This window comes from Caecibacteroides pullorum (assembly GCF_019239235.1).
GTDB classification, from domain to species: Bacteria; Bacteroidota; Bacteroidia; order Bacteroidales; family Bacteroidaceae; genus Bacteroides; species Bacteroides pullorum.
The window spans coordinates 1-57,671 of the sequence record NZ_JAAZTS010000020.1; the positions used below are offsets into that span (position 1 = coordinate 1).

Genomic DNA, 57,671 nt, shown 5'->3' on the forward strand with positions numbered 1-57,671 from the left:
CCTGTTCGACAAGACTAATTTCAATGATGTCAAAGATCTATATAATCCCATTATTCCGGGGCTATTTGATTAATTGTTTAACTCGTCCCATTTTAACGGGACACTAGTGGAGTGCCCTAAAAGTTAATATCAACTTTTAGGAGCACTCTACAATTTTAAATTGCCTATTGTTTAACACTCTCTTGTAGAATTTAAAGCTACATCAAGTTACTGGCCAATTCGCTCAATTCGCTGCGCTCGCCTTTCACGAGATTGACGTGGGCGAAGAGGTTTTGGTCACGCATACGGTCAATCATATACACAAGGCCGTTGGACTGGCTGTCCAAATAGGGCTGGTCAATCTGCTGGATGTCGCCCGTAAATACCATCTTCGTCCCCTCGCCCGCACGGGTAATGATAGTCTTGATCTCGTGAGGTGTCAAATTCTGTGCTTCGTCGATGATACAGTAGGTTTCACTCAGGCTTCGACCACGAATAAATGCCAGGGCTTCAATAACGAGTTGATCGCTCTTTTGCATATCTTCCAAACGTTTCACTTCACTGGAGCTGGCAGCAAACTGATGCTTGATGACATTCAGGTTATCGAACAGAGGTTGCATGTAGGGAGCAACCTTTTCATTGGCATCACCTGGCAAAAAGCCGATGTCCTTGTTGGAAAGGGCCACAATGGGACGAGCCAACAGAATCTGTTTGTATTCGTTCATCTGCCGTAAAGCAGCGGCCAAAGCCAGCAAAGTCTTTCCCGTACCTGCCTTACCCGTCAGCGCTACAAGCTTGATGTTTGGATCATTTAGCACCTCGAAGGCAAAGCTTTGTTCGGCATTGCGCGGCTCAATGCCATAGTTCTTCGACTTGTTGACACGACATACTGCATGGCTGAACGGATTATAGCGGGCCAAAACACTGTTTCGGTCGCTTTTCAGCACGAAGCATTCGTTGGGATGAATAATGTCCTTGAAAGGAAACTCGCTGATATCGATACCTTCTTTCGAGGAATAAATGTTGTCGATCAGCGTAGGATCTGTACCTTCAAACACTTCGTTGGACTTTTCAAAGATATCCACATTAAGTACTTTGTCAGTAATGTAGTCCTCACAAAGAATGCCGACAGAACGAGCCTTCATCCTCAAGTTGACATCCTTAGTGACAAGGATAGACTTCATCTTGGGATACTTCGTCATCAACCAGTCGGTCACAGCCAAAATCTGATGGTCAGGTTTGTGCTCAGGGAAAGAATCGTACACACGTTTGGACTCTACATTGCCAGTCACAACAAACAATTTTCCCAATCCTTCCCCCAAAGGAGCCCCTTTCGTAAACAGATTATCATCAGTAATTTCATCTAACTCGCGAACAAACTCACGGGCATTGTAATTGATCTGCTCATTGCCTTTCTTAAACTTATCCAGTTCTTCCAACACGACAATGGGAAGATAAATGTCATTCTCCTGAAAATTTTTCAGACACTTGTAATCGTGCAGAATCACATTCGTGTCGATTACGAAATTTTTCTTTGCTCCCATACTCATTAGATTTAAATAGTACGTATCTTTGTTGCCTTTAAAGATAACAAATTAGTAAATAGAAAGGATTTGTTTCCCGTTAAATATTTCAAATGATGGACTATCAGAGCACATTATCTTACTTATATAACAGTGCCCCCCTGTTTCAGCAGGTAGGAAGCGCTGCCTACAAGGAGGGACTGCAGAATACCCTCACCCTGGACGAACACTTTGGACATCCGCATCGACGCTTCCGCACCATCCACGTAGCGGGCACCAATGGCAAAGGTTCCTGCTCGCATACCTTAGCTGCCATCCTGCAGGAGAGCGGCTACCGTGTGGGGCTCTATACGTCGCCCCATCTGGTAGACTTTCGCGAACGCATCCGTGTGAACGGACAACCCATCTCAGAGGAATATGTCGTGGACTTCGTAGAAAAGGAACGGGCCTTCTTCGAACCGCTCCACCCGTCGTTCTTCGAACTGACCACCGCCATGGCTTTCCGTTACTTTGCAGATGAACAGGTAGACGTGGCCGTCATCGAGGTAGGTCTGGGCGGACGATTGGACTGTACTAACATCATCCGCCCCGATTTGTGTATCATAACCAACATTAGCTTCGACCACATGCAATTCCTAGGCCACACGCTGGCACAGATAGCAAGCGAAAAGGCGGGAATCATCAAGGAAGGCACACCTGTAGTCATCGGCGAAACTACACCCGAAACAAAGCCAGTTTTCCTAGCCAAAGCAACCACAATGCACGCGCCCATCTACTTTGCCGAGGACTATGACCGCGAAGACTATCCAGGCATTGAATTCGAACTAAAAGGTCTCTATCAGAAGAAGAACAAACAGACAATACTTACCGCTCTCCCCCTGCTGAAGGAGGCCGGTTACCGCATCGATGGCACCAGCGTAAGGAGCGGATTCGCGCATGTCACCCGTCTGACGGGACTCATGGGACGCTGGCAAAAGTTGCAGGATGCTCCTACCCTAATCTGCGACACAGGACACAACGTGGGTGGCATCCGCTACATTGTGGAGCAACTCAAACAACAGACTTACCGCCGCCTGCACATCGTCATGGGCATGGTGAACGACAAGGATATCCGCGGCGTACTGGCACTGCTACCACGTGAGGCCGTCTACTATTTCACCCAAGCCAGCGTGAAGCGTGCCCTGTCCGCCGAAGAAGTGAAAAGACAGGCCGAAGAGGCCGGATTACAAGGAGAGTGCTACCCCGATGTACCTGCCGCTGTCAGAGCTGCACAAGAAAAAAGCCTCCCCGAAGACTTCATCTTCGTGGGAGGCAGCAGTTTCATTGTGGCCGACCTGTTAACGCACCGCGATGCACTCAATCTCCACTAAAGCATCCTTGGGTAATGCCTTCACGGCTACCGCCGAGCGGGCTGGGAAATCGCCCTCAAAATAAGTGGCATATACCGAATTCATGTCAGCAAAGAGAGACATATCGGCCAGAAAAACGGTAGTCTTCACGATATTGGCCATGCCCAAGCCTGCTTCCTCAAGAATGTGCTTCACATTCTCCAATGACTGGCGGGCTTGCGCAGCAGCCCCTTCAGGCATTACGCCTGTAGCTGCATCAATGGGCAGCTGACCTGATACAAACACCATTCCATTGGCCTCAATAGCCTGACTGTAAGGTCCGATGGCACCAGGTGCTTTCGGACTACAAATTACTTTCTTCATGTTGCTTTCAATTTTTAATTCTAATCTTACCTTTATTTTTCTCCAGTTAGAAAAAAATTTTTCTCTAACTGTGCAGTATTTCTTCTCAAACTGCATTTATAATAGTGAATGCATAAAGCAATATTCACTCATAACCTTTTTTTCATACCTAGACTTAACTAAGAAGGGGGAAAAGCCCCGAAAGAGGATGCGCAAAAAGCGCATCCTTTTTCTTTTCTTGTCAATCTAGCCTATTTACAATTCTTCTCAATCAAAACATCGACATTAGGATCACCCAATTCTTTTGCTTTAGCAAAGCTTTCACAAGCAGCAGCTTTCTGCTTCATTTGTATTTGAGCAATACCTATTAAGCGATAAGCTTCAGCATATTTGGGATCTATCTCCAAAGCCTCCTTCAGAATCTTTACAGCTTCTTCATTACGTCCTACTCGTATATTGACAACAGCCAACTCAGCACGATAGGTCAAATCCTTCGGATTCAGCTCGATTGCTTTCGCCAAATCATCGAGAGCACGCTGGTATTGACGTGCTTTCAAGGCTGCCTGCTCACGATAGTAATAGAACACATCGTTCACATTACCCTTCACTGCATCATAATATGCGTCATAATCAAGCATGGCATTACGTGCTTTTCCAACCTTCATCAACGCCTGAGCACGCTCCAACAAATAAGGAGCAGCCTCTTGTGTATAAGGTTTGTTGAATCGAGCCACACAACTGTCAATCACGGCCAGAACCTCTTCGGGCGATGCTCCCATTGCTTCCTTTATCTTAGCTGTAGTAAAGAGTGTGGCGGCCGATCCAAGCTCGGACTGATTCACCTTCTCATAAGCTTGCAAAGCACCTGCATAATCGGCTTTAGCATAAAGAATATCCCCTTCTGTCTGTACATAAACTGGCAACGGTTGAATCGCAATAGCCTGACGGATTTCATCCAAAGCCTTGTCAAACGACCAATCTTCATAAGGTTTCTCGGAATGAGAAAGAACATAATTGTAAATTATCTTAGCACGACTAAAAAGAACATCATCCTTCTTTGCTGCCACCTTCAGAGCTTGATCCAAGTCTTCAACCACGAGCTTCATGGAAGCCTCATCGTCCGACGCGAATAAACGTTGTGATGCACGACGTAAGTAACCATCAGAACTATTCGGATACTGACGGATAAAATCCTCTAATACTTCCATATACTTTTCTGGTGAAAGCTGTGAGGATGCCATATATAAAAATATGAGCGCCTCCTCTTCTGTCTCAGGCAGTGCTTTCTTGATACCAATATCCTTCAAAGCCATATCACTATAGGACAAAGCAGCAATTTTTTGTGCCATCACATAATTGGCATCTACTGCATAACAGATGCTGGCTGTATCCTGTCCCGAAGCTTTCTGCGCTAAACCGAAAACATTTCCCTCCATTGTCATCAGCGGACAACTTACCATCTTGTCCTTCAACTTCATATCAAGCGTATAGTATGAATAGTTTTCGGCCACCTTATCTACAGCTTTCACTTTACCGGCTGTATAGGTACGACTTTTTTGAGTGGAATATGGTAACAGATAAACTTCACTACCCACAACAGGAGCCGAAGCTGCAAGCACCAAAGCGGGTACTTTCTTCTCTGTAATGCCTACTTTGAACTTCACAACATCATACATATCGTCAGCACCCATAATGGCGTCGACCGGCATCTCCTTACCTTCGTAATTAACAATAACGGCACGGCGCGCGCCCTTGAACAGGGAATAGTCCGACAGGGCTACTCCGTCTTCACTCACAAAAAAACCGTTGCCCGTGTTCAGCATCTTGTCGTCCTTGTCATAGGTCACGATAGAGAATACGGCACGTTTGGCCTTATCCACCCATTTGGGTTGGGAGAAAGCCCATTGAGCCACCAGTGAGATGGCAAACAGCAATAGTATTTTCTTTTTCATCAGCATATAATCAGTTAATTCGTTGTTTTACTGCTTCATATATCAAAATGCCTGCCGCTACGGATACGTTGAGCGACTCGATGGTACCCAGCATCGGGATCTTCACCCACTCGTCGCACAGGGCCAAGTTGTCGTAGGAAACGCCCTTGTCCTCGGCTCCCATAATGATGCACATCGGGCCGGTATAGTCAGCCTTCGTGTAGTCGTAGTCGCCCTTCTCAGTGGCAGCTACGATGTGGAAACCGCTGTTCTTGAGGTATTGCAAGGTTTCCTTCAGGCTCTGCTCACGACACACGGGCAGGGTATGCAGGGCGCCGGCCGAGGTTTTCATGGCATCGGCATTCACCGTCACGCTGTTCCTGGCAGGGATGATGACGGCATCGACCGCCGCACACTCGCAAGTACGGGCAATGGCACCGAAGTTGCGCACGTCCGTCACGCCGTCGAGCATCACGAAGAGCGGATTCTTGCCCTGCTCGAAGAGGAAGGGTACGAGGTCCTCCGTCTTCTGGTAGGTGACGGCCGAAACGAAAGCCACCACGCCCTGATGATTCTTGCGCGTAATCTTGTTGATGCGCTCCACAGGTACCCGCTGGACGGGTATCAGTGTCCCCTTGAGGGCGGCAAACAGTTCCTTGGACAGGTCGCTCTGTATGTCTCTCTTCACCAGTATCTTGTCGATGTCCTTACCGGCCTGTATGGCTTCTATCACGGCACGGACGCCGAAAATCATTTCGCTTTTGTCTGTCATTCGTTTATCTTATTAGTTTATTTATCCAGTTTCAACAAGGCGCGGGCATTGTTCAGCGCGGCCTCGGTCAAGGTGGCTCCACTCAGCATGTGGGCCAGTTCCTCCACCCGTTCGTCATCGGTCAGGCGACGGATGTGGCTGTTCGTCTCCACCTCGTTGTCTTCCTTATATACTTTATAGTGGGCGCGGCCGCGCGCGGCTATCTGCGGCAAGTGGGTGATGCTGATGACCTGACGGTCGTTGTCGCCCATCTCCTGCATGATGTCGGCCATGCGATCGGCAATCTCGCCTGACACGCCCGTGTCGATTTCGTCGAACACGATGGTGGGCAACTTGACGGCTCCGGCTATCATGGCCTTGACGGACAGCATGACACGCGCAATCTCACCCCCCGAAGCCACGGACGAAATATTCTGCAACACCCCGTTCTTGTTGGCCGAGAAGAGGAAGTTCACTGTATCGGCTCCATGCACACCCGGCTCCTTGCGTACGCCCATCTCCACCTGAAAGCGGACATTGGGCATGCCAAGCGGCACCAGCCGTGCGGCCATTTGCCGCTCCACTTCGCGGGCGGCACGGGTGCGCGCTTCGGTCAAGACCTGTGCCTGCGCGGTGACCTGACTGAAGAGTTCCTTCACCTGCGCTTCTAGGCGAGCGATGTCTTCGTCGGACGACGTGATGGCCGAAAGTTGCAAAGCATAGCTTTCCTGCAAGGAAAGCAGTGCTTTGACCGTATCAACACGATGCTTTTGCTGGAGCGAATAAATGAGATTGAGGCGGGCGTTCACTTCGTCGAGGCGGGCGGGATTGAATTCGACTTCTTCTTCCTTGTCGGCCACCTCCTGCGAGATATCCTTCAGCTCGATATAGACACTGTCCAGACGGTCGGCCAATTCGCCCGCAGGAGCAAAGACCGAGCGCAAGCCCATCATCGTATTTTGGCAGTCCTTCAAGGCTTCGAGCACACCGCCTTCGTCGGCGTTCAGCACCTGTCCGGCCCGATAGAGGCCGGCCTTGATATCTTCGGCATGAGTCAGCATCTCCGCTTCCTGCTCCAACTCTTCCTGCTCACCGTCGGTAAGGTTGGCTTCCTCCAGCTGCTCCAGCTGGAAGCGGATGTAGTCTTCGTCCGCACGACTCTGCTCGGCACGGGCCACAAGCGCCTCCAGGTCCTGACGGGCCTGCCGCCAGTCGTTGTACAACTTCTGATAGGCGGCCAGCTCGGCATCGTCGTGCGCCAGCAGGTCGAGCACGTTCAACTGGAAGCCCTCCTTGTTGAGCAAGAGGTTCTGATGCTGGGAGTGGACATCGATGAGCAGCTCGCCCAGCTCTTTCATCTGCGCCAGCGAGGCAGGTGTGTCGTTGATGAAGGCACGGCTCTTACCCGAAGCATAGAGCTCGCGGCGCAGGATGCACTCGTCTTCGTACTCCAGTTCGTTAGCTTCGAAGAAAGGTTGCATGCCATAGGCCGACACGTCGAAGCGCGCCTCAATGATGCATTTCGAAGCCCCCTTGCGGATGGACTTCACGTCGGCACGCTGACCCAGCAACAGGCCGATGGCTCCCAAAATGATGGACTTGCCGGCACCTGTCTCGCCTGTGATGACTGAAAAGCCACTATCGAAGCCAATGTCCAGCTTCTCGATCAACGCATAGTTTTGTATGTAGAGCGAACGCAACATAGTATCTTACTCCGTTTCTATTGGTTCAATACTTCGGCCAGCCGGTCGACGATGTCGACGGCCACCTCGTCTTTGGTTTTCAGCGGATATTCCCTACGGCCTTCGGCGTCAATGATGGTCACCTTGTTGGTATCGTAGCGGAAACCTGCCCCTTTGTCGTTCAGCGAATTCAGGACGATGAAGTCCAGATTCTTGCGTTTCAACTTGTCCTCTGCATTCTGTTGCTCGTTGTGCGTTTCGAGCGCAAAACCCACCAAGACTTTCCGTTCGGTCGAATCGGCCTTCATCCGGCCCAATGCGGCGGCAATATCCTGTGTTGGTTTCAGGGCGAGGGTCATATTGCCCGTCTTCTCGCGCTTGATTTTCTCGTCGGCCACATGCTCGGGCGTATAGTCGGCCACGGCCGCACAGAGGATGGCGGCATCGGCCTGGGGGAAGAGCGAAGTAGCGGCTTCGTACATCTGCGCGGCCGACTCCACATCGCGCCTTTCGGCCATCGGATAGCGGGTTGTGCGTTGTACAGGCCCCGTCACGAGCAGGACACGGGCACCACGGCTAGCGCACTCGTCGGCCAGTGCAAAGCCCATCTTGCCCGACGAATAGTTGCCGATAAAGCGAACGGGGTCTATCTTTTCGTACGTCGGCCCTGTGGTTATCAGGATGGTCTTTCCCTTGAGGTCGCCTTCCTGCGCCGTAAAGTATCGCTCCAGATGGCGGATGATGTTTTCGGGTTCTTCCATGCGGCCCTTACCCACCAGATGGCTGGCCAGTTCGCCCGTACCCGGCTCGATGATGTGGTTGCCATAGGAACGGAGCTTCTCCAGATTCTGTTGAGTGGACGGATGGGCAAACATGTCGAGGTCCATGGCCGGAGCCACGAATACAGGCGCCTTGGCCGAGAGGTAGGTCGTGATGAGCATGTTGTCGGCAATGCCGTTGGCCATCTTGCCGATGGTCGAAGCGGTAGCAGGCGCTATCAGCATGGCGTCGGCCCAAAGGCCCAGGTCCACGTGGCTGTTCCACGTGCCGTCGCGTTGGGCGAAAAACTCGCTGATGACGGGCTTGCTGGTGAGGGCGGACAACGTAATGGGCGTAATGAACTCCTTGCCCGCAGGCGTAATGACCACCTGCACCTCCGCCCCGCGCTTGATGAGACCGCGGATGATGTAGCAGGCCTTATAGGCGGCAATGCTGCCCGTAATGCCCAAGACTATCTTCTTGCCTTTCAATACATTTGCCATAAGCGTTTTCTTTTATTTCTGAGTCAGTTCGCGCAGACGGATTTTCGTCAGCATGGCCTTGGTGTTCAGTGTAAAGTCACTGTTCAATATCCAGCCGTAGTAGCCAGGATCACGTTTCAGCACCTCGGCTACAGACATGCCCTTGTACTTGCCAAAGTTGAAGACTTCGATGCCCTTATCATCGTAAACCATGCGGCCGGCAAAGTCAACATTCTTGTTGAAGCTCGAGAAGTCGGAAAGGAAATTCACGTCGTTCTGCAAGTCTTCAGGATAACGGTCGAGCTGTGCCATCAGCACTTCATAGGTAGCTCTTGTGTCGGCCTCAGCCGTATGAGCATCCTCCAGGTTCTTGCCGCAATAGAACTTGTAAGCAGCAGAAAGAGTGCGCTGCTCCATCTTGTGGAAGATAACCTGCACGTCGACAAACTTACGCCGGCTCAGGTCGATGTCCACCTCGGCACGGAGGAACTCTTCGGCCAGCAGGGGGATATCGAAACGGTTGGAGTTGAAGCCAGCCAAGTCGCAACCCTCGATGTCGTTGGCTACGCTACGTGCTACTTCCTTGAACGTAGGGCAGTCGGCCACATCGGCATCATAGATGCCATGTACAGCCGATGCCGCCTCGGGAATATGCATACCCGGATTGATGCGCATCGTCTTCGACTCTTCGTTTCCATTAGGATAAACTTTGAGATAACAAATCTCGACGATACGATCGCTATTGATATTAGTACCAGTGGTCTCCAAATCGAAGAACACCAGTGGATTTTTCAAATTCAGTTTCATATCATTTGTTTAAAGTGAGGGAGACAAACGAACGAGTTGGCAAGCCAATAAAGCCATAGCGGAAACAGCCCGTTTCCTCAACTTTACCACTTGTCAACTCGTCCGTCCGACATCCTCGGACTGTTCTTGTTTAGTCGTTCAACATCATTGGCATCAACAACATCAGCAAGTCCTCCTTCTCTTCCTGCTCTACAGGGATGATGACGCCTGCGCGCGAAGGGTCGGCCAGTTCGATAACCACTTCTTCAGCCGAAATGTTGTTCAGAATGTCCAACAGGAAAGTAGACTTGAAGCCGATACTCATATCATTGCCGTCGTACTGGCAGGTTTGTGTTTCTTCGGCCGATGTAGAAAAGTCGATGTCCTGCGCAGAAATTGTAATCTGATTGTTGCTCAGGCGAAGCTTGATAAGGCTGCTGGCTTGTGACGAAAAGATCGATACACGACGCAAGGCACCGATCAGCGACTGGCGGTCTACCGTCACTTTATAAGGATTGTTCTGCGGAATCACCGAATTGTAGTTGGGATAACGGCCTTCAATCAGGCGGCACACCATGCGATAGTTCTCCAACGTGAAAACGGCGTTGCGTTCGTCGAACTCGATCATTACCGTCCCCTGCTCACGGGCAAGCAAGTTTTTCATCAGGTTGGCAGGCTTTTTTGGAAGAATAAAAGCTGCACGCTCGTTGCCATGGGCAGCAAAAGTCTTGCAACGCACCAGCTTGTGTCCGTCGGAAGCCACCATCGTAATGTCATCGGTCGTGATGTCAAAATAAATACCATTCATTACAGGACGAAGTTCATCGTCGGCCGTGGCAAACACCGAACGGTTAATCCCATTCAGCAAGACCTCTGCATCGATTTCCACCCGTACTGCGTTGTCGCCCAACTGCGTCAGTTGCGGAAACTCGTCGGCACTCTGCCCCATCAGGCTGTATTTACCATTCTGATATTGCACGTTTATCTCCAAAGTCCCGATATTGATATCGAAAGCAAGCGGCTGTTCAGGTATTTCCTTCAGAGCATCCAGCAACGTCTTGGCCGTAACAGCAAAACGTCCGTCCGCATCACTTTCGTTCACTTCAAGGGAAGTCACCATAGTAGTCTCGCTGTCCGAAGCCGTGACAGACAAAGTTCCGTCCTGCAGGTCAAACAGGAAGCAATCCAAAATGGGCAGCGCGTTCTTCGAATTGATTACACGACTAACAGCCTGTAAATGACTGGAAAGCGCAGTGCTCGACACAATAAATTTCATATATCCGTAGTATTTAAGTTTTTTATATCAATAAGTTGAGGTTTGCAGCACAAAGTTAACAAAAGAATTTCCTACTGACAAAGAATATGGAAAGAAAAAACCAAAGATAATACTTCCTATTTTCCTAAAAAAGCGTAACTTCGCCCCATCAAAAACCAGAAAATACTATAATTACAATGGAATTTACAGGAAAAATTATTGCCATATTGCAGCCAAGAGGCGGTACGTCCAAAGCTGGCAACGAGTGGAAAGTGCAGGAATATGTCATCGAAAATCACGACCAATATCCACGCAAAATGTGCTTCGATGTGTTCGGAGCCGACAAGATCGAACAATTCAATATCCAGATGGGCGAAGAACTGACCGTTTCGTTCGACATCGACGCGCGCCAATGGCAAGACCGCTGGTTCAACAGTATCCGTGCATGGAAGGTAGAACGTGTGGGCGCCGCAGCTCCTGCCGCAGCTCCAGCTTACGACATGCCTACTCCCCCGCCCGCTCCGACCGCAGCTCCAGAATTCCTGAGCAGCGACTCGACGGACGACCTGCCTTTCTGATCCCACGCAAGAACAGAAAAACAAGAATAAAGAAGAGACTCTGCCAACAGAGTTCTCTTCTTTTTTGTATCTATACAAACCATTCGACAAAGCAATGCTTTCCCTTCAGGAAAACGATGCTTTCCCATAAAGAAAGCACTGTTTTATTCACGACCACACAATGGGCGGCATCCGCCACGAAATGAATCCTAACATCATTCTGCCGGCACATCCGGGTAAGCATAAAGAAGCACCAGATTGGGATAGATTACATTTTCGACACAACAGAGCTGAATAGAAAGTAGGAAATGACGGAAAAAATCGGCATGAGCCAGGAAGAAAGGTGGTAGCAAATCTCGGCTCAAATCGGGATGAAGTACCACCTCTGACAAGTCTGCCATTACCAACGCCTGATAATCCGGAGCCAATTTTTCAGTTGCTATCTCATAAAACAGTTGAGATTCAAGCACGTCACCCTGTTCCAACGATATCACATAGGCAGCCAAGCTCTGTTCATCAGGCGAAAGCAATAAACTATGCTTATAAAAACAGGCATAAGTAAATGCAGGCCCACCAGTATAACCAGCTAACAGAGCCGTCAACCTATGATCAGGTAGACGGTAAAGCCTCAACCCGGATACACCTGTTGCTGCCGAAAAACTCTTATAAAAAGGATAACGTCCTTGAGAAACGGAATACAAAAGCTTTTGTAGTTCCCATTGTGCGTGAGCGACATCTTTTACAGATATGTTTAGCACGGTAAAAGGTTTCCTGGCTGCGGTGTTGTCAGAAAGGAAACCGCAAGACAACATCTGTGATCCTGCTTCCAACTGGAAGTAACTGGCCAGAGATGCATCAAAAGACCCATTGGCTGCTACAACCATGGCAGAATCAGTTTGTAACTGCTTTAAGGCACATTCTACCTCAGCTTTTGATGCAGAAAGGGTACCTACCTTATATAGGAAAGTAGAAGCTGGTAGTTTGTCACCAGAAAATCCCTCCAACGGATAAGAATCGAAAAGAGCATCTCTCAAAGGAATTCCCAGTGTATCACTACCATGGACAATGCCCGCACAATAAACTCCTTCCTCAGCAAATTTTAAATTAAACTCCAACCACAGAGATGCATCAGTAGCAAACTGGGATGCGGTTCGAACCGGCCAACGGACATAAACCGTAGTATTATTTTCTTCACGTTTTTTCTCATTTGTAAAATGAAATGTATCAAGCTGAGCAAGCGTTTTCTTCTGTTTCCACGCATCAATCACTTGCTCTACCAACCGTTTTTGGAAACTTACAACCAAAAAATCACGCTTCATCCAGACAGCCAAAAAACGCCCATCTACGAGAGGATAGACTTCTATCGTCTGCCCTCTATAACTAGATGTACGTGAAGGAAATGTAGCTGATCCACTACGACGAAGATGGTTTTCCAATAACGTACGATCACCAGTTCCCATACGACAATAAAGGACCTGATCATTTTGAAGATCAGGGTTATGAAAACTGACGACCAATTCATTCATCTCCCACCTTAAACCATGAGGTTCCTCTTCCATAAACGAACGTAAATACTTCTTTACAGAAGAAAAAAGATCGGAAGCATAGAGAAAATGCCCGTTACGGCTACATACCATGTTATCGATATCCTCAACCAATTCCGCCGCACAATCAGTTTCGAACACGGCCTCTACATCTTGTGGAATCAAAGTAAACAAATCAAAATTTCGTCGTTCCTCCACCGTATCCAAACGCATGAAAGAGTACACAGCAAATCCCGTGCAAAGAAGGACGATGCACACTATCAGGCTGACTCGTATCAAATTATTCGGCTTCATGGCTTTACGATGCTTGATTTTGCAAAAATAAACATTTCTACTAATAAAGCAAAACTATAGCCAAAAAGTTTAAAGAAAACGAGCGTTTTATCCATCTAACTCTTTCAAAACCTCCTAACAGAAGTATGTAAGTTCAATGAACAAACGCCCATTTACAACGCTTAATTTTCTTTTTTCTGATAATACCGTACGTAGTCAATCTCCATTCGTGCCGGAAAGATGGATTCATCAATCAGGTTTAGCCTGAATGGTTTGGATAGGATTGTCACTTTCCTGCTGTCCAACCTGAAATAGTCCAAGAGGCTGTTCAGCATGGATGCCATGCGTCCTGCCGAAGTCTTTATTGTTTCCGCATGGCGCACTCGGCTATCCTTGTTGTCATCGTTCAGCAAAAGTTCGGCGTTGCCGCTGATGGCGGTCAAAGGTGTACGCAGTTCATGGCTTACGTTCTGTATGAGGTTGCGCCGCAAGCGTAGAAGTTTCTCGTTCTTGGCGTTGCTCTCCTGCAATTTGCCGATAAGCTTTTCACGCTTTTTCTTTTCGTCCGCGTTGCGTTTCAGTTCCCTATGGATGGTGAGATAGGACAGGAACAGCAGGATGATGGCTGCCGATATGGTAGCGGTGAACAGCCTGACGGATAGGCTTTGCGCCTCCGCCATCTTCCGCTCTTTCTGTATGAACGCCCCCAATGCCTGCCTGTCAAGGTCGCTGACAAGACGGTTCAGTTGGGTGTTCAATGTCCGGTTACGTATGCGAAGGCTGTCGGTGTAGGCATCCATCTCCGTCGCCTGTTTCCGTTGCAGGGCAATCAAGCTGTCGCCAAACTCGTGCAACTCTTGGGCTGAGGGAAGTACTTGTACGGTCTTTTTGCCGCCGAAGAAACCTGCGATGCCCTTTTTCTTCTGCTGTACGGTGCGCAGACTGGTCGCACGTTTCGCCACTTCGGGCAGGTGGTTCACCAAAATACTGTCGGCTTCTTCCTGCCGTTCAAATACCGACATGATATGCCGCAGATGTTCTTCCTTGTTTGCCAGTAGAGAGCGAAGAGTGTCTATCTGCGCTGGATGCACATATGCTGCACAATGGAACTTCAATGCTTGTAACAGGCTATCTGTACACAGACGTTGGATACGGTAATGACTACAGTCTGTTCTGTGCCAATCAATGACACTCTCTCCCAACATGGTAAGCCGAGTGATATATCGATGGACATTGTGAATATCACGTATAGCTTGCTGTACTTCGCTGTTTTGTGAATCAATTTCTGATATTCGATGTCGCTCGTGTATCAGAATTGATGCCATAAAGCCGATAAGTACAACTAAGATAAAATATCCTACTAACACTTTATTCCGTAAATTCATTTAAGAATCTATTATTTGAAAGGATGCCTGCTTTATAAAAACAGACATCCTATTGATTTCTATGCCGCTTTTTACAGTTTCCATCCTGAGATTTGTTCCTGAATGTTCCATAGTTGGGCATACAACCCTTTAGCCTGCATCAATGTTTCATGCGTACCTTTTTCCCTTATCCGTCCGTTATCCAACACGATAATTTGGTCTGCGTCCTTAATAGTTTTAAGTCTGTGGGCAATGGCGATGACAGTACGCCCTTTGATGAGTGTGTCTATGGCTTTCTGTACTTCCACTTCATTTTCGGGGTCAAGTGAGGCGGTCGCTTCGTCAAGCAGGATGATTTGTGCGTCTTTCAGCATGGCACGGGCTATGGATATGCGTTGCTTTTCTCCGCCCGAAAGGGTGCAACCCCCTTCTCCCACCATTGTGTCGTAGCCTTGAGGCAAGCGCATGATGAAGTCATGGCAACAGGCTTTTTTAGCTGTGGCTATAATTTCCTCTTCCGTCGCATCCGTTTTACCGAAACGGATATTGTTGCGTATGGTGTCCTGAAACAGATAGACATCTTGGAACACCATAGAGATGTGGCTCATTAGGCTTTCGGGATTTATCTCGTTCATCGGAACTCCATTGAAAAGAATGCGTCCTTTCTGTGGGTCGTAGAAACGGGCGCAAAGCTTCATCACCGTACTTTTCCCGCTTCCCGAAGGACCGACAAGAGCCGTCAAGGAGTTTTTCGGGAGCGTAATGTTTATATCATGCAACACTTCCTTGTCTTGATAGGCAAACGATACGTGTTCAAACCGGATGTCGCCCGCTGCCGGGGATTGCCGTTCTCCTTTCATCTCAGGCTCGTTCATCAAGGAAAGGATGCGTCCACCGGCAATGGAAAAATAGCGGAACTCGGTAAAGTTTGTCAGGGCGGAAGTCAGCGGGTCGAACACACGAGAACCGACCACAAGGAACAGCACGAATACAAGGATTGAAAGTTTTCCTCCCAACAGAAGATAAGTTCCACATAATACCATCATTGTCAGCCCGGCACGTACCAAAGTGATGCTCAACAAGACGAACGGGCCTAACAAGGCTTCCTGACGGATGCAAGCACGGCGAAGTTCTGCAAACGCATCGCGTAACCTGACAAAGCGGTCACCTATCAGATTGTACGCTTTCATTACACGAATACCCTGTAAGTATTCTTCCAACCGATTTCCAGCATTTATTTTTGCTTGAATTTGCCTGCCGCTTAACTTCCGCTGTGCCTTTGTGCTTGCCCACAGGACGAGCAAGGCAAGCGGCAAGGCGGCAAACATACTGACCGCCATCCTCCAATCTATCCATACAAGCGAAGCAAAAGCCAGTACGGGCATGACTATGGCACCCATAAGTTGGGGCAGGTGGTGCGAAATTCCGGTTTCTGCCATCATGAAGTCCGTAACAAGCATAGACGACAAATCACCCGGATCACGTTTCGACAAAAAGCCCAACGATAGTTTCCGCAAGTGCTCCGCCAGCGACAAACGCCCGGAAGCACTCATTTCGTATGCTCCTCTAAAATTGGCTCGGTAGGATGCCCGTTCTGCCAAAGCCATGACCAGCATATAAACAGCCATAATGCCGAATATCCACCACAGGCGGGTCGTGTCAAGCGGCTGTCCGCTCCCGTCAAATGCACTGAAAATGATACGTATCGCTTCTATAGAAAGACAAAACGGTACTATATTCACTAAGTTGGCAAGCATGGTGTAACCCACCGGCTTGTAAAGTCTTTCCGTGTGACCTATTGTAATATTCTTTATTGCATTCATATCTTATTTTATTTATATGCTATAATATGTATTTCTTCCTTTTTACGGATTGTTCTGATGGATGAAAATCCGACTTCATGCAACCGTTCTTCCAATTCTGCCGGAGTATAGACAACCATACCGTCTATCCGTTCCGTCCACATTTTTCCAAGTTCGGGGTCGCTCGCTTCCAGACTAATAAGGAAACAACCTCCTTCTCGGAGAACACGCGCCACTTCAGACAACGCTATGTTTACAGGCGACCAGAAATAGACCGTTTCAAAAGCCGTGATAGCATTAAAGAATCCATCCTCATAAGGTAATGAACAAACATTCCCTTGTTGTATGAAACATCTTTTATTCAAGTCTTTTTCGTTGTACTTTTGGGCGAATGAAACACTTTCTTCTGACAGGTCTATGCCGTAGATATTTCCTTTTGGACATAAATTCAATAAACGTTTCAAATTCGCACCACCGCCACAGCCTATATCAAGAACATTCCAATTCGGCTGCCATTCCACTTGCTTCATGCCACGATTAGCTAAAGATGCATGAAAACAATTCATTCCTCGCAAAATCATCCGTCCCCAAAATCCTTGCGGACAACTTGTGTTTTGCAAGACCTTGTTTAAGAAATTCTTCTTTCTCATATTGCTTTTAGTTTTTGTTCAATGTCCAATGGTATGCGCTCGTATAGGCATCCCACATATTTTTATATACACCCTCCGTCACGGACAGCTGTTCATGCTTTCCGCATTGCACAATGCGTCCTTCTTTCATGACGACAATCTGATGTGCGGAGATGATGGAAGAAAGGCGATGGGCAATCACAATGACCGTCTTGTCCTTTATCAGCGACTGCAAAGCCATCTGCATTTTATGCTCGTTTTCAGGGTCAGCGAAAGCAGTCGCTTCGTCCAACACCAGTATCGGAGCATTCTTCAATATGGCACGAGCCACACATATCCGTTGGGCTTCACCGCCGGACAGGAATACACCTTTATCGCCTATCCTTGTTTCGTAGCCTTGCGGCAAACGCTCTATGAAATCGTGGCATTGGGCAGCTTTCGCAGCGGCTATCACCTTTTCTTTTGTAGCATCTGGAGAACCTACGGCAATGTTCTCATATAATGTGTCGTAAAAAAGGAAATTGTCTTGAAATACAAATGAAACCATGTCCATCAGTTTTGCCGTATCTATCTGACGAATGTCAATACCTCCTATACAAATTTCCCCTTGCTCCACATCCCAGAACCGGGGTATTAGGTTGGCAACCGTTGATTTTCCGCTTCCTGAAGGACCGACAAGGGCGGTTATCTTTCCTTGTGGAGCTTTGAAGCTGACATCACGCAAGGCTTCCGTTCGTGTTCCCTGTTCCGTGTTTTCGTAGAAGAATGACACATGACGGAACTCTACATCGTAAGCGGCAGGCACTTGCGGATGTTCCGGCTCCGGCACAGGTTTCTTTTCCAGTATGCGGTCAATGCGGTTTACTCCTTCGTTGATGTCGCGCGTATTCCCTCCTAAAAAAGTCAGTTTGTAAACGGGCGAAGCCATACCCGGTCCCATGATGATAAAAAACAGCCACACCACAGCCAATGAGAGTGATTGCGGACTGGCTTGCAACAGCAGAATACCCATAGGAAGAATAAACGTAACCATCGAATTAAGCAAGACGGTAAATGCTATCATACCGTTCTGATATGTGTCACAGCATTTCAAGGCGAATGTCTTGTACGCCTGAATCTCGGCATTGAACTGACGGAACGAACGGACGCTCTGCCCGAAAATCTTGACTACGGGCATTCCCCGTACATACTGCACGGCAGATGCGCTCATCTTTTCCTGCGCATCGTAATAGATGGCCATGAACTCCCTTGCCCTTTTTCCCATGAAATTGGAAAATTGCAGGAATAAGCTAAGCACCACAACGGCCAGGCACACGACTGTCAGCCACACATCCAGCGAGAAAAAGATGACCAGCATTACCACTACCGTTGCCATTACATTAACCAAATCCGGAATGGTATGGGCGATGAAGCCCTCTATTTTCTCGATATTCTGGTCCATTGTTTTCTTGATGGCTCCCGTAGAGGTATTGTTCAAATATCCCAAAGGCAGTTTGCCGATATGTTCAGACAGACGGACACGCAACCCATACAAGATACGGAATGCAGCCACATGTGAGGACATCAGGGCGGCATAGAGCAATATCAATCCGCCAACAAGCCCTCCAAATGCAATCCATCCCCAACGCATCATGTCCGTTCCGTCCAAAGCGGAAAGATTGGAGCCATTCGACAGCAACTCTTTCAAAATTTCATAAACTGCCCAATAAGGCACAAGCATACACACCGCGCTGCCAGCCGACAGCAGACCTGCTAATATAAGCAGACCTTTCCTTTGTCCCGCTATCTCGAACAGACGGGACAAACCTTTTTTCTTTTTTGATTTCTCCATTGTTATTACGCTATTTTGAAATGATTTTATATCCGAGCAATGAACTGAATTTGTAGCAAAGCCAAGGGATGCGCCCCAATATCTGCCCGAAGAAAAATCCCCAGCGTGAACGGAAGAACTTCATATAGTTAGCCTGTTCAATGAGCTTTAAAGACGGTTCCCATTGTTCCACCACATACCCGTTGCTTATGCCGGAACGGATTTGAGCCTCGTGTTTGCGGAGCGAATCGGGCTTCACACCATGTCGGCTCATTATCGTGCCGCACACGTCAAACCACAATTCACCTCCCCCGAAACGGCTTGCCACGTGATGCAGGAAGGATTTTACTTGCTTCTCGTAGAAGTACATCAGTACCCCCTCCACGATGAAGATAAATTCTGCTTCGGGGTGCTTCCGGCGCAGGTCATCCATCCAGTCGGTCTCCAACAAAGACGCTTCAATATAGACATTGTCCGGCTGTTCGGGTATCAATTCCCGGCGTAGAGCAATGACCTCAGGCAAATCCAAATCATAAAAGACTGCTTTCTGACTTCCGATACGCTGGAAACGGGTATCCAGTCCACATCCCACATTGACCACGACCGGATGCGAATGTGCTTTAATAAATCGGCGCACAGCGCAGTCAAAATACCATCCACGCACCACGCATCCCACTTCGCTCAACTTTGCCCCGTCGAACTGGGAATAATCGTATTCCAAACTGTCCGCCAGCCATTCCGCAGCCTTGTCATATAGGATGGGATTATTCCGGCTGCTTTCTTTGGCTCTCATGTATAGCGGAATAAGCAATGTTTCCGCTACAATGCTCTTAAACTCGTATTTCTGTTTCATATTTTGGGATATTTAATAGTGAACGATATTCAGAATTGTTCATAAAAAAAGGAGGAAACCTCCGTGAAGATTTCCTCCTTGCCAACCGTTCTGATGCGGTTGAATGTTCGTATGTACGTTGTCTGTTCATATCTTAATAATAGCCCTCCAACCTTGGATTTCAAACAGGATATAATCGTGCAAAATAGCCTCCATTTCTTGCCGGGGTACGGAATGCATCAATAGTTCCTCGAACATCGTGAACATCCATACCGTATGCAAATGAATGATAAAATCGGACACAGCCGTATTGATTTCGGGATGTTTCCGCTGCATGGACGCGAACCACGCCTTAACCAATTCCGTGGAACGGTCGGTATAATTCTCACGGAAGCGTTCCAATGAAGAACCTTGCGCACGGAACAACAGTATTTCCATTAGCGAACGGTGTTTGTCTATAAGCGAAACATATTCGTCAATGCAGGATTTCAGGTATTTTTCCGACCGCATCATCATAATATCTTCGCCCCGTATGCCGTGGTGTTCTTGCAGCATGGCTTCCAAAGCGCACAAAACAGGACGGACCACTTCATGGAATAATTCATCTTTGCTTGTGAAGTAGTTATAGATATTCCCGACACCAACCCCAGCTAACTCCGCTATTTCGCGCATGGAAGTTTTGGAATAGCCTTTCTTCTCGAATTGCTGCCTGGCAATCGTCAATATCCGACCCCGTATGTCCTCTTTCAGCACTTGCATTTATAATGAACAATGTCTGTTTTTTATTTTTTTGCAAAGGTACAAGGCTTGAAATTGTCGGGCAATACCTATTTTTAGGGATTTTGCGTCTTCCAAAACATGGGGAGCAAGCCGTTTCGGTACGCCCGAAACACAAACCTGCTCCCATAAAAACTTTGCCCCAATGGATACTCCTGTTTCTTTAAGTCAATCGTATTCCATAAAACAAAGTCATACTTCATTCTAAACAAGCTCTAATTTATTAGCAGGCTTATTTGAGCTTGAAGAACGCCACAGGCTACCACACCGATGCCAAATGCTGCCACGCAGGTGCGAAGCGGTTGGATTGTGCCGGACTTCGCTTTTCTTTGCATCACGGACGCTTGGAACAGCCGTCACGGGGTCGGCGGATAACGCCACTCCCTGCCACAAGCTGCCACGATTGTGCCAACCCATCGTTTGATGCGTAATGCTCATTTACTTTGCGTCCAAAATCGAGTATCAACATTAAAAACAGTATTGACAATGGAAGTATTGATTTTTCAGAAAGAGGCGTTTGAGGAAATGACGACGAAGTTCAGCCGTTTCTCAGACCGTGTGAACGAACTCCTTGCCAAGCAAGGCAGCAAGTCATTAAACCGTTGGATGGACAACCAAGAGGTCTGCCAACAGTTGAACATCAGTCCGCGCACCTTGCAGACGCTGCGTGACAACGGCACGCTGGCTTATTCGCAGATAAACCACAAGGTGTTTTACCGACCGGAAGATGTGCTGCGCATCGTCAAGCCTGTGGGGAACAAACGTGCGACCAAAAGTATTTGATATTTAAATGACCACTAAATCCAACGTAACAATGAGTGAAATGATTACCAAGAACCATGCGCTTGTCGCCGAGTTCGGCGACAGCCTTGACCGTCTTCTGGACGGCATCGAGAACTTTATGGCAAACAGCCGTCCGACATTGGGCGGTGAACGCTTCCTGACGGACAGGGAGGTGTCGGCACGGCTGAAAGTGAGCCGACGCACCTTGCAGGACTACCGCAACAACGGCATAATCGCCTATTACCAGTTGGGCGGCAAGATTCTGTACAAGGAATCGGACATCGAACGGATGCTTGCCGCCAATTACCGGGAAGCGTTCAGGTAGGCTGACGGGAATTCCCTGTAAAACGGTGTTACCCTCAAACGGCGTAAGAGATAGCCTTACACGCCGTTTGAGGGTATCTCATACGCCGTCTGAGGTCTGCTCAATTTCCCGCTCTCTTTCCACGCGACGGGGAGAGCGAAAAGAAAAGGTTGACGGACTGTCTGTTGTTCATGGTCAGCCTGCCCATGATGAACCGCCGGAAAGCCACGCTCTCCCTACTTCTCAACTTGAAGGAAACGGCTATCACCATTTCAAGACTGTAAACATCGTAGTTTATCCCGTTGTCCTGTTTGATGTACCGCTTCGTTTCGCTTTCCAACAATTCCATGTTTTTGTAGATAGAGTGTATAGCCTTGCGGATGTCGCAGCCGAACACGTTGAACGCATCGGACATTTCCTGCTGCGTCATCCAAACGGGAGCGGTCGGCATGGCAACCGCCCCGTTTTCTGTGATTGTGATTATTCCCCGTTCCATTGTCATGCCTCATATTATTTATTATCAATGCTTGTTCCTTTTGGCAGTTCTTGTCTTTTGTACCATTTGCCCGTTCCGTACATCATTCTGACCGCCATCAGAGTGTCCATGTCCTTTGAAATCTTCTTGTCAGTCACCTCCGCGTACCGCTGGGTGGTCTTTATGCCTGAGTGCCCCATCATCTTGGCGATGCTCTCAATGGGTATGTCCTCCGAAATCAAGAAAGTTCCAAACGAGTGTCTGCTTTGATGGTAGGACAAGTTTTCTTTCCGTCCTATCGCCACGCCCAGCTCGTGTATCTCGAACCACATCTCGTCACGGCTCGGAAGCGGAAACACGGGCTTCGTGTCGTCGGTCGTGTTGTAGAGGTCGAGTATCTGCTCCGCTATCGGATGCAGGGGGATGAACGCCTCCACGTTGGTCTTCTTGCGGTTGATGCGGATGTAACGCCTGCCGTCCGCCGTCGTGCCGATATGGTGCGGATGGAGCAGCATGATGTCCACATACGCCAAGCCAGTGAACGTTGAAAACAAAAATGCCCTGCGCCCAAGTTCCTGCAACGGGTCGAGCATGGGCGTTTCAAGGATGGCTTTCAGTTCCGCACGGCTGATATGCCTGTGCTTCGGCGCGGGCTTCTTCTCGTATTCCATGTCCTCCAACGGGTTGGCACGGAGTATCTCGTAGTCCACGGCGAGGTACATCAGCTTGCTCAGCCAGCACAGGCACTTGTTGATTTGCTGTGCGCTGAAATTCTTGTTGCGCTTCATGAAAGCCTTGTAGGAACTGCCGAACTCCTCCGTAATGTCGCTGAACTCGATGTCCTCCTTGCCCAACGATGTGAGATAGTCTTTCAGGTATTTCTGGTAATATCCCGAATGGCGGTAGGTGGACGTGGAGTTTATTTCCTTTGAACGGGCAAGCAGCCGTTCACGCTCCCTTTCGCCCATCTGCAGCAGCTTGGTGGGTATGACGGCTTTCCTTGCCAGCGCATTTTTGAGCAGTTCGGCACTCACCACGTTCTGTTTCTTTAACGAATCCTCATAAGCAAGTTCAACGGACTTCTTGAACTCCTGCAAGCGGTTGCTCTCGCGGACGGTGCGAATGGTTCCCTTGCTGCTGTTCCAGTCCTCCGGTCTGCAATAGATGCCCGTCGCCATCGTGGAACTCTTGCCGTCTATTGTGATGCGGCAGAGGACGGCGGTCGTGCCGTCAGCCTTTACCTTGTTACGGTTGATGTACGGTAATATGGAAAATGTACTGCGCATGCTTGTAATGTTTTTATTAGTTAGAGAACAAGTTTCAAGTCTTTGGTCGCCTCGATGTATTTGTCCATGTCTTCAAACAGCTTTTTCGGAGTGACACGGGCATAGACTTGGGTCGTGGTTATATCGGAGTGACCAAGCATCCGGCTGATGGTTTCAATCGGCACTCCGGCTTCCAGCGTAATCAGCGAGGCGAAGGAGTGGCGTGCCTGATGGTAGCACAAGGTGCTGCTTACCCCTGCGAGGACGGCAAGGGATTTCATGTGCCGGCGGAGGTTCGGATGGTATACCATCGGGAACAGCGTCGGGCGGTTGTCATCATGGTATTTCTCAATTAGGGCGAGGGCTTCCGGCAGCAGCTTCACGCTCGCCCGAAGCTCGTTCTTCTGGCGGCGGTATTTAAGCCACAGGTTGCCCTCATCGTCCGTATAGAGGTTCTCACGGGTGACGCTCACCGCATCCGCATAGGCAGTGCCGGTATAGCAGGCAAACAGAAAAAGGTCACGTACAAGGATGTGCGTGGTACGCCATGCGGGTATCTCCACGTCACGGATTTTCTCGAAGTCCTCGCGGCTCAATGCCCTCGGTGTACGTTCTGTCTTTTGCGGTAAGGTGAAATTTGCAAAGAAGCATCTTTCCGCATACCCCTCCTTGTAGGCGATGCGGCATACCTTTTTCAAGATGGCGAGATAGTGGCGCACGGTGTCCACCGCCAAGCCTTTCACGTCCATCACGAAGTTCTGGTAGTCGTGTATGAACTGTTCGGAAAGTTGCCCAAAAGCGATGTCCTTCGTCTTGAACTGCCACTCGATGAATTCGCCCAATGTCCTTCTCATGTAGTAATAGCCGGGGTACGTTCCTTTGGCACGGTCGATGCCGATACGTGCCTTCAAGTCCTCGCAGATGCGGTCGGTCATTCTCAGCAGGGTCATCTGCGTATCCATACTGCCTTGGAACAAGTCCTTGACTGCCGTAGCGTCAAAGTCCTGCCCACGCTCCACCAACGTATCAAACGCCGCATTGACCGCAAGCAGCAACTTGTCCAGTTTCGCGTTGGTTTCCACCGCCTCGCGGCTCTTGCCGTCCAGACGGCTTTCCCTTGCGTTCCACAACTCCGGCTTGCACGACAGCTTGCATCCGAACTGCGCCATCGTGCGGTTCACCGTTATCCTTCCCATTATCGGGGCTTTGCCCGACTTGTCCGTTCCGCTCTTTTTCAGGTAGAGCAGCACCTTGAATTTTTCAATTTTCATACGCTTACTGTTTTTGTCGCAAAATTAATTTATGAGTAAGCGTCCATTGATTTGCAGAACGGTGCGTATCGGCGCAATCGGAACGGGCTTGCAACAATTTCATTTTCCGTATGTTACCTGTCCTTGCTTCGGTAACTGACAGCTAACGGCTTGGTAACTGAAATGGCTCAATATTCCGCACTCCGTTGCGTTTCCGGCATTTGGCAGAATAGTGAAAAACCGCTCATTTCAAACGGGTTACGTTTTATCTTTACTTGTTTGCTGACGGGTGCTCTGTGGGTTCTGTTCCATTGCGGACGGCATACATCACCGTTACTTCTCCTAGCCCCCAAGAAGCCAAATCATATTGTACAGCTGAAATATTACCCTCGCTAATCGGCATACGTTGCAACTTGCCCGTCCTGAAAATGCCCCAGACATAATGATCCGACTGGGTAAACCCGACTCCAACAGGTACTTCCAATGCAGTACCTACATCACGAGAAGGAGCATATTTCATATAGCGGTCGAAGAAACTAAACCACAAATTCCCTTGAGTATCTATCAGTGGGGGATTCTGCATGAATTCTGTGGAAATCCGATTTTCACGCAGGACGCCAGTTTCGAATTCAAAGACATAGCCGTTACTCATCCACAATAATCCGTCTGTTTCATCCACCATAATCCACGATATATACTGTTTCAGAATCTCATCATAACCAGGAACTATCTCGTACAAAGGCACTGCCTCATTACCATCGAACCGGTAAACACCATGCCCAGTTGCCAGCCATAAAAATCCACGTTTATCCTGTTCTATCTGCAAAACCGTAGTCTGAGGCAAATTCAGTTTATCAAAATAGTAACGGAAATATACGACATCATTCATTGGCTTACCACACAAAACCAATGAAAAAAAAGGCAAAAGCAACTCAACAAAAATGTTTTCATATAAACTACGACTAAAAGACAAAGCCAAAAGTAACATTTTTAATCTTTATAGACAAGAAGTTACTGATTCCCACTAAATAATGATAGAATTTGAACAGAAAAATGGCAGAATATTAATATTTGCAACAACCACCGAAATACAAAAAAAGGATGACCACATAGTGAACATCCCTCAAAACCATCTAAAAACAAGCAGGTTCAAATATGCCAGCAATATGCTTTAATGGAACTCTATCTCCAGCCCATCGTATGCAAAATAAATGTTCGGAGGCAATTGGCGACTGATTGCAGCATGAAGTCCCGCATGATGCCCCATGTGGACAAAATAGGTTTTATGTGCTCCAATACGACGAGCTGCTTTCAATGCCTCAGGGATAGACTGGTGTGAACCATGAGGTGTCGGACGCAAGGCGTTCATCACAAGAATTTCAATCCCTTCCAACAGACGATAGGAATCATCGGACATCGTCAGCATATCCGTCACATACCCCAAACGACTGTCAATACGGAAACCGAGAATAGGCAGACGACCATGCATCACCTCAAAAGGCAATATCTCCGTCGTCCCAATATTAAAAGGCACACCAGCCTTCAGCTCGTGAAGCGAAATACGAGGCACGCCTGGGTACTTGTGCTCTACAAAACAATAAGGCATACGCATACGAAGATGTTCAGCCGTATAGGCATCGGAAAAAACTGGAACTTCACCAAATCGGCAATAAGGGCGCAAATCGTCCAACCCGCCTACATGATCGTAGTGCTCATGCGTAATGAGTACGCCGTCTATCCGACCAAACCAGCGAGAATGTATCATCTGTTCTCGAAAATCGGGCCCACAATCTATCAGAATGGTATGACCATCATCTGTATGCAGCAAGGCAGACGTACGTAAACGATTGTCACGAAAATCTGTTGATGTACAGACAGGGCATGTACACCCCACTTCGGGTACTCCAGTAGACGTTCCAGTTCCTAAGAATCTCAGTTTCACAAGTTCTATTCTTTAATTGTATTTCGTTCAAATGAAATTTACTTCCGGCTCAATCTCAATTCCGAAACGGTCGGCCACAGTTTTCTGCACAGCACGTGCCAAAGCTACAACATCCGCTCCTTCAGCTCCGCCCAGATTGACAAGCACCAGCGCCTGACGATCATGGACAGCCGCACACCCCAAAGCTTTTCCCTTCCAGCCGGCCTGTTCAATAAGCCATCCGGCAGGCACTTTCACATGGTCTGCATCCACTTCGTAACAAGGCATATCGGGAAAAACGGTGCACAATTCCTTATACTGCGATCTGAAAATGACAGGATTCTTGAAGAAGCTGCCAGCATTACCCAACTGAGCCGGATCGGGCAATTTACTGCGACGAATGTCGACAATGGCCTGACGAACATGAGCCAGCGTCACTTCGTCGTATTGTGACAGCGCCTGACGAACATTGCCGTAATCGAGCCTGAAACAAGGATGTTTACTCAGACGAAAATTAACATAAAGGATAAAAACAGACTTCATGTTCGGACACTTGAAAATACTATCCCGATAAGCATATGCACACTCCGCAGCCTTATAGATCCTCTTTCTGCCCATTACATCCATAGTTTCCACAGAATCTATCAAATCACAGACCTCAGCACCATAGGCACCGATGTTCTGTACTGCTGCGGCACCTACCTCACCGGGAATCAAAGAAAGATTTTCTGCGCCATACCAATTACTGTCCACACAATACTGTACAAAATCATCCCAAACCACTCCACTTCCCACTCGTACCTCTACCCAGTTTCGGTTCTCATAGGTCACTTCTATCGTCTTGACTGTTGAATGGAGAAAAGTCCAATCGTAACGTTTCTGCGTAAACAACAAATTACTCCCCCCTCCTATACAAAAATAAGGGCGAGTCAAGAATACCCCCCTTTCAATCAACTGCTCCAATTCCTCGCCTGAAGCAAATTCACAAAAATCAGCTGCCTCAGCCTCGATACCGAAGGTATTATGAGGTAGCAATGAATGATATATCATACACGTCACTCTGTCAAATTCCTGTATCTTCGTATTTGTATAACTCCCACTCTCCTTTTCTTTTCCTGAAATAGAAAATATTGGAATAGCCATTGCTAAGACCATTGACCTTCAAGATCTTAGTTGAAGAACTATCTTCATTCTTCTGCCCGTAATTGATATTAGAAAGCCGATCGGCAGGCAACGTAGGCCTAAACACATACCATTGATCCACATCAAGTGTAGTCTCCAAAATAGAAAACTCATCATCAGGATCAATCGTTATAAACTGCAAAGGTTGAGAGATATGTTCCCGCTGATAGAGACTATCTACCGCAAAACGGGCATAAAAGGATACAAAACTGGGATCTCCCTCTTTATCTTCCTCCATCTTTCGCAAGTTAATGGCTTCAAGCATCCACATCCCTTTAGCTCGTTCGAAATAGTAACGCTTCACCATCCGCGTCTTAAGAAAAATCCACTCTACCTGAACAGATGAAAGCGTCGTATCACCAACTAAATCCATATCGTCCTCACTATCAAAAAGTAGCGTATAGAACGTCTGACCAGCAAAAAGTGGATCATGTTTCCAATATTTCTTTTCAATCTTTAAAGGAGTATCTACATTATAATAAGGCAAGGGGAAGATAGTACGCTGCCGTTGGAACAGAGAATCGGTCGCATAATTGAAAACAAAATCGTCAAAGAGTTCGTCTGCGCCTACCGGCTGAGGAGCTTCTTCTACTGGAACTTCACCCAACGACTCTCCTTCTCTGACACCGATCGAATCGACCATCGCAGTAATTGCACTGAAAGAATCGATGTTCGCCTTGGGGTTCTTACAAGAGAACAACAAGACAAACACCGATAATCCCCATATTAGTTTTCTCATATCCAACAGATCGGCAACGATCATTTATTCAACTTAACCCTCAGCTTCTCCAGCATGTCCACAGTCATGGACTCCAGATCATATTGAGGTTTCCAATCCCATTCCGCACGGGCACAGCTATCGTCCATACAATCGGGCCAGCTATCGGCAATACTTTGCTTCAAGGGATCTACATCATAAACCATTTCAAAGTCCGGCACATGCTTCTTAATCGCAGCATAAATAGTCTCGGGAGCAAAACTCATGGAAGCGATATTGAAGGCATTACGATGTTTCAGTCTGGCAGGATCGGCCTCCATCAGCGTAATAGCCGCATTCAAAGCGTCAGGCATATACATCATGTCCATCAACGTACCTTCTTTCACCGGACAAACAAATTTTTCACCTTTTACGGCTGCATAATAGATATCGACCGCGTAATCAGTAGTTCCACCACCCGGAGGAGTTACATTCGAAATAATACCAGGGAAACGTACCGCACGGGTGTCAACACCATATTTAGTATGATAATAGTCACTCAACAATTCTGTAGTAACCTTGCTAACACCATACATTGTACGGGGACGCTGGATAGTATCCTGAGGTGTCATAACATGCGGAGTATCCAGACCAAACGAACCAATTGAACTAGGTGTAAATACAGCACAGCCATGTATACGAGCTACTTCAAGCACATTCCATAAACCGTCAATACCAATTTTCCATGCCAAACGAGGTTTACTTTCGGCAACGACAGAAAGCAATGCTGCCAGATTATAAATCGTATCAATACTATACTCTTTGACAGCTGTTTCAATAGCATTGAAGTCTGTCACATCTGCCAATACAGAAGGACCTGATTCCTTCAGTTCACCCTTGGGTTCTGCTCCGGTAATATACCCCGCAACAACATGTTCATTGCCATAACGCTTACGCAATTCCATCGTAAGTTCCGATCCGATCTGACCGGTAGCTCCAATTACTAAAATATTTTTCATTTCGAACAAATTAAAGTTAGAGAATTCCTTTTTTTAAAGAGTACGCAAAGATACACACTTTTTTTTCAAAATTCTATCATTCTGTTATTGTTTATTTCGAGAAAAATGATGTCCTTTGCATAGTGTGTAACTAATTGTAAAAATCCTAAAACAAAAACGTTATGTATGGTAAAATGAAAGAGTTTCTCAGCCAGACACTTGCTGAGATAAAAGAAGTCGGTCTCTATAAGGAAGAACGTCTGATTGAAAGCGCGCAGCAAGCCGCTATCACAGTAAAAGGCCAGGAAGTATTGAACTTCTGTGCCAACAACTACTTGGGATTGTCCAACCACCCCCGTTTAATTGAAGCTGCCCAAAAAATGATGGACCGCCGTGGTTATGGCATGTCATCCGTCCGCTTCATTTGTGGTACCCAAGACATTCACAAGGAACTTGAAGCAGCAATCTCCGATTACTTCCATACAGAAGACACTATTTTATATGCAGCTTGTTTCGACGCTAATGGTGGTGTATTCGAACCCCTGTTCACCGAAGAAGATGCCATCATTTCCGACTCACTGAATCATGCTTCTATCATTGACGGTGTACGCCTCTGCAAAGCAAAACGTTATCGTTACGCCAACGCTGATATGGCTGATCTGGAACGTTGCTTGCAAGAAGCTCAAGCACAGCGTTTCCGTATTATCGTAACAGACGGTGTATTCTCAATGGACGGAAATGTAGCCCCAATGGACAAGATCTGCGATCTGGCAGAAAAATACGATGCCCTAGTTATGGTAGACGAATCACATTCTGCAGGTGTAGTAGGTCCTACAGGACATGGTGTCAGCGAATTGTATAATACTTACGGACGTGTGGACATCTATACCGGTACCCTGGGTAAAGCTTTTGGTGGAGCTATGGGCGGATTTACAACTGGCCGCAAAGAAATCATCGACTTATTACGCCAGCGCAGTCGCCCCTACCTCTTCTCAAACTCTGTTGCTCCTGCAGTTATCGGTGCTAGCATTGAAGTCTTCAAAATGTTGAAAGAAAGCAATGCATTGCATGACAAACTGATGGAGAACGTAAACTACTTCCGCGACAAGATGACAGCTGCCGGATTCGACATCAAGCCGACACAAAGCGCTATCTGTGCAGTTATGCTCTATGACGCCAAGCTGTCTCAAGTATACGCTGCTCGCATGCAAGAAGAAGGTATCTACGTCACAGGTTTCTATTATCCAGTTGTTCCGAAAGGTCAGGCGCGTATCCGCGTACAAATTTCTGCCGGACATGAAAAATCACACTTGGATAAGTGTATCGCAGCTTTCATCAAAGTGGGCAAAGAACTGGGAGTTTTAAAATAAACATTCCTTAAAAACAATCAGCCCGAAGTCTGACTTCCGTCATCTTCGGGCTGATCTTATTTCAATAGCCTCACAAACTTTTATTGACGTTCTCCCAACTTAGAGTCTACAAAATACAAATTAGAGTTTCCTGCTCTTTTAATCATTTCCACAATACTTGAGGCTGTAGCTTCTTCTTCTACTTGTTCACGTACAAATCCCCACAAGAAATCTTGGGTTGCCTTATCTCTTTCGGAAGCAGCAACATCCACCAATTCGTCAATCATCTTTGAAACTCGGCATTCATGCTTATAAACCTGTTCAAATACATCAAGCGGGGTACCAAAATCATTAGGTACAACATCAATCTTATCTACCTTTGCCGTACCTCCACGTTTGATAATATAAGAAGCCATCTCAAAAGCATGTTCATGCTCCTCAAAAGACTGTTTCTTCAACCAATTGGCCATACCATTATAACCTTCTTTCTCCATAAAGAAAGACATTGCCAAATACAGATTGGCCGACCACATTTCTGCAGTAATCTGTTCGTTAATTGCGTTTTGTAGTTTTTCTGAAATCATATTCGTTCGTTTTTTTAAAATTGTAAACATTACAAATGTAACGAGATAATCGCCATATTGTTCGACTAATAACATTTTTTAATCTTAATCCAACAATTAAAAGACTTACTCACTATTTACATAAACTCATCCGAAAGGTATCCTTGAGGCAGGGTACGACAATTATATTGTGATGCCATAATTTCTCCATAAGCCCCAGCTGAACGCAAAGCTAAAAAATCACCGCGTTTCACCCCATTAAGATCTACAGACTTACCAAACACATCAGATGACTCACAAACTGGACCAACTACATCATATGTTTCTACAGAAGCTTCCGAAGATATATTTTCTATCTTATGATAGGCCTGATATAAAGCCGGACGTATTAAATCTGTCATACCTGCATCCAAAATAGCAAACTGTTTATTAGTTCCCTGTTTAACATATAACACACGAGCAATGAGTGAACCACATTGTCCTACCACGGCACGTCCCAGCTCAAAATGCAATTTCTGGTAAGCTCGAAGTTTCAAATGGGTAGCATAAGTCTTGAAATAAGCAGAAAAATCAGGTATAGACTGACGATTAGGATGATGATAATCAATACCGAGTCCACCACCGACATTGATATGTTCAATACGAATACCACGAGCATCCAGCTTTTCCTGCAACTCATTGATGCGATTGCACAAAGCCACAAAATCACCCATATCTAATATCTGGGAACCAATATGAAAATGCAACCCAACAAAGTTGACATGTTGCATTTCCGCCGCTAGTTCTATCACATGTTCCATATCCTGCATGCTAATACCAAACTTGTTTTCAGCAAGACCGGTCGTAATGTTAGCATGAGTATGAGCGCCGACATCGGGATTTATACGGAAAGCGACATTAGCTATTTTTCCCCTTTCCGCCGCCAGTTCATTAATTACTTCCAATTCTGGCACAGATTCAACATTGAAACAAAATATATTGTAATCCAATCCCAAATTAATTTCCCAATCAGCCTTTCCTACACCTGCGAACACAATTTTATTTGCAGGAAAACCCGCTTTGATAGCAGCCTGAATTTCACCTCCACTTACACAGTCAGCACCCAATCCGTTTTCTCGAATGATAGTCAACACCTTCGGATTGACATTTGCCTTCACTGCATAATGCACTACAAAATTCTCATAACGCGCAACTTCGGCACGAATACAATTCAGTGTATTGCGCAACACCTCTGTATCATAATAATAAAAAGGTGTGCGCAATGAACTGAATTTATCTATCGGAAAATGTCCTTTCATAAATCCTGCTACAATTTTTTTAGTTTTCGCTAAATAAAGCTGCACTCAAAGACTGCAATGCACGTTTCTTATCTTCTTCACGTATCAGGAAAGAGATATTATAATTACTTCCGCCGAAAGATATCATACGCACTGGAATGTCACGCATTGCATCAAGCGCTTTAGCCTCAAAGCCTACGTTTTCCCATTCCAAATCACCAACCACACAAATAATACACATGTTACGGTCTACTGTAACCGTTCCATATTTCTTCAAATCATCTAAAATCTCGTTTAAGTGTTTTACATTATCAATAGATACTGAAACACCCACTTCAGATGTACAGATCATATCGATAGAAGTCTGATAACTCTCGAATATCTCGAACACTTTGCGCAAGAAACCATAAGCCAACAACATACGGCTTGATTTGATTTTGATAGCTGTAATATTGTCTTTGGCAGCTACGGCCTTGATTTTTCCTTTCTCGGTATCGTTCGATATCAGCGTACCAGGAGCCGAAGGATCCATCGTATTCAACAGGCGTACGGGTATATTTGCATATTTAGCCGGCTGGATACAAGTCGGATGCAAAATCTTGGCACCAAAATAAGCCAATTCTGCTGCTTCCTCAAACTGCAACTGACGAACAGGAGAAGTCTTGTCTACTACGCGAGGATCATTATTATGCATGCCGTCAATGTCCGTCCATATCTGAATTTCATCAGCATTAATAGCAGCACCTACCAACGAAGCTGTATAATCACTTCCACCACGCTGCAGATTATCTATCTCTCCATAGGCATTACGACAAATGAAACCCTGTGTAATATAAATGTCTGCATCTGGATGCAATTCAAGTTGAGCTTGCAGCTTCTCACGAATATAAACAGGATCGGGCTCGGCATTCTTATCTGTACGCATATATTCCAAAGCAGGCAACAATACCGATTTCACACCGCATTCTTGCAAATAATAATTCATCATTCCCGTCGAAATCAACTCTCCCTGGGCTAGAACAACTTTTTCTTCAAACAAAGTAAACAAGTCCTTCGTATAAGAACGGATATAGTCAAAATGAGATCTTACCAGCTCCAGACATTTCTGTTTATATTCATCCGTCGAATAGAGTTCATCGATATGACGACGATATTTGCTTTCCAGTTGGTTGATAATTTCGTTGGCGCCTTCCGGATTCTTCTTGTACAGATAATCCGAAATCTCGACCAATGTATTTGTCGTACCTGACATGGCTGACAATACAACAATCTTACGTTCACCATCGGTAATCAATTTGGCCACTTCCTTCATCCGCTGAGCTGAACCTACCGAAGTACCTCCAAACTTTAATACTTTCATTTTTCCTTCTTGTTAAGTTGTTAAACCTATTATATTATTTTTTTATTTATTCTTCTGTCACTTTCCATAGACGATGTCCTTCACAACGATACACCTTCCCTGGAAATTCATTAAGCAACTGCAAATTATGCGTAGTCATCACCACCAAGGCCCCCTTTTCGCTAATCTGATGTAATAAGGAGACAATAGCTCGTCCTGTTTCAACATCCAAATTGCCAGTAGGTTCATCTGCCAAAATAATACGGGGAGAATTCAGCATAGCACGAGCAATAACAATACGCTGCTGTTCTCCTCCTGACAATTCATTAGGCAGCTTGTACCCTTTGTTGTTCATTCCCACCAACTGCAACATCTCTTCTATACGGTCTTTTCGTTCTCCACGATGTTTCCAACCTGTAGCACAAAGCACAAAGTCCAGATTGTCATATACCGAACGATCTGTCAACAATTGGAAATCTTGAAAAACAATGCCCAGTTTTCGACGAAGCTGCGGAATATGCTTACGTTTGATTCTTTTCATATCATACTCCAGCACCTCTGCATGTCCGGCGGCAATTTCCAACTCGCCATAAAACGTTTTCAGCAACGTCGTCTTACCAGAGCCTACCTTACCTATTAAATAGGCAAACTCTCCCGAGCACAGCTCTAAATTGACATTTTCCAACACACACAGCTCCTGCTGATGTATCTCAACATCCTTATATTTTATCAGTGTTTCAGTCATCTTCTCAATGTTTCTTCCAACCTACACCATGACGTTCTTTCAGTTCACGGGCAATGTCTTCGATACTATAGCCTTTTGAAGTCAGTAAAACGATGAGATGATACAGCAAATCGGCACTTTCATAAATCAGACGGTCATCTGTTCCATTACATGCCTCAATCACGGTCTCCACAGCCTCTTCACCTACTTTCTGTGCCATTTTATTTACTCCAGAACGGAACAGGCTGGTTGTATAAGAGCCTTCTGGCATTTCCGTATGACGTACATTAATGAAATCCTGCAACTCTTTCAGGAACATTACCGGTTGCTCATTCTTTTCGCCCCAACAAGTATCTGTCCCTGTATGACATACTGGGCCAACCGGATGTACTTGAATAAGCAATGTATCTCGGTCGCAATCTGCTTTGACAGATACGACATGCAGAAAATTTCCACTTTCTTCTCCTTTCGTCCATAAACGGTTACGCGTACGACTATAAAAAGTAACTTTACCCGTTTCCATCGTTTTGTCATACGCCTCACGGTTCATGAAACCCAGCATCAACACTTTAGCCGTATCTGCATCTTGTATGATAGCCGGAACAAGTCCGTCCATTTTATCGAAATCTATGCTCAAATCCATAATCTATACGAATAATTCTGTACTTACTTTTATTCTTTATATTCTTACAGGTACACCCTGGCTGCAAAGATACAATTTTAAATCGGGAATTTTGATTTCTCCGAAGTGAAAAACACTGGCAGCCAGTGCTGCATCTGCTTTTCCCTGCAAAAAGGCATCACGGAAGTGTTCTTTCGCTCCTGCCCCCCCTGAAGCAATGACAGGTATAGAAAGGTTTTCAGAAAGAACAGCTAACACCTCATTAGCATATCCTGTCTTTACACCATCATGATCCATACTCGTAAACAATATCTCGCCTGCACCTCGCTCTTGAGCTTCTTTCGTCCATGACATCAATTCTCTTTCTGTCACCACTCGACCACCATTCAGATAACACCGCCATTCACCCGCAGCCTGCTTGGCATCCACCGCCAACACACACACCTGAGAACCGAAATGACCAGCTATCTCATCAATCAGTTTTGGGTTTCGGATGGCCGCCGAATTGACGGATACCTTATCTGCTCCAGCATCCAGCAGTCGAGCCACGTCATTCAATTCGTGAATTCCTCCCCCAACCGTAAACGGGATACTGATGTTCTCAGCTATGCGACGAACCAGCTCTACAAATGTTTTCCGCCCTTCAAAACTGGCTGTTATATCCAAAAATACCAGTTCGTCAGCACCTTGTTCACTATACATACGTGCCAATTCTACCGGATCGCCAGCATGACGCAGGTTTACAAAATTAGTTCCTTTTACAGTCTGCCCGTCCTTTATATCAAGACAGGGAATAATTCTTTTAGCTAACACAACTTCAACTCACTATCAATTAATTAATTATTCAAAGCAAAGATTGCAGATCATCCAACGTTATACGACCTTCATACAACGCCTTTCCAAATATAACGGCAGGTACACCATTTTCTTCCAATCGATAAATGTCATCAACACAACTGACTCCGCCACTTGCAATCAAATACAAATTCGAATCACGTTCCAACATTTCTTTATACAAGCCCAAAGCAGGGCCCTGCAACATACCATCGCAACTGATGTCTGTACAAACCACTTTAGAAATACCTCTCTGCCGATAGTTGTCCAAGAAAGAGAACAAATCCATATCACTTTCCTCTTTCCATCCTCCCACGGCAATACGGCGTTCTTTTACATCAGCCCCCAGAATAATTCGTTCCGCCCCATACATTTCTATCCAATGACAGAACAGTTCTGGATCTTTCACAGCAACACTTCCGCCCGTCACCATCTGAGCTCCACACTCAAAAGCAATTCGCAAATCCTCATCAGTCTTCACACCACCACCAAAATCAACGACAAGTGAAGTAGCTGTTGCTATTTTTTCCAAAATGACATGGTTCACGACATGATGCGAAGCCGCTCCATCTAAATCGACCAAATGTAAGCGCCTAATACCACCCGCTTCCAGCATTTTGGCTACTTCAAGCGGATTTTCATTATACACCTTCTTGCTCTCATAATCACCTTGTGACAAGCGCACGCATTTACCTCCGATAATATCAATAGCAGGTATTAATTCTATCATAACTCCAAGAAATTTTTCAAAATACGTTCACCAACATCACCACTTTTTTCTGGATGAAACTGTGTTGCATAGAAATTTTCTTTATGCAAAGCTGCGCTAAACGGTAATATATAATCGGTCACCGCCGCAGTATATTCATTAACAGGCACATAAAAGCTATGCACAAAATACACAAATTCTTCCTTCGTAAATCCACGAAACAAAGAGCTGCAGGTTTGCTCTATTGTATTCCACCCCATATGTGGCACTTTATCTTCATGCCTTTCTGACTGAAAGCGTTTCACGTCTACATCAAAAATATTCAAGCAATCCACATTACCTTCGTCCGAATGACGACACATCAATTGCATACCTAAGCAAATGCCCAACAAAGGTTTCTCCATACCTTTAATAACAGTATCCAAACCCGTAGTATGCAAAAAGTCCATCGTCGTAGCAGCCTCTCCTACACCCGGAAATATGACTTTATCGGCCGAACGAAGCATTGCCTCATCAGCCGTAATCATAGCCTCGACACCCAAACGTCGTAAAGCACAATCTACTGAACGAATATTCCCCGCATTATATTTTACGATTGCAACTTTCATCAGATTTCCTTTTTAATTAAATATCACCGTCTTATTCTTATATACCAACACTTTTCGTTCTATATGCTTCTGTACCGCACGCGAAAGAACAATTTTCTCCAGATCTTTTCCCTTGTTTATCAGATCCTGCACCGTATCTTTATGTGTAATGCGTACAATATCCTGCTCGATAATAGGTCCTGCATCCAGTTCCGTAGTCACATAATGACTGGTGGCACCAATAATCTTCACGCCACGCTCAAAAGCTGCATGATAAGGTTTGGCACCCACAAACGCAGGCAAAAAGGAATGATGTATATTAATAATGCGATTAGGATAAGCATCTATCATCTGCTCTGAAATCACCTGCATGTAACGAGCCAATACAATAAATGTAATATTATACTTGGCCAACAAATCCATCTCTAACCGCTCTTGTTCTGCCTTATTTTCTTTTGTGATAGGAAACAAATAAAACGGAATGCCAAAACGTTCGGCCACATGCTGCAAATCTGGGTGATTACTAACTATGAGCGGAATATCCACATTCCACTCACCCGCCGTGTAACGAGCCAACATATCAAACAAACAATGAGACATCTTCGAGACAAATATCGCCATGCGTGGTTTGGTATCTGAAAAATACAGCCGGAAACTCATTGCATATTTTTGCGCATACAACGTGGCAAAATAGTCCTCTATCTTTTCTTGAGGAATCAGAAAGTCCTGCAACTCCCATTCTATTCTCATAAAAAAAATATTCTCCACATGATCCACATGTTGATCCAAATAGATAATATTTCCCTTATTCACCGTTATAAAATCCGTCACCTCCGCCAAAATACCTGGTTTGTCAGGACAGTAAAGCAACAGTTTGGCCGTTTTCATACTCCTAAACATTTCATTAACATATCAGAATTACAATATTCTCGTATTAGGTTTGCAAAAATAACGATTTATTGCAAAAGTACGAATTTTCCAAGCACAAAGTTTCAATCCCAATACAAATAGTTTCGTTTTCCACAATTTGTATCCCCATTCAACTCATCCATGCGTCAATCCATACCACATACTAAACAAATGTTAAATATAAAAACATGTCAAATCGCAACCTATTCAATATGAACTACTAAAAGAACAAGTCCCCAAAAGCCTCTAAAAAAAATCCACGATTACTATTGCAGGTATAAAAAAAATGCCTACCTTTGCAACCGCAATCGAGAGAGATAGCAACAAAACAATGAAATGGTGCGGTAGTTCAGCTGGTTAGAATACATGCCTGTCACGCATGGGGTCGCGGGTTCGAGTCCCGTCCGCACCGCTAAATAATCAATAGTAAAAGCCTATAAATCAAATGATTTATAGGCTTTTGTTTTACAACACCTACATATAAATTCAAACAACTAAATAACTCGATTTTCAAACCAATCGAACCACCACAAGCACCCGTCCAATCCCCCACTAGATAAAAGTAAATAATTCCTCGAAAACAATAAAGTCAAAAACTCTGTTTTCGTCTTTGTATTTCTCTCCGTTTACATTATCTTTGCAACACGTAAGGCCGGAGGATACGCATTCACCTCCAAGCCTGCAACGACAACGATTATTATCATCATTTATAGCGCTATAAAAATATGATTTCTTTCTACAGAACTCCTCAGAAAAGCGTAATTGCCGTAGCAAGCGAACACGCCATCTCGAAGGCAGACAGCGACAAGCTCTGCTGGCTTTTTGGAGAAGCCACCCCTGAAAGTGAAGAAAACCTGAAAGGCTGTTTCGTAGGCCCCCGCCGCGAAATGATCACGCCCTGGAGCACGAACGCCGTGGAAATTACCCAAAACATGGGCCTGACGGGCATCGCGCGCATCGAGGAATACTTCCCCGTGGCCGATGAAAACGCCGAATACGACCCCATGCTCCAACGCATGTACAAGGGACTCGACCAGCAGGTGTTCACCACCAACCGCAAGCCCGAACCCATCGTCCACATCGAAGACCTCGAAGCCTACAACGAGCAGGAAGGTCTGGCCCTCTCGAAGGAGGAAATGGACTACCTGAAGAAAGTGGAGAAGGACCTCGGACGCCCGCTGACCGACTCCGAAGTGTTCGGCTTTGCCCAAATCAACTCCGAGCATTGCCGCCACAAAATCTTCGGCGGTACGTTCATCATCGACGGTGTGGAGCAGGAATCTTCACTCTTCCAGATGATCAAGAAGACCACACAGGAAAATCCCAACAAAATCATATCGGCCTACAAGGATAACGTGGCCTTTGCCGAAGGTCCCGTCATCGAGCAGTTCGCTCCCGCCGACCACTCCAAACCCGATTATTTCGAGGTGAAGGACATCAAGAGCGTCATCTCCCTGAAGGCCGAGACACACAACTTCCCCACCACCGTGGAGCCTTTCAACGGCGCATCAACAGGTACGGGCGGTGAAATCCGCGACCGTATGGGTGGCGGAAAGGGTTCGTGGCCCATCGCAGGTACGGCCGTCTACATGACCTCCTACCCCCGCACGGAGGAAGGACGCGAGTGGGAAGAAATCCTGCCCGTGCGCAAATGGCTGTATCAGACACCCGAGCAGATCCTCATCAAGGCGTCGAACGGCGCCAGCGACTTCGGCAACAAGTTCGGCCAGCCGCTCATCTGCGGTTCGGTGCTGACCTTCGAGCATAAAGAAAAAGAAGAAGTTTACGGCTACGACAAGGTCATCATGCTGGCCGGAGGCGTAGGTTACGGTACCCAGCGCGATTGCCTCAAGGGCAAACCCGAAGCAGGCAACAAGGTCGTCGTAATGGGTGGCGACAACTATCGCATCGGTTTGGGCGGCGGATCTGTATCTTCTGTCGATACGGGAAGATACAGTAGCGGCATCGAGCTGAACGCCGTCCAGCGCGCCAACGCCGAGATGCAGAAGCGTGCCTACAACGTGGTGCGCGCCCTTTGCGAGGAAGAGGTGAACCCCGTAGTTTCCATCCACGACCACGGCTCGGCCGGACACGTAAACTGCCTCAGCGAGCTGGTGGAAGAGTGTGGCGGACACATCGACATGAGCAAGCTGCCCATCGGCGACAAGACCCTCTCGGCCAAGGAAATCATTGCCAACGAGAGCCAGGAGCGCATGGGATTGCTCATCAAGGAGGAAGCCATCGAACACGTGCGCAAGATTGCCGAACGCGAACGCGCCCCGATGTACGTTGTGGGCGAAACGACCGGCGACCACCGCTTCTGCTTCGAGCAGGCCGACGGCGTACGTCCCTTCGACCTGGCCGTCGACCAGATGTTCGGCTCCTCACCCAAGACATATATGGTGGACAAGACCGTAGAGCGTCACTATGAAATGCCGACCTACGAGCAATCCAAGCTTCATGAATACCTGGCCAACGTGCTCCAGCTGGAAGCCGTGGCCTGCAAGGACTGGCTGACCAACAAGGTGGACCGCTCCGTGACGGGCAAGATTGCCCGCCAGCAATGCGTGGGCGAACTCCAGTTGCCGTTGAGCGATTGCGGCGTCGTAGCCCTCGACTACCGCGGCAAGGCAGGTATCGCCACTTCGCTGGGTCATGCTCCGCAAGCCGCACTGGCCAATCCGGCCGCAGGTTCCGTGCTCTCCGTGAGCGAGGCGCTGACCAACCTCGTATGGGCACCGCTGGCCGAAGGGCTCGATAGCGTATCGCTCTCGGCTAACTGGATGTGGCCCTGCCGCTCGCAGGAGGGTGAGGATGCACGCCTCTACACGGCCGTCAAGGCATTGAGCGACTTCTGCTGCGCCCTACAAATCAACGTGCCTACGGGTAAGGACTCCCTCTCCATGACGCAGAAATACCCCGACGGTAGCAAGGTCATCGCTCCGGGTACAGTCATCGTTTCGGCCGGCGGCGAGGTGAGCGACGTGAAGAAAGTGGTTTCGCCCGTGCTGGTGAACGACCATAAGACGACGCTCTACCACATCGACTTCAGCTTCGACAACCTGAAGCTGGGCGGTTCGGCCTTCTCCCAGTCGCTGGGCAAGGTGGGCGACGACGTGCCTACCGTGCAGAACCCCGAATACTTCCGCGACGCCTTCCTGGCCGTTCAGGAGCTGGTGAACAAGGGCCTCATCCTGGCCGGACACGACATCTCGGCCGGCGGTCTCATCACCACCCTGCTCGAGATGTGCTTCTCGAACATGGAGGGAGGTATGGAAATCAGCCTCGACAAGATTAAGGAAAACGACCTCGTCAAGATACTCTTTGCCGAAAACCCAGGTATCGTCATCCAGGTGGCCGACAAGCATAAGGACGAAGTAAAGAAGATACTCGAAGACGCCGGCGTGGGCTTCGTGAAGATCGGCAAGCCGACCGACGAACGCCACATCCTCGTGGAGAAGGACGGTGCCACCTACCAGTTCGGCATCGACTACATGCGCGACGTGTGGTACTCCACTTCCTACCTGCTCGACCGTCGCCAGTCGATGAACGGTTGCGCCAAGAAGCGCTTCGAGAACTACAAGATGCAACCCATGGACCTGGCCTTCATGCCGGGCTTCACTGGCAAGCTCTCGCAATACGGCATCAGCCCCGACCGCCGTACGCCGAGCGGCATCCGCGCCGCCATCATCCGCGAGAAGGGTACAAACGGCGAACGCGAAATGGCTTACTCGCTCTACCTGGCCGGCTTCGACGTGAAGGACGTGACGATGACCGACCTCGTAAGCGGACGCGAAACGCTGGAAGACGTCAACATGATTGTTTTCTGCGGTGGCTTTGCTAACTCCGACGTACTTGGCTCGGCCAAGGGCTGGGCAGGTGCCTTCCTCTTCAACCCGAAAGCCAAAGAAGCTATAGATAAGTATTACGCGCGCGAAGACACATTGTCATTGGGTGTATGTAATGGTTGCCAGCTGATGATGGAGCTCAACCTTATCATGCCTGACGATGATAAGAGAGTCAAGATGCTCCACAACGACTCTCACAAGTTCGAGAGCCGCTTCCTGGGTCTGACTATCCCGACCAACCGTAGCGTGATGTTCGGTTCGTTGAGCGGTAGCAAGCTGGGTATCTGGGTGGCTCACGGCGAAGGCAAGTTCTCCCTGCCCTACGACGAAGACCACTACAACATCGTGGCCAAGTACACCTACGACGAGTATCCCGGCAACCCCAACGGTTCCGATTACTCCGTGGCAGGTATCGCCAGCCCCGACGGACGCCACCTGGCCATCATGCCCCACCTGGAGCGCGCCATCTTCCCCTGGCAGAATGCCTACTATCCGGCCGACCGCCTGCATCACGACGAAGTGACGCCGTGGATAGAAGCCTTCGTCAACGCCCGCAAGTGGGTGGAAGAGAAGACCCGATAAATATCCTCTACCCTCTCCATACAGACATGGATGAAACGGACCCCGACGGCCAAACGGCCGGATGTCTGTTTCATCCGTGTCTTTTCCCTTATTCAAAGCATTCTGTTTCCAAGGAAACAATATCGTGTCGGCTATGAGAAAAAACATCCTGACTACCCTTATCGCCATCCTGCTACCACTCATCGTCTGCCCGCAGACCTATAAATATATAGGTATGGAAGACGGATTGAGCAACCGGCAGGTGTATGCCATCGAAAAAGACCGGAAAGGCTACATGTGGTTCCTGACCCCCGAAGGCATCGACCGCTACAACGGAAAGGAGTTCAAACACTACAAGCTGATGGACGGCGAACAGGAACTCAACTCGGCCATCAACCTGAACTGGCTCTATCTGGACACCGACGGGGTGTTGTGGGAGATAGGCAAGAAGGGCCGCGTCTTCCGCTACGAAAGCCAGCACGACCGTTTCCAACTGGTGTACAAGCTTCCCGAACAGACAGAAAAGGAACACAATACGCCCGTGAGCTATGGTTACGTGGACGAGAAAGGCCAGATATGGCTCTGTACCCGCAAGCAGATATACCTGTATGATAGCCGCAACAACCACACCCGGCACATCCGCAACCAGCTGGACGAAAACATCACCTGCATCCTGCAAACCGATACCGCACACTACTTCATCGGCACCGACCAGGGCATACACTATGCCGAACTGAAGGACAGCATCCTGCAACTGAACCCTTGCGACAAGCTCGACTCCCTGAACCTGCAGGTCAACGAGCTCTACCTCGACAAGAGTACCCGAAAAGTGTTCATCGGCACCTTCCTGAAGGGTATCTTCGTCTACGACCTGAACAGGCACCAACTTCTGCAACTACAAACCGAATTGACAGACATCACCATCAACAGCATACAGGAATTCGGAAAGAACACGGTACTCATTGCTACCGACGGAGCCGGTGTCTACCGGCTGAACACCGATACCTACGAGTGCGAACCCTACATCACGGCCGATTACAACCGCTACAACGCGATGAACGGCAACAGCATCACCGACCTCTACATCGACGACGAACAACGCATCTGGATGGCAAACTTCCCCATCGGCATCACCGTGCGCGACAACCGCTATGCCGACTTCCACTGGATCAAGCACTCCATCGGCAACCGCCAGTCGCTCGTGAACAACCGTGTGAATGCCGTCATCGAAGACCGCGACGGCGACCTGTGGTTTGCCACGGACAACGGCATCAGCCTCTACAACGACCGCCAGGAGCAATGGACCTCCTTCCTGAGCACTTTCGAAACCGGTGGAAAAAACAAGAGCCATTCCTACATCTCCCTGTGCGAAGTGGCACCCGGCATCATCTGGGCAGGCGGATACTCGTCCGGCGTCTACCAGATAGACAAGCGCAACCGTTCGGTGCAATTCTTCACGCCTGCCTCGATGGGTAATGCCGGCATCCGTGCCGACAAGTACATCCGTGCCATCCTGAAGACAAGCGACGGCAAGATATGGGCCGGCGGTTACTATAACCTCAAGGAAATAGATTACACACGCAGGCAGGTGCGCCTCATCGGAGGCCTGTCGGACATCACCGCCCTGACAGAAAACGACTCCACACACCTGTGGGTAGGCACTGTCAACGGGCTCTACCGCCTCGAGAAACAGAGCGGCAAGGCCGAATATGTGGAGCTGCCCGTTGAGTCACACTACATCTACTCCCTCTACCAGTCGGACGACCAGAAGCTATACATCGGCACCAACAACACGGGCTTGCTCATATACGACCTGGAGGAGAAACAGTTTTACCACTTCGACAAAGACAACAGCTCGCTCATCTCCAACAACATCTATTGTATTCTGCCTGATGGTGAGGGAGGCTTCTTCCTAAGTACCGAAAGCACCTTGACTACCTTCAATCCACATAGTAAAATCTTCCACAACTGGACAAAAGAACAAGGGCTAAAAGCCGAACATTTCAACGCTTCAGCAGGTACTCTCAGACGTAACGGCCAACTGGTCTTCGGAAGTACCGATGGTGCCATCGAGTTCGACAAGAACATGGTATTGCCCGACCATTATACCACCAAGATGGTGTTTAGTGATTTCAAAGTACTCTACGAAACAGTCTACCCCGGCGACAAGCACTCGCCGCTGACCACCAACATCGACGACATCGACCTACTCCGTCTGAAATACGACCAGAACATCTTCTCCCTGCAGGTGTCGTCCATCAACTACGACTACCCTTCGCTGGTGCTCTACTCCTGGAAGCTGGAAGGCTTCTACGACAAATGGAGCCAACCCAGCCGCGACAACATCATCAGCTTCACCAATCTGAGCCCCGGCGAATATACCTTGCGCGTGCGGGCCATCTCCAACGAGAACCACGACACAGTGCTCGAGGAGCGAAGCCTGCCTATCGTCATCGACAAGCCCCTTTGGTTCAGCTGGTGGGCATGGCTGGCCTATATCCTCTTCACGCTGGGGGCGCTGATTACGGCCTTGCGCATCTACCTCCTGCGCAAGCAGAAGCGTGAATCGAACGAGAAGATACGCTTCTTCATCAATACCGCCCACGACATCCGTACGCCGCTCACCCTCATCAAGGCGCCGCTGGAAGACCTGGCCAACCACGAACAACTGAGCGAAAGCGGACGGAACAACATCCACACCGCCCTGCGCAACGTACACGTGCTCCTGCGCCTAACCACCAACCTCATCAACTTTGAGCGTGCCGACACGTATGGAGGCAAGCTCCGCGTGGCTGAATATGAGCTGGGAGCTTATCTGGAAGAGACCCTCAACATCTTCCGCGAATATGCCAAGGTGAAACGTATCGCCCTGACTTACGAAAAGAACTTCGACTACCTCAATGTGTGGATAGACAAGGACAAGATGGACTCCATCCTGAAGAACCTCCTGTCCAACGCCTTGAAATATACCGCCGAAGAAGGTAGCGTCGTGCTCGAAGCTACGGAGACGGCCGAACAATGGACAATCGAAGTGAAGGACACGGGTATCGGAGTGCCTGCCGCCGAACAACGGAAGCTCTTCCGCATGCACTTCCGTGGAAGCAATGCCGTCAACGCTAAAATTACAGGAAGCGGCATCGGTCTGCTCCTGGTATGGAAACTTGTCAGATTGCACAAGGGAAAACTGAGCTTCAATAGTACCGAAGGACAAGGCTCCACGGTTCGCGTCAGTTTCCCCAAAAACAGGAAAGCCTATCGCAAGGCTACCTTTGTGGACACCCTGCCCAATCGCGAAACGGAACTTCCGCCTGTCCAGCCAGAAGAGCGAGTGGAGGAAAGCCCGACAGCCACGGTATCCCCCAACCGCGAAAATACGGAGGAACAACCGCAAGCGACCTCGAACCACGAAAAAATACTGGTCGTGGAAGATAACGACGAACTGAGAGAATACCTCCGCCAGACCTTGTCCGACGTATATACCGTGCAGACCTGCAACAACGGCAGGCAAGCCCTCGAAGTGGTGAAGGACTATGCGCCTGACCTCATCATCTCGGACATCATGATGCCCGAAATGCGTGGAGACGAATTGTGCCGCACACTGAAGAAAGACATCAACACGTCGCACATCCCCATTATCCTGCTCACAGCCCTCAACACCGAACGGAGCATCATCGAGGGTTTGCAGACAGGGGCCGACGACTATCTTGTGAAACCCTTCAACGTAGGTATCCTGCGCGCCACCATCGCCAACCTGCTACAAAACCGACGCCTGTTGCGGAGCAAGTATGCAAACCTCGCCATAAACGACGAAAAGCCCGAAACGCCCTGCAACAATTGTACGGACGACCTCGACTGGAAGTTTATTACCACTGTGACCCGCTACGTGGAAGACAACATCGAGAAGAGCGAATTCAACGTGGACAGTCTCTGTGCCCTGATGAACATGAGCCGCACCAGCTTCTACAACAAGCTGAAAGCACTGACCGACCAGGCGCCAGCCGACTACATCCGCATCATCCGCCTGAAGCGTGCCGCCAAGCTGCTCCGGGAAAAGCAATACAACATCACGGAAATATCCGAAATGACCGGTTTCAACGACGTGAAGTATTTCCGCGAGGTCTTCAAGAAGTATTATAAGGTGAGCCCCAGCCAATATGCCAAGGGCGGGGACGAGCCTTCCAACGAAAAGGACATAGAAAGACAACAATGAACATTTACCTCGAAGCATTCTCCATCTTCTTCAAGATAGGAGCCTTTACCATCGGGGGAGGCTATGCCATGGTGCCTCTCATCGAAAACGAGATTGTAACAAAACGCAACTGGATAGCCAAGGACGACTTCATCGACCTGCTGGCCATCTCGCAGTCGTCGCCCGGCATCCTGGCAGTCAACATCTCCATCTTCATCGGCTACCGCCTGCGCGGCATCCGTGGAAGCATCGTCACGGCACTGGGCACCATCCTGCCCTCGTTCCTCATTATCCTGGCCATCGCCCTCTTCTTCCACAACTTCAAGGAGAACACCGTGGTGGAACGCATCTTCAAGGGCATCCGTCCGGCCGTCGTAGCGCTCATCGCCGCGCCCACGTTCAGCATGGGCAAGTCGGCACGCATCAACCGCTACAACCTGTGGATACCCGTTGTGTCGGCCCTGCTCATCTGGCTCCTGGGTTTCTCACCCATTTGGATCATCATTGCTGCAGGCGTAGGCGGATTCTTCTATGGAAAATGGAAAGCAAGACAAGAGAAAGAAAACATTCATTCATAAAACAAACGAAAATCTGAAAACATGCTCTATCTACATCTGTTCTATACATTCTTCAAGATAGGATTGTTCGGATTCGGAGGCGGCTATGCCATGCTCTCCATGATACAGGGTGAAGTCGTGACGCGCTACGAGTGGCTGACACCGCAGGAGTTTACCGACATCGTGGCCATCAGCCAGATGACCCCCGGCCCCATCGGCATCAACTCAGCCACCTACGTAGGCTTCACGGCCACGGGCAGTGTGTGGGGCTCCGTCATCGCCACCTTTGCCGTGGTGCTCCCGTCGTTCATCCTGATGCTCACTATCAGCAAGTTCTTCCTGAAGTATCAGAAGCATCCGGCCGTAGAGGCCATATTTGCAGGCCTCCGCCCTGCGGTGGTGGGTTTGCTCGCCTCGGCCGCCCTGGTGTTGATGAATGCCGAGAACTTTGGCTCGCCCACCGAAGACACGCGTTCGTTCGTCATCAGCTGTATCATCTTCCTCGTGGCCTTCGTGGGCACCAGGAAGTACAAGTTGAACCCCATCGGCATGATTGTGGCCTGCGGGGTAGCGGGGCTGATACTTTATTAAAGCTTGATTTTCTTCTTCACCGACTTCGACTCGTTGTGCAGGCGGTCGAGGGCGGTCACCACGTAGCGGTACTTCGTCTTGCCGTCTTCGTAGGGCAACTTGTACCACGGCTGGTTGGTAATGGCCACGATGTGCGACGGGTCGTCGATATTCACATCTTCCTTGTCGGCAAAGCGATAAACCACGTAGCGCACGGCACGGTCCATCTCGTCCTTATACTTTGGTGCCGTCCAGAAGAGAATATAGCCGTCTTCTGTCCACACGGGCTTCAGCTTGCGCACCTTGCCGGGAGCCTTGTCGTCCATAAAGTCGAACACAGGCGGCAGGGCGGGATACTTGTGATACTCGGCTATCAGGGCGTCGCGATACTTGCCCGCATTCTCCACCACCGCGCCGGCATACCACTGGCAACTTCCGCCAATCGTCTGATAGGCACGTTGCAGGGCCATCTTGGCGGGCAGCTGGTTGATGTTGGGGTTCTTGGGGTCGGCATTTTGGACGGTGTTCATCACCGACTGGCCGATGAAGAGCGGACGCCCCTCGCTATGCTTGGCCCACCAGTCAACAAGCACGGCATAGTCGGCTACCGGATGGCCTATCTGCCAGTAAATCTGCGGGATATTGTAGTCTATCCAACCTTCGCGTGCCCAAAGCAGCACGTCGGCGTAAAGGTCGTCGTAGTTTTGCAAGCCGCGGGTCTTGCTTCCCAACGGGTCGCTCGAGTCGTTGCGGTAGATGCCGAAAGGCGACACGCCGAACTTGACCCAAGGCTTCAGAGCGCGCACCGTTTCGTGTATCTTGCGGATGAGCAGGTTGACGTTGCTACGCCGCCAGTCGCCGATGTTGTCGAAGCCGCCACCATAGCGGGCAAAGCTGGCCGAGTCGGGGAACTCCACCCCTTTCGTGGGATAGGGATAGAAGTAGTCGTCCATGTGGATGGCATCGACATCGTAGCGCGACACAATGTCGCTCACCACCTGGCAGATGTAATCACGGCTCTGCGGCAAGGCAGGGTCGAAGAACAGCTGGTTGCCGTAGGTAAGGAACCACTCGGGGTGGCGGTTGTAGATGTGTTGCGGCGCCAGCTGGTTGGCCAGCGACGTCTTCACCCGATAAGGGTTGATCCAGGCATGAAACTCCATGCCGCGCTTGTGGCACTCGTCTATCATGAACTGCATGGGGTCCCAATAGGGTTGCGGTGCCTGCCCCTGTACCCCCGTCAGGTAACGGCTCCAGGGCTCAAGCTTCGAGGCATAGAGCGCGTCGGCCTCGGGGCGCACCTGGAAGATGATGGCATTGATGCCCGCCTTCTGCAAGGAGTTGAGCTGGCCGATGAGGGTGGCCTGCATCTGCGCGGCCGGCATGCCCTTGAACTGGCCGTTCACCGCCTGAATCCAGGCGGCACGGAATTCACGTTTGGGATAGCGTTGCCCCGTCAGTTCCTGCGCCCATACGGCACACGAAGCCAGCAACAACATCCACACGAACAAGTTTTTCAGTTTCATTGTTTTCATCTGTTTTTTTAGAATTGCCACAAAGATAGTGCAAAGCGAGGGAAGTACCAAGGTGAACAAACGGTTTTCGCGCTTTACGCCCCCAGAGACCTCCACTCTATACCTCAGAAAGGGCTGGGAAAAGCATCTGTTCAAGCTGGGAAAAGCGATGCTTTAAGCTGGGGAAAGCAATGTTTTAAGCTGGACAAAACAATGCTTTAAGCTGGGCAAACGGACGCTCCATCCGCACCGAAGCGGCCACAATCCCTGCCAAGCCGTTATTTTTCTGAAAAATTGACCAACAAGTCTCTACAAAATACGGTCAAAAATTGCGGTTTGATTTGTTTTTCCGTAACTTCGCATGCCGTAAGCGAGAAAAAGACATGAGTGAAACCAAATCCATCATCATAAAAGGCGCCCGCGTCAACAACCTGAAGAACATCGACGTCGAGATACCGCGAGGCCGGCTGGTAGTCATCACCGGCCTGTCGGGCTCAGGCAAGTCGTCGCTGGCCTTCGACACCCTCTACGCCGAGGGGCAACGCCGCTATGTGGAGAGCCTCAGCAGCTATGCACGCCAGTTCCTGGGACGCATGAGCAAGCCCGAGTGCGACTACATCAAGGGCATCCCCCCCGCCATTGCCATCGCGCAGAAGGTGAACAGCCGCAACCCGCGCTCTACCGTGGGCACCTCGACCGAAATCTACGAATACCTGCGCCTGCTCTACGCCCGCATCGGACGCACGTTCAGCCCCGTCAGCGGGCAGGAGGTGAAGAAGCACTCGGCCGAAGACATCGTCCAGTGCATGCTGGAGTACCCCGAAGGTACCCGCTTCACCGTCCTCACCCCTCTGCTTGTGCCCCAGGGACGTACGATGAAGGAGCAGCTGGCCATCGACCAGAAGCAGGGTTTCACCCGCCTGGAAGTGAACGGACAGGCCATGCGCATCGACGAATACGAACCGCATGAAGGCGACAACGTCTTCCTGCTGATAGACCGCCTGACGGCCTCGGCCGCCAAAGACACCGTGAGCCGATTGACTGACTCCGTAGAGACGGCCATGTACGAGGGCGACGGTGCCTGCCTGCTACGCTTCTACCAGCCCGACGGCACCACCCGCCTCTATCGCTTCAGCACCAAGTTCGAAGCCGACGGCATCACCTTCGAGGAGCCAAACGACCAGATGTTCTCCTTCAACTCGCCCATGGGCGCCTGCCCCGAGTGCGAAGGCTTCGGCCGAATCATCGGTATCGACGAGCATCTGGTGGTGCCCAACCGTGCCCTGTCCGTCTACGACGGAGCCGTGATGTGCTGGCGAGGCGAGAAGATGGGCGAATGGCGCGACATGGTCATCCGCGGAGCCGAAAAGGCAGGCTTCCCCATTTTTACCCCCTACTACCAGCTGACCGACGAGCAGCGCCGCATGTTGTGGGAGGGTACGCCCTACTTCGAAGGCATCAACGCCTTCTTCCGCATGTTGCAGGAGAACCAATACAAGATACAATACCGCGTGATGCTGGCCCGCTACCGCGGCAAGACCATCTGTCCGCGTTGCCACGGTAGCCGCCTGAAGCCTGAAGCGGGCTACGTACGGGTAGGCGGACGCAACATCTCGGAGCTGGTGGACCTGCCCATTACCGAGCTGAAGGCATTCTTCGACCATCTGAAGCTGACCGAACACGAAATGCAAGTGGCCAGCCGCATCCTGACGGAGATAAACAGCCGCATCCGTTTCCTTGTCGACGTGGGCCTGGGCTATCTGACACTGAACCGTCTGAGCAACTCCCTGTCGGGCGGCGAGAGCCAGCGCATCAACCTGGCCACCTCGCTGGGCAGCAGCCTTGTGGGGAGTCTCTACATACTGGACGAACCCAGCATCGGCCTCCATAGCCGCGACACGGACAAGCTGATATGTGTCTTGCGCCAACTCCAGCAGTTGGGCAACACGGTAGCCGTCGTAGAGCACGACGAAGAAATCATCCGCGCCGCCGACTACATCATCGACATCGGCCCCAAAGCCGGACGCCTGGGAGGCGAGGTGGTGTATCAGGGTGACATGAAAGACCTCCAGAAGCATAGCAACAGCTACACCGTGCGCTACCTGCTGGGCGAAGAAACCATCCCCGTGCCCACGCAACACCGCCCGTGGAATAACTATATCGAAATAAAAGGTGCCCGCGAGAACAACCTGAAGGGCATCGATGTGCGCTTCCCCCTGAACGTGATGACCGTAGTAACGGGTGTCAGCGGTTCGGGTAAAAGTACGCTGGTGCGCGACATCTTCTACCGCGCCCTGAAGCGCGAGTTGGACGAATGCAGTGACCGCCCGGGCGAATTCGTAAGCATCGAAGGCGACCTGCGCAACCTGCGCAACGTGGAGTTCGTCGACCAGAACCCCATCGGTAAGTCGTCGCGCAGCAATCCCGTGACCTACCTCAAGGCCTACGACGAGATACGCAAGCTCTATGCCGAACAGCCGTTGGCCAAGCAGATGGGCTACACGGCCGGCTACTTCAGCTTCAACAGCGAAGGCGGCCGTTGCGAGGAATGCAAGGGCGAAGGTACCATCACCGTGGAAATGCAGTTCATGGCCGACCTGGTGCTGGAGTGCGAGTCGTGCCACGGCAAGCGCTTCAAGCCCGACACGCTGGAGGTACGCTTCCACGACGCCAACATCTACGACGTACTTGAAATGACTGTCGATCAGGCCATCGAGTTCTTCGGCCAGCACGGGCAGAAGAAAATCGTCAAGAAGCTCATCCCGTTGCAGGACGTAGGCCTGGGCTACATCAAGCTGGGGCAGTCGTCGTCCACTCTCTCGGGCGGCGAGAACCAGCGCGTCAAGCTGGCCTACTACCTGAGCATGGAGAAGGCCGATCCGACACTCTTCATCTTCGACGAGCCCACCACTGGCCTCCACTTCCACGACATCCGCAAGCTGCTCGAAGCCTTCGACGCTCTCATCCGGCGCGGACACAGCATCGTCATCATCGAGCACAACCTGGATGTCATCAAGTGTGCCGACTACGTGATAGACCTCGGCCCCGAAGGCGGCGACCGCGGCGGAAACCTCGTCGTGGCAGGCACGCCCGAAGAGGTAGCTGCCTGTGCCGCCAGCTACACGGGTCAGTTCCTGAAAGAGAAACTACAACAAGCCGACTCCTGACCATGCAGACGCCTACCATTATCCTGAGCATCGCCGGTTCCGATCCCTCGGGTGGAGCTGGCATACAGGCCGACATCAAAACCATCTCGGCGCTGGGAGGCTATGCGGCGGCGGCCATCACCGCTATCACCGTGCAAAACACGCGGGGCGTCACGTCCGTCGACTACCTGCCCGGCCCGCTTGTGGCCGCACAAACGGAAGCTGTCTTGGGCGACCTGCATCCTGCCGCCGTCAAAATCGGCATGACAGGACGCGCCGACATCATAGTAAATTTGGCAGCCTGCCTAAGCAAATATCCCGATACGCCTGTCGTGCTCGACCCCGTGATGTTGTCGAGTAGCGGTCATCCGCTGATGGAGCCTAATGCCACCGAAGCCCTCCGAACAGAGTTGTTCCCACGATGCCGCCTGGTAACTCCCAACTTAAACGAGGCCTCATTTCTTTTAGGAAAAAATCTCCATACTCTTCAAGACATGGAGCAGGCAGCCACTGAACTGTCCCAACACTACGGCTGCGCCTTTCTACTGAAAGGTGGCCATCTGGAAGGTGATCGCATGACTGACGTCCTCTTCGACGAACAGACACACCATTTCAGCAGTGCCCGCATCAACACAAGCAATCTGCATGGCACCGGCTGTACGCTCTCATCCGCCATCGCAACCTTCCTCGGGCAAGGCAATTCCCTCCCCGAAGCCGTACGACTGGCCAAAGCCTATATGGACAAAACCATCAAAGCCGCCAGCCAATGGGAAATAGGCAGTGGATACGGCCCGTTGTGCCATTTTCCCCCAAACCTTAAACTGTAAAAAGCTGATTGCATGAAAATCATTGTACTGACCCACCCTGAATTCCTTCCAGACGAAGCTGAAGCGTTGACCTGTCTTCTGGACAAAGGCCTTGACCGTTTGCACTTGCGCAAACCCGGCTGTAGCGAAGCACAGCTAGAAGCCCTTATCCGCCAACTGCCAACCGAATACTACAAACGTATCAGCCTACACGACCATTTTTCCTTGCAGGCACGCTACCATTTGGGAGGCATCCATCTGAACAGTCGTAATCCCCAGCCTCCCCAGGACTTCAAAGGAATCATAAGCTGCTCATGCCACACACTGGAAGAAGTCTCCTACTATGGTCCACAGACCGACTATCATTTCCTGAGTCCTATTTTCGACAGCATCTCCAAGCAAGGCTATCGCTCAGGCTTCAATGAAGCCCAGTTGCGACGAGCCTCTGCCGAAGGTATTCTCACCAACAAAACTATCGCTTTGGGTGGCGTATCTGCAAGCAAACTGCCTCTACTGCACGCACTAAGATTTGGAGGTGCAGCCTTTCTAGGAGACATCTGGCACGACTACCACTCGGCAGCCAATTTGTCTACCCTGCTCCATCATTTTAAAGAACTACTAAATACATGTAAGGAACTTGATAAATCAAATCGAATAACAATCAAAACTAAGACATAACGTAATCCTACAGATTATTAATCGTATTTTGATTATACTCCTGACAGAATTTCTCTCTCAATGCCCTAGGAGGCATTCCCAAATGTTTTTTTACATACCGACCAAAAAAAGATATATTTGGAAAATCTAGTTCATTCACAATCTCCTTAATCGTCTTCGAAGAATATTTCAAGAGGTATTCAACATCCTTCAAGACATATTGGTCTATCAGACTCGAAGCAGTCTGCATACTAGCAGCCTTACAAATGGAAGACAGATATTTAGGTGTGACATTCAGGCGATCTGCATAGTAAGAAACCTCCCTGTTCTTTGGATAGGACGTTTCCAACAAATCGATAAACTTCTTGAAAAGACATTCACCAGAAGTATAAGACCGTGAAGGCAGTTGTATCACCCTGCTCAGATGGTTCTGCATGTCATAAAAAAAAGCCAACATCAGTAAATTGATAACTTTTTCCTGAACTACCGACGGCAAATGAACTTTGGAGCACAGCAAATCATAATATTGCTTCCAGACAATCACTTCATTCGGAGACAAAGTAAATAACGGATTTTTCTCAAACAACAGCTTAATATCCCATATATTGTCAGCCATCGGAAGCAGTTTATGAATATACTCTCTCGACATTCCAATGCACTGACATTGAAAATCCACACTTGACAGGGTACCCTCTATTATGTTATTGGGAGGACAGATAAAAATATCATTTTTGTAAGCTACATAAGTTGTCCCGTTTATGTTTACCTGAGCTTTTCCCTCCAGCACAAGAGCTATGACATAAATTTCTGTCTGAACCATACTGCTTACATCAATATCCTTCAAATTACTGATAAATGCTAATTTACCATCATTGTATATGGTAAGCTCCTGGAACTCATTTGCATTTAAGTTTACTTTCTTGATATTCTCTACTTTCTGCATAATTACATAAATTTTTCGTTTGCAAAGAAACTGGATTATATTGAACAAATTACCGTCTATAATAGCCTAAAAGTGATCTATATGTCTTATTTTTCAACAGACTTCTCAAATAGGACATTTTTGGAGATATGAAAATAATCACATTTCAGATTAAACGCTATTCCTTTGCCCCCCAAAAAATAAAACAATAACCCCAATAAAATGAAAAAGAACTATTTGACAACAACATTATGGATGGCCATTCTATTGACTGGATGCCAAAGAAATGACAATCAAGCTACAGAAAAACAACCGATCAAGGTAAAAGTGATAACAGTATCGGCAAGTACCGACGGACAAGGAAAAAGCTACTCTGGCACTGTAGAGGAAGGCAATGGAACTTATCTTAGTTTTCCTGTCATGGGAACTGTAAAAACGCTGCACTTTCATTTGGGGCAGCACATCTCAAAAGGACAATTGCTTGCTACACTTGATTCGACCTCTATGCAAAGCAGTTATAATGCCGCTAGAGCTTCATTAGTGCAAGCAGAAGATGCCCATCAAAGAATGAAAGAATTGCACGACAAGGGAAGTTTGCCCGAAATACAGTGGATAGAAGTACAAAGCAAATTACAACAAGCACAAGCTTTAGAAGAAATTGCAAACAAAAACCTAAAAGATTGCAAGCTTCTTGCTCCATTTGAAGGAGTAATAGCTGAAAAATCAATAGAAGTTGGTCAGAATGTTACTCCAGGCATCCCTGTAGCCAAACTAGTTACAGCACATCACCTGAAAATAAAAATAGCAGTACCTGAAACAGAAATAACAGATGTACGCCTCTCTCAAAGAGTAGATATAAAGGTACCTGCTCTCGGAGGAAAGTTACTGACAGGAACAATAGAAGAAAAAGGAATAATAGCACATCCGCTGTCACGTTCATATGAAGTAAAAATACATATAGACAACGATGCTAAAGATCTGATGCCTGGTATGATAACAGAAGTTGTCCTGAGAAAGGATACGGAAAAAGATGCCTGTTATATTATTCCAGCGAATATTGTTCAACTCGACGAAAAGAACAACAATTTTGTTTGGATAGAGAAAGATGGTAAAGCAAGCAAACAAATCATAAAGTGCGGCGAATTCACCCCCAAAGGAGTAACTGTAGTATCCGGTTTACAAAACGGAACGCAAGTAATCGTGGAAGGACAACAAAAAGTGTGTGAAGGAACAAGCTTGACGATAATATAAAGGACATACGACAATGGATAAAAACAATAAAAAGCGTAACGCTGTGGAATGGGCCATGCACTACCGGCAGATTATCATTCTGGTAGTATGTTGCCTTGTCGCTTTCGGCATTTACAGTTTGCCGGAAATGCGAAAAAACGAATTTCCCGACTTCACAATCCGTCAGGGTGTCGTCGTTGCAGTAGCCCCCGGATATACAGCTGAAGACATGATGGAAAAAGTGACCAAACCTTTGGAAGAATATATCTTCACTTACAAAGAAGTACGAAAGGAGAAAACTTTCTCCAAAAGCAAAGATGGCATTGTCTATATACAGGTTCAACTGAATGATGAACTGAACAATAAGGACGAATTCTGGAGTAAATTCAAACATGGAATATCTGTGTTTAAAGCCCAGCTTCCTTCAGGAGTATTGGCGCTGCAAGTAATGGATGATTTCGGAGATACATCTGCCCTACTCATCACAATGGAAAGCGAAAACAAGACTTATCGCGAACTGGATACATACATGGAACAGTTGCAGAACCGCCTGAGACGCATTTCCAGCGTAGGACGCATGAGCGTAAGCGGACTCCAGAAAGAACAAATCTCCATCTATATCGACAACGACCGTCTCTCACAATACGGACTCAATGAACAGACTTTGGCCCTATCGTTAATGCAAAAAGGATTCGTCACTTCAGATGGTCGTATCAAAACCGGTAACTATGTACAGCCAGTCTACGTCAGCCGGTCATTAAACACTGTTTTCGATGTACAACAACAGATAGTATACACTGATCCGCAAGGGAATAATATACGCCTGAAAGACATTGCACGTGTAGTGAAAGAATACCCCGAAACAGACAGCTACATCACCAACAACGGACATAAATGTTTGCTTCTTTCAGTTGAAATGAAGAAAGGACAAAACATCGTAAAAATGGGAGAAGCAGTCAATGAAACCATCAGCACATTTCAACAAGAACTGCCAGAAGATGTAACCATTTTCCGCATCACCGACCAAAGCCAAGTAGTAGACAATAGTGTAAAAAACTTTCTGCGCGAACTAGTCATAGCTATTGTAGCAGTTATTGCTGTAGTAATGCTCCTGCTTCCAATCAGAGTAGCACTGGTCGCTGCTTCGACTATCCCAATCACCATTTTCATTTCTTTAGGTCTATTCCATGCATTCAACATTGAGTTGAATACGGTGACACTAGCTGCATTGATTGTAACTCTTGGAATGATTGTAGACAACTCAATCGTTATTATAGACAGCTATTTGGAAAAATTAGGAGAAGGAACCTCACGCTGGCATGCTTCTATTATAAGCACCACACACTTTTTCAAATCTATTTTTTCGGCCACGTTGGCTATCAGTATCACCTTCTTTCCGTTTCTGATGACCACAACAGGAATGATTAATGATTTTCTGCAAAGCTTCCCATGGGCT

At 48.4% G+C, this 57,671-nt stretch carries 47 protein-coding genes, 1 tRNA gene and 1 pseudogene (1 of these 49 running past the window's edge); 15 read left to right on the plus strand and 34 right to left on the minus strand.

Features of this window, described 5'->3' with window-relative positions; translation table 11 throughout:
• Positions 1-197: 197 nt before the first annotated feature.
• Positions 198-1,523 (minus strand): PhoH family protein, encoded by a 1,326-nt coding sequence (locus tag HF894_RS11670; RefSeq protein ID WP_021846505.1) that lies wholly within the window; start codon positions 1,521-1,523, stop codon positions 198-200.
• 95 nt (positions 1,524-1,618) lie between these two features.
• Here HF894_RS11670 and HF894_RS11675 point away from each other — a divergent pair, with 95 nt between their 5' ends.
• Entirely contained in the window at positions 1,619-2,872 is a 1,254-nt protein-coding gene (locus HF894_RS11675) for a bifunctional folylpolyglutamate synthase/dihydrofolate synthase (protein WP_204972579.1), read from the plus strand.
• Here the strand turns inward: HF894_RS11675 and HF894_RS11680 are convergent.
• The 7 genes from HF894_RS11680 to dnaN all read right to left on the minus strand — a co-directional run bounded on the left by HF894_RS11680 (position 2,840) and on the right by dnaN (position 10,860).
• Positions 2,840-3,214 carry a RidA family protein gene (locus HF894_RS11680; RefSeq protein WP_075317285.1) on the minus strand — a complete coding sequence of 125 codons (375 nt, stop codon included), beginning with the start codon at positions 3,212-3,214 and terminating at the stop codon, positions 2,840-2,842. The genes HF894_RS11675 and HF894_RS11680 overlap by 33 nt on opposite strands.
• A gap of 230 nt (positions 3,215-3,444) precedes the next feature.
• Complete coding sequence (locus tag HF894_RS11685) at positions 3,445-5,145, minus strand: serine protease (RefSeq protein WP_204972538.1); 1,701 nt, start codon at positions 5,143-5,145, stop codon at positions 3,445-3,447.
• 10 nt (positions 5,146-5,155) lie between these two features.
• Positions 5,156-5,896, minus strand: coding sequence for a 23S rRNA (guanosine(2251)-2'-O)-methyltransferase RlmB (gene rlmB, locus HF894_RS11690; protein ID WP_204968948.1), 741 nt, complete (start codon positions 5,894-5,896; stop codon positions 5,156-5,158).
• A 17-nt stretch (positions 5,897-5,913) separates the two neighbouring features.
• Complete coding sequence (gene recN, locus HF894_RS11695; protein ID WP_204972540.1) at positions 5,914-7,578, minus strand: DNA repair protein RecN; 1,665 nt, start codon at positions 7,576-7,578, stop codon at positions 5,914-5,916.
• A gap of 17 nt (positions 7,579-7,595) precedes the next feature.
• The gene (gene coaBC / locus HF894_RS11700) at positions 7,596-8,819 is read right to left on the minus strand and encodes a bifunctional phosphopantothenoylcysteine decarboxylase/phosphopantothenate--cysteine ligase CoaBC (RefSeq protein WP_204972542.1); all 1,224 of its coding nucleotides are present in this window, start codon (positions 8,817-8,819) and stop codon (positions 7,596-7,598) included.
• Between the two features lie 12 nt (positions 8,820-8,831).
• Complete coding sequence (locus HF894_RS11705) at positions 8,832-9,605, minus strand: 3'-5' exonuclease (protein WP_021846498.1); 774 nt, start codon at positions 9,603-9,605, stop codon at positions 8,832-8,834.
• Between the two features lie 130 nt (positions 9,606-9,735).
• Positions 9,736-10,860, minus strand: a complete 1,125-nt coding sequence (gene dnaN, locus HF894_RS11710) for a DNA polymerase III subunit beta (protein WP_204968951.1) — start codon at positions 10,858-10,860, stop codon at positions 9,736-9,738.
• 176 nt (positions 10,861-11,036) lie between these two features.
• Between dnaN and HF894_RS11715 the strand changes: the two genes are divergently transcribed.
• Complete coding sequence (locus HF894_RS11715; RefSeq protein WP_021846496.1) at positions 11,037-11,417, plus strand: DUF3127 domain-containing protein; 381 nt, start codon at positions 11,037-11,039, stop codon at positions 11,415-11,417.
• 194 nt (positions 11,418-11,611) lie between these two features.
• Here the strand turns inward: HF894_RS11715 and HF894_RS11720 are convergent, their stop codons facing one another.
• From HF894_RS11720 to HF894_RS11750, 7 genes are all read right to left on the minus strand, one after another.
• The gene (locus tag HF894_RS11720; protein ID WP_204972544.1) at positions 11,612-13,234 is read right to left on the minus strand and encodes a DUF3352 domain-containing protein; all 1,623 of its coding nucleotides are present in this window, start codon (positions 13,232-13,234) and stop codon (positions 11,612-11,614) included.
• Positions 13,235-13,395: 161 nt separating this feature from the next.
• Entirely contained in the window at positions 13,396-14,235 is an 840-nt protein-coding gene (locus tag HF894_RS11725) for a sensor histidine kinase (RefSeq protein WP_204972545.1), read from the minus strand.
• 434 nt (positions 14,236-14,669) lie between these two features.
• Positions 14,670-16,400 (minus strand): ABC transporter ATP-binding protein, encoded by a 1,731-nt coding sequence (locus HF894_RS11730; RefSeq protein WP_204972547.1) that lies wholly within the window; start codon positions 16,398-16,400, stop codon positions 14,670-14,672.
• An 8-nt stretch (positions 16,401-16,408) separates the two neighbouring features.
• Positions 16,409-17,029, minus strand: a complete 621-nt coding sequence (locus HF894_RS11735; protein ID WP_122120994.1) for a class I SAM-dependent methyltransferase — start codon at positions 17,027-17,029, stop codon at positions 16,409-16,411.
• Between the two features lie 7 nt (positions 17,030-17,036).
• Complete coding sequence (locus HF894_RS11740; protein ID WP_204972549.1) at positions 17,037-18,839, minus strand: ABC transporter ATP-binding protein; 1,803 nt, start codon at positions 18,837-18,839, stop codon at positions 17,037-17,039.
• Positions 18,840-18,849: 10 nt separating this feature from the next.
• Positions 18,850-19,671: a class I SAM-dependent methyltransferase gene (locus HF894_RS11745; RefSeq protein WP_204972551.1), complete on the minus strand. Its 822-nt coding sequence runs from the start codon at positions 19,669-19,671 to the stop codon at positions 18,850-18,852.
• Between the two features lie 126 nt (positions 19,672-19,797).
• A complete protein-coding gene (locus HF894_RS11750) occupies positions 19,798-20,409 on the minus strand; it encodes a TetR/AcrR family transcriptional regulator (RefSeq protein WP_025277673.1) in 612 nt (203 codons plus the stop codon).
• Between the two features lie 504 nt (positions 20,410-20,913).
• On the opposite strand from HF894_RS11750, the gene HF894_RS11755 reads away from it, so the two are divergent.
• The gene (locus tag HF894_RS11755; RefSeq protein WP_018710103.1) at positions 20,914-21,210 is read left to right on the plus strand and encodes a helix-turn-helix domain-containing protein; all 297 of its coding nucleotides are present in this window, start codon (positions 20,914-20,916) and stop codon (positions 21,208-21,210) included.
• 31 nt (positions 21,211-21,241) lie between these two features.
• Positions 21,242-21,535 carry a helix-turn-helix domain-containing protein gene (locus tag HF894_RS11760; protein ID WP_075317298.1) on the plus strand — a complete coding sequence of 98 codons (294 nt, stop codon included), beginning with the start codon at positions 21,242-21,244 and terminating at the stop codon, positions 21,533-21,535.
• A 100-nt stretch (positions 21,536-21,635) separates the two neighbouring features.
• On the opposite strand, the gene HF894_RS11765 is transcribed toward HF894_RS11760, so the two are convergent.
• The 8 genes from HF894_RS11765 to HF894_RS11800 all read right to left on the minus strand — a co-directional run bounded on the left by HF894_RS11765 (position 21,636) and on the right by HF894_RS11800 (position 29,323).
• Positions 21,636-22,016, minus strand: coding sequence for a transporter (locus tag HF894_RS11765; RefSeq protein ID WP_200806325.1), 381 nt, complete (start codon positions 22,014-22,016; stop codon positions 21,636-21,638).
• Positions 22,017-22,024: 8 nt separating this feature from the next.
• Entirely contained in the window at positions 22,025-23,275 is a 1,251-nt protein-coding gene (locus tag HF894_RS11770) for a site-specific integrase (RefSeq protein WP_204972553.1), read from the minus strand.
• Positions 23,276-23,295: 20 nt separating this feature from the next.
• Positions 23,296-24,525 (minus strand): site-specific integrase, encoded by a 1,230-nt coding sequence (locus HF894_RS11775; RefSeq protein ID WP_204972554.1) that lies wholly within the window; start codon positions 24,523-24,525, stop codon positions 23,296-23,298.
• A gap of 250 nt (positions 24,526-24,775) precedes the next feature.
• Positions 24,776-25,393: a two-component regulator propeller domain-containing protein gene (locus tag HF894_RS11780; protein ID WP_075317304.1), complete on the minus strand. Its 618-nt coding sequence runs from the start codon at positions 25,391-25,393 to the stop codon at positions 24,776-24,778.
• 282 nt (positions 25,394-25,675) lie between these two features.
• A complete protein-coding gene (locus tag HF894_RS11785) occupies positions 25,676-26,446 on the minus strand; it encodes an MBL fold metallo-hydrolase (RefSeq protein ID WP_021847570.1) in 771 nt (256 codons plus the stop codon).
• A 27-nt stretch (positions 26,447-26,473) separates the two neighbouring features.
• Positions 26,474-27,475, minus strand: coding sequence for a UDP-N-acetylmuramate dehydrogenase (gene murB / locus HF894_RS11790; protein WP_204972562.1), 1,002 nt, complete (start codon positions 27,473-27,475; stop codon positions 26,474-26,476).
• 13 nt (positions 27,476-27,488) lie between these two features.
• Positions 27,489-28,346: a DUF4348 domain-containing protein gene (locus HF894_RS11795; protein WP_075318954.1), complete on the minus strand. Its 858-nt coding sequence runs from the start codon at positions 28,344-28,346 to the stop codon at positions 27,489-27,491.
• Between the two features lie 20 nt (positions 28,347-28,366).
• Complete coding sequence (locus HF894_RS11800; protein WP_075317307.1) at positions 28,367-29,323, minus strand: NAD-dependent epimerase/dehydratase family protein; 957 nt, start codon at positions 29,321-29,323, stop codon at positions 28,367-28,369.
• Between the two features lie 161 nt (positions 29,324-29,484).
• On the opposite strand from HF894_RS11800, the gene kbl reads away from it, so the two are divergent.
• Entirely contained in the window at positions 29,485-30,672 is a 1,188-nt protein-coding gene (gene kbl / locus HF894_RS11805) for a glycine C-acetyltransferase (protein ID WP_204972564.1), read from the plus strand.
• A gap of 80 nt (positions 30,673-30,752) precedes the next feature.
• On the opposite strand, the gene HF894_RS11810 is transcribed toward kbl, so the two are convergent.
• The 9 genes from HF894_RS11810 to purU form a co-directional block, all read right to left on the minus strand.
• Positions 30,753-31,235, minus strand: a complete 483-nt coding sequence (locus HF894_RS11810) for a ferritin (protein WP_075317310.1) — start codon at positions 31,233-31,235, stop codon at positions 30,753-30,755.
• Positions 31,236-31,351: 116 nt separating this feature from the next.
• Entirely contained in the window at positions 31,352-32,512 is a 1,161-nt protein-coding gene (gene lysA, locus HF894_RS11815; protein WP_021847565.1) for a diaminopimelate decarboxylase, read from the minus strand.
• A gap of 19 nt (positions 32,513-32,531) precedes the next feature.
• Complete coding sequence (locus HF894_RS11820; RefSeq protein WP_204968959.1) at positions 32,532-33,851, minus strand: aspartate kinase; 1,320 nt, start codon at positions 33,849-33,851, stop codon at positions 32,532-32,534.
• 46 nt (positions 33,852-33,897) lie between these two features.
• A complete protein-coding gene (locus tag HF894_RS11825) occupies positions 33,898-34,575 on the minus strand; it encodes a cell division ATP-binding protein FtsE (protein ID WP_021847562.1) in 678 nt (225 codons plus the stop codon).
• A 4-nt stretch (positions 34,576-34,579) separates the two neighbouring features.
• Positions 34,580-35,191 (minus strand): bifunctional phosphoribosyl-AMP cyclohydrolase/phosphoribosyl-ATP diphosphatase HisIE, encoded by a 612-nt coding sequence (hisIE, locus tag HF894_RS11830; RefSeq protein WP_204969008.1) that lies wholly within the window; start codon positions 35,189-35,191, stop codon positions 34,580-34,582.
• Between the two features lie 42 nt (positions 35,192-35,233).
• Positions 35,234-35,989 carry an imidazole glycerol phosphate synthase subunit HisF gene (hisF, locus tag HF894_RS11835; protein WP_021847560.1) on the minus strand — a complete coding sequence of 252 codons (756 nt, stop codon included), beginning with the start codon at positions 35,987-35,989 and terminating at the stop codon, positions 35,234-35,236.
• 31 nt (positions 35,990-36,020) lie between these two features.
• The gene (gene hisA / locus HF894_RS11840) at positions 36,021-36,740 is read right to left on the minus strand and encodes a 1-(5-phosphoribosyl)-5-[(5-phosphoribosylamino)methylideneamino]imidazole-4-carboxamide isomerase (protein WP_204968961.1); all 720 of its coding nucleotides are present in this window, start codon (positions 36,738-36,740) and stop codon (positions 36,021-36,023) included.
• Positions 36,737-37,327, minus strand: a complete 591-nt coding sequence (gene hisH / locus HF894_RS11845) for an imidazole glycerol phosphate synthase subunit HisH (protein WP_204972566.1) — start codon at positions 37,325-37,327, stop codon at positions 36,737-36,739. The genes hisA and hisH overlap by 4 nt, the downstream gene beginning before the upstream one ends.
• Before the next feature lie 12 nt (positions 37,328-37,339).
• Positions 37,340-38,194 carry a formyltetrahydrofolate deformylase gene (purU, locus tag HF894_RS11850; RefSeq protein ID WP_075318960.1) on the minus strand — a complete coding sequence of 285 codons (855 nt, stop codon included), beginning with the start codon at positions 38,192-38,194 and terminating at the stop codon, positions 37,340-37,342.
• A gap of 359 nt (positions 38,195-38,553) precedes the next feature.
• Between purU and HF894_RS11855 the strand changes: the two genes are divergently transcribed.
• From HF894_RS11855 to HF894_RS11875, 5 genes are all read left to right on the plus strand, one after another.
• Positions 38,554-38,627, plus strand: a tRNA-Asp gene (locus HF894_RS11855).
• Between the two features lie 313 nt (positions 38,628-38,940).
• The gene (gene purL, locus HF894_RS11860; RefSeq protein ID WP_204972568.1) at positions 38,941-42,645 is read left to right on the plus strand and encodes a phosphoribosylformylglycinamidine synthase; all 3,705 of its coding nucleotides are present in this window, start codon (positions 38,941-38,943) and stop codon (positions 42,643-42,645) included.
• A gap of 133 nt (positions 42,646-42,778) precedes the next feature.
• Complete coding sequence (locus tag HF894_RS11865; protein WP_204972570.1) at positions 42,779-46,834, plus strand: hybrid sensor histidine kinase/response regulator transcription factor; 4,056 nt, start codon at positions 42,779-42,781, stop codon at positions 46,832-46,834.
• Positions 46,831-47,391, plus strand: coding sequence for a chromate transporter (locus HF894_RS11870; RefSeq protein ID WP_021847553.1), 561 nt, complete (start codon positions 46,831-46,833; stop codon positions 47,389-47,391). The genes HF894_RS11865 and HF894_RS11870 overlap by 4 nt, the downstream gene beginning before the upstream one ends.
• 21 nt (positions 47,392-47,412) lie before the next feature.
• Positions 47,413-47,961, plus strand: a complete 549-nt coding sequence (locus HF894_RS11875) for a chromate transporter (RefSeq protein WP_021847552.1) — start codon at positions 47,413-47,415, stop codon at positions 47,959-47,961.
• Here HF894_RS11875 and HF894_RS11880 read toward each other — a convergent pair.
• Entirely contained in the window at positions 47,958-49,466 is a 1,509-nt protein-coding gene (locus HF894_RS11880) for a glycoside hydrolase family 10 protein (RefSeq protein ID WP_021847551.1), read from the minus strand. The two genes, HF894_RS11875 and HF894_RS11880, sit on opposite strands and share 4 nt — an antisense overlap.
• Positions 49,467-49,837: 371 nt before the next feature.
• Between HF894_RS11880 and uvrA the strand changes: the two genes are divergently transcribed.
• From uvrA to HF894_RS11895, 3 genes are read left to right on the plus strand one after another with little or no spacing between them, the layout of a single operon-like run.
• Positions 49,838-52,621 carry an excinuclease ABC subunit UvrA gene (gene uvrA, locus HF894_RS11885; protein WP_204972572.1) on the plus strand — a complete coding sequence of 928 codons (2,784 nt, stop codon included), beginning with the start codon at positions 49,838-49,840 and terminating at the stop codon, positions 52,619-52,621.
• Between the two features lie 2 nt (positions 52,622-52,623).
• Complete coding sequence (thiD, locus tag HF894_RS11890; protein ID WP_021847549.1) at positions 52,624-53,427, plus strand: bifunctional hydroxymethylpyrimidine kinase/phosphomethylpyrimidine kinase; 804 nt, start codon at positions 52,624-52,626, stop codon at positions 53,425-53,427.
• A 12-nt stretch (positions 53,428-53,439) separates the two neighbouring features.
• A complete protein-coding gene (locus HF894_RS11895; protein WP_204972574.1) occupies positions 53,440-54,084 on the plus strand; it encodes a thiamine phosphate synthase in 645 nt (214 codons plus the stop codon).
• 7 nt (positions 54,085-54,091) lie between these two features.
• Here the strand turns inward: HF894_RS11895 and HF894_RS11900 are convergent, their stop codons facing one another.
• The gene (locus HF894_RS11900; protein ID WP_021847548.1) at positions 54,092-55,006 is read right to left on the minus strand and encodes an AraC family transcriptional regulator; all 915 of its coding nucleotides are present in this window, start codon (positions 55,004-55,006) and stop codon (positions 54,092-54,094) included.
• A 201-nt stretch (positions 55,007-55,207) separates the two neighbouring features.
• Here HF894_RS11900 and HF894_RS11905 point away from each other — a divergent pair, with 201 nt between their 5' ends.
• Together HF894_RS11905 and HF894_RS11910 are read left to right on the plus strand one after the other, a co-directional pair.
• Positions 55,208-56,236, plus strand: a complete 1,029-nt coding sequence (locus HF894_RS11905) for an efflux RND transporter periplasmic adaptor subunit (RefSeq protein ID WP_204972576.1) — start codon at positions 55,208-55,210, stop codon at positions 56,234-56,236.
• A gap of 13 nt (positions 56,237-56,249) precedes the next feature.
• Positions 56,250-57,671 (plus strand): annotated as a pseudogene (locus HF894_RS11910) (efflux RND transporter permease subunit); it runs 1,683 nt beyond the window's last position.

What these genes read in the sequence shown, in the direction of transcription:
- HF894_RS11670 (WP_021846505.1), bottom strand. Translation starts at nt 1,523, where the DNA reads ATGGGAGCAAAGAAAAATTTCGTAATCGACACGAATGTGATTCTGCAC.
- HF894_RS11675 (WP_204972579.1), top strand. Translation starts at nt 1,619, where the DNA reads ATGGACTATCAGAGCACATTATCTTACTTATATAACAGTGCCCCCCTG.
- HF894_RS11680 (WP_075317285.1), bottom strand. Translation starts at nt 3,214, where the DNA reads ATGAAGAAAGTAATTTGTAGTCCGAAAGCACCTGGTGCCATCGGACCT.
- HF894_RS11685 (WP_204972538.1), bottom strand. Translation starts at nt 5,145, where the DNA reads ATGAAAAAGAAAATACTATTGCTGTTTGCCATCTCACTGGTGGCTCAA.
- rlmB (WP_204968948.1), bottom strand. Translation starts at nt 5,896, where the DNA reads ATGACAGACAAAAGCGAAATGATTTTCGGCGTCCGTGCCGTGATAGAA.
- recN (WP_204972540.1), bottom strand. Translation starts at nt 7,578, where the DNA reads ATGTTGCGTTCGCTCTACATACAAAACTATGCGTTGATCGAGAAGCTG.
- coaBC (WP_204972542.1), bottom strand. Translation starts at nt 8,819, where the DNA reads ATGGCAAATGTATTGAAAGGCAAGAAGATAGTCTTGGGCATTACGGGC.
- HF894_RS11705 (WP_021846498.1), bottom strand. Translation starts at nt 9,605, where the DNA reads ATGAAACTGAATTTGAAAAATCCACTGGTGTTCTTCGATTTGGAGACC.
- dnaN (WP_204968951.1), bottom strand. Translation starts at nt 10,860, where the DNA reads ATGAAATTTATTGTGTCGAGCACTGCGCTTTCCAGTCATTTACAGGCT.
- HF894_RS11715 (WP_021846496.1), top strand. Translation starts at nt 11,037, where the DNA reads ATGGAATTTACAGGAAAAATTATTGCCATATTGCAGCCAAGAGGCGGT.
- HF894_RS11720 (WP_204972544.1), bottom strand. Translation starts at nt 13,234, where the DNA reads ATGAAGCCGAATAATTTGATACGAGTCAGCCTGATAGTGTGCATCGTC.
- HF894_RS11725 (WP_204972545.1), bottom strand. Translation starts at nt 14,235, where the DNA reads ATGTCGGTATTTGAACGGCAGGAAGAAGCCGACAGTATTTTGGTGAAC.
- HF894_RS11730 (WP_204972547.1), bottom strand. Translation starts at nt 16,400, where the DNA reads ATGAATGCAATAAAGAATATTACAATAGGTCACACGGAAAGACTTTAC.
- HF894_RS11735 (WP_122120994.1), bottom strand. Translation starts at nt 17,029, where the DNA reads ATGAGAAAGAAGAATTTCTTAAACAAGGTCTTGCAAAACACAAGTTGT.
- HF894_RS11740 (WP_204972549.1), bottom strand. Translation starts at nt 18,839, where the DNA reads ATGGAGAAATCAAAAAAGAAAAAAGGTTTGTCCCGTCTGTTCGAGATA.
- HF894_RS11745 (WP_204972551.1), bottom strand. Translation starts at nt 19,671, where the DNA reads ATGAAACAGAAATACGAGTTTAAGAGCATTGTAGCGGAAACATTGCTT.
- HF894_RS11750 (WP_025277673.1), bottom strand. Translation starts at nt 20,409, where the DNA reads ATGCAAGTGCTGAAAGAGGACATACGGGGTCGGATATTGACGATTGCC.
- HF894_RS11755 (WP_018710103.1), top strand. Translation starts at nt 20,914, where the DNA reads ATGGAAGTATTGATTTTTCAGAAAGAGGCGTTTGAGGAAATGACGACG.
- HF894_RS11760 (WP_075317298.1), top strand. Translation starts at nt 21,242, where the DNA reads ATGAGTGAAATGATTACCAAGAACCATGCGCTTGTCGCCGAGTTCGGC.
- HF894_RS11765 (WP_200806325.1), bottom strand. Translation starts at nt 22,016, where the DNA reads ATGACAATGGAACGGGGAATAATCACAATCACAGAAAACGGGGCGGTT.
- HF894_RS11770 (WP_204972553.1), bottom strand. Translation starts at nt 23,275, where the DNA reads ATGCGCAGTACATTTTCCATATTACCGTACATCAACCGTAACAAGGTA.
- HF894_RS11775 (WP_204972554.1), bottom strand. Translation starts at nt 24,525, where the DNA reads ATGAAAATTGAAAAATTCAAGGTGCTGCTCTACCTGAAAAAGAGCGGA.
- HF894_RS11780 (WP_075317304.1), bottom strand. Translation starts at nt 25,393, where the DNA reads ATGAATGATGTCGTATATTTCCGTTACTATTTTGATAAACTGAATTTG.
- murB (WP_204972562.1), bottom strand. Translation starts at nt 27,475, where the DNA reads ATGATATATCATTCATTGCTACCTCATAATACCTTCGGTATCGAGGCT.
- HF894_RS11795 (WP_075318954.1), bottom strand. Translation starts at nt 28,346, where the DNA reads ATGAGAAAACTAATATGGGGATTATCGGTGTTTGTCTTGTTGTTCTCT.
- HF894_RS11800 (WP_075317307.1), bottom strand. Translation starts at nt 29,323, where the DNA reads ATGAAAAATATTTTAGTAATTGGAGCTACCGGTCAGATCGGATCGGAA.
- kbl (WP_204972564.1), top strand. Translation starts at nt 29,485, where the DNA reads ATGTATGGTAAAATGAAAGAGTTTCTCAGCCAGACACTTGCTGAGATA.
- HF894_RS11810 (WP_075317310.1), bottom strand. Translation starts at nt 31,235, where the DNA reads ATGATTTCAGAAAAACTACAAAACGCAATTAACGAACAGATTACTGCA.
- lysA (WP_021847565.1), bottom strand. Translation starts at nt 32,512, where the DNA reads ATGAAAGGACATTTTCCGATAGATAAATTCAGTTCATTGCGCACACCT.
- HF894_RS11820 (WP_204968959.1), bottom strand. Translation starts at nt 33,851, where the DNA reads ATGAAAGTATTAAAGTTTGGAGGTACTTCGGTAGGTTCAGCTCAGCGG.
- HF894_RS11825 (WP_021847562.1), bottom strand. Translation starts at nt 34,575, where the DNA reads ATGACTGAAACACTGATAAAATATAAGGATGTTGAGATACATCAGCAG.
- hisA (WP_204968961.1), bottom strand. Translation starts at nt 36,740, where the DNA reads ATGATAGAATTAATACCTGCTATTGATATTATCGGAGGTAAATGCGTG.
- hisH (WP_204972566.1), bottom strand. Translation starts at nt 37,327, where the DNA reads ATGAAAGTTGCAATCGTAAAATATAATGCGGGGAATATTCGTTCAGTA.
- purU (WP_075318960.1), bottom strand. Translation starts at nt 38,194, where the DNA reads ATGAAAACGGCCAAACTGTTGCTTTACTGTCCTGACAAACCAGGTATT.
- purL (WP_204972568.1), top strand. Translation starts at nt 38,941, where the DNA reads ATGATTTCTTTCTACAGAACTCCTCAGAAAAGCGTAATTGCCGTAGCA.
- HF894_RS11865 (WP_204972570.1), top strand. Translation starts at nt 42,779, where the DNA reads ATGAGAAAAAACATCCTGACTACCCTTATCGCCATCCTGCTACCACTC.
- HF894_RS11870 (WP_021847553.1), top strand. Translation starts at nt 46,831, where the DNA reads ATGAACATTTACCTCGAAGCATTCTCCATCTTCTTCAAGATAGGAGCC.
- HF894_RS11875 (WP_021847552.1), top strand. Translation starts at nt 47,413, where the DNA reads ATGCTCTATCTACATCTGTTCTATACATTCTTCAAGATAGGATTGTTC.
- HF894_RS11880 (WP_021847551.1), bottom strand. Translation starts at nt 49,466, where the DNA reads ATGAAACTGAAAAACTTGTTCGTGTGGATGTTGTTGCTGGCTTCGTGT.
- uvrA (WP_204972572.1), top strand. Translation starts at nt 49,838, where the DNA reads ATGAGTGAAACCAAATCCATCATCATAAAAGGCGCCCGCGTCAACAAC.
- thiD (WP_021847549.1), top strand. Translation starts at nt 52,624, where the DNA reads ATGCAGACGCCTACCATTATCCTGAGCATCGCCGGTTCCGATCCCTCG.
- HF894_RS11895 (WP_204972574.1), top strand. Translation starts at nt 53,440, where the DNA reads ATGAAAATCATTGTACTGACCCACCCTGAATTCCTTCCAGACGAAGCT.
- HF894_RS11900 (WP_021847548.1), bottom strand. Translation starts at nt 55,006, where the DNA reads ATGCAGAAAGTAGAGAATATCAAGAAAGTAAACTTAAATGCAAATGAG.
- HF894_RS11905 (WP_204972576.1), top strand. Translation starts at nt 55,208, where the DNA reads ATGAAAAAGAACTATTTGACAACAACATTATGGATGGCCATTCTATTG.